This window comes from Hymenobacter aerilatus (assembly GCF_022921095.1).
GTDB classification, from domain to species: Bacteria; Bacteroidota; Bacteroidia; order Cytophagales; family Hymenobacteraceae; genus Hymenobacter; species Hymenobacter aerilatus.
Genome location: NZ_CP095053.1, coordinates 2,909,210 through 2,966,880 on the forward strand (window position 1 = coordinate 2,909,210; position 57,671 = coordinate 2,966,880).

A 57,671-nucleotide genomic window follows, 5' to 3' on the forward strand; every position below is an offset into this window, starting at 1 on the left:
GGTGGCGTGGCCCCAGTGCATGGGGCCCCAGGTCATGCCTTTGGGGTAGTGCTGGAAAAACAGGTGGTAGGTGCCTTGGTAATACACCATGCCGTTAGGGTCGTTCATCCAGTGCGCGGCGGGCGTGAAATGGTAGGCCGGGCGGTACTGCGGAGTAGCAGGCGGCACGGCGGCAGAGTCTGCCGGCGGCGTGGCCGAAGCGGTGTCGGCGTTGGTTGTGGTGTTGGCGTCGGAGCTGCACGCCGCCAGGCCAGCGAGAGCCAGCAGCAGAAAGAGCGAGTATTTCATAAGCAGGTAAGAAAAGTGGGTGGGAACAGAAAAACTACGCCGAGCGAGATTTCAGCAAAGCCTCTACATCGGCCGCCCCAATGGCGGGGGTAGCGCCCTGGTGGGTAGCCACCAGCGCCCCAGCGGCGCAGGCAAAGCGCAGCATAGCCGCTGGCTCGTCGCCAGCTAGCCAGCCTTTCAGCAGCGCGGCTAAGAAGGCGTCGCCGCTCCCAATGGTGTCACGCACCGTGATGGGTAGGCCGGGGGCCTGGTAGTGCTGGCCGCCGGTGTAAAGCAGGGCCCCTTCGGCGCCACAGGTCACGCACACGGCCTGCAATTGGTAGTGCATAGCTAGCCATTGCATGGCATCGGCGCGGTCTTGCCGGGCTTCCTGCCCTAGCCACTGCATCACTTCGACTAGTTCGTGGTGGTTCAGCTTCACTAGGTTGGCTTTGCTGAGCAGTTGCAGCGTGGTTTCTTTGGTGTAATGCGGGGGACGCAGATTAACGTCGAACACCCGGAAACGGGCCTTTTCGAGCAGGCGGTACAGCGTGTCGCGGCTACCCTCCTGGCGGGCGGCCAGGCTGCCGTAGACCAGCATATCGGCCCCGGCCACCAGGCTGGCCAGCTCCGGCTCGTACTGAATGTAGTCCCAGGCCACGGGCTGCACAATCTTGTAGACCACCTCGTGGGCGTCGTCTACGTTGGCTTTCACTACCCCCGTCAGGTGGGTATGGCCTTGCTGCACGTAGCTAGTGCTCAGGCCTTTCGACTCGATAAACGCCAGCAGCTCCCGGCCCAGCTCGTCGTCGCCGACGCGGCTGATGAGCTGCACGGGTTGTCCCAGCTGGTGCAGGTGCACCGCCACGTTGAAAGGTGCCCCACCCGGCTGCTGGCCGGTAGGCAAAATGTCCCAAAGTACTTCTCCGAAGCAAATAACAGAAGTAGGCAAAGTAGAAAGGTTTTGGTGATGGATACGAGTGTCCCGCTGGTCGCTTGGCACAGTAAGAAATGCCCGCCGGGCTGCTTAGTGCAATACCAGTATTTTATCGGCGTCCTCCAACGTTTTGCCCTTGGTTTCGGGCATTAATTTCCAAACGTACAGCAGTTGCAATACCATCATGACCCCGAAGAACGCGAAGGTGTTGCCGCCGCCCAGCTTATCGGCTAGGGCCGGAAAAATAAACGTGATGGCTGCTGCCAGCACCCAGTGCGTAGAGCTTCCCAGGGCTTGTCCCTTGGCCCGCACCGCCGAGGGGAAAATCTCGGAAATAAATACCCAGATGACGGCCCCCTGCGAGAAAGCAAAAAAGGCGATATAGGCGAATAGCAGCAGGGGCACGGCGCCAAACTCCTGGCTGTAGAAGGCCCGCGCCACCAGCCCCAGCGTGAGGATGAGCCCCAGCGAGCCAACTAGCATCAGCCGGCGCCGGCCAAACCGGTCGATGACGTTGACGGCCAACAGGGTGAAGCAGAAGTTGACCAACCCAACGCCCGCCGACGACAGCAGCGCCGCCGACTCGCCACGGCCCGTCATCTCGAATATGCGTGGGGCGTAGTAAATGATGGCATTGATACCCGACAGCTGGTTGAATGCCGCGAAGAGCATCGCCAAGATAACGGGCCGACGGTAGGGCCGTGCCCACAACGATTCATCAGAGCCTTGGTCGGTTGCGTTGGCTACCAGGATAGCCGATACGTTTTCCTCCGCGGTGGCCGGGTCGATGCGCTCAAATACAGCCCGCGCCTCATCGGGCCGGTCGTGGCGTATCAGCCAGCGGGGGCTTTCGGGAATGCGGAACAGCAGCAGGAAGAAGGCCAGTGCCGGCACGGCCTGTACCCCCAGCATCCAGCGCCAATCCTGCTCGCCGCCTACCCCCGCCAGCAGGTAGTTGGAGAGGAAGGCCAGCAGAATACCCAATACCACGTTGAATTGAAACATGCCCACCATGCGTCCCCGCGAAGCCGGTGGCGACACCTCTGAGATGTAGAGCGGCGCCGTTACCGACGAGGCCCCTACCCCCAGCCCGCCCAAAAAGCGGAAGACCATGAAGGGTACCCAGGCCGGCGACAACGCTGCGCCTACTGCCGATACCAGGTAGAGCACGGCAATCCAACTCAGCGTAGTGCGGCGCCCCAGTCGGTCGCTGGGCACGGATCCAAATATGGCGCCGATGACCGTGCCGATTAGGGCGATAGACATGGTGAGGCCGTGCTGGTATGCGCTTAGCTGCCACAACGCCTGCACCGATTTTTCGGCGCCAGAAATAACGGCCGTATCGAAGCCGAACAGCAGGCCGCCCAGCGCAACCACTACCGACCAGAAAAAAACGTTCTTTTTCATTCGTCAAGGAATGACGACCGGGCACGCCGCTCGCCTTTTACTAGTGTGTCTATTGATTTTCCTACGCTCGTGGAGCACACGGTTTACCACCCCGCGTTCTGCTTGTACAGCCCCTTGCTGTAGTTGATTTGATTCAGCGGAATCGGCATGTACTCGTCGCGGCCGGGCGTGAACCGGGCAGTAGACAGGTACTGGCGCAGATTCTTTTCCTTGGCGAAGTAGGTATTTAGCGTATTGGCCGCCACTCCCCAGCGCACCAGATCAAAAAACCGGAAACCCTCCATGGCAAACTCCAAGCGCCGCTCAAAACGCAGGGCTTCGCGGGCGTACGCCTGCGTGAAGCCAGCGGTAGGATACAGGGCTATTTTGTAGTTGGAGGTGGCAGCGCCGTTGGCCTGCTTCAGGCGACTAGTGCTATTCTGAGCCCGCTGCCGAATCTGATTGATGAGGGGTAGGGCGTCAGTCGGCCGGTTCAGCTCAATCAGCGCTTCGGCTTTCCACAGCAACACGTCGGCGTAGCGAATGATGGCCCAGTTCTTCGACGAATTCATGAACGGCGGCGTTTTCTGAAAGCTGGGGTCGGTGGGCAGCACACTTTCCTTCATCGAGAGGTTGTAGCCGTACACCTGCGGCACGCGCACCCACGACTGCTGAAAAACGAAGTTGGGGTCGTACTTGAACGGGTGCCCTACAATAGCCACCGTGTGGTCGAGGCGCGGGTCAACGGTGGTGCTCAGAAAATCGGCAGCCGTTACCAGGTCGCCCGACGTGTTGAAATCGGTGAAGCGCGGCAGGCCGTTGGCATCCGTCTTAAACGAGTTGATCAGGTTTTGGCTAGGGGAATGAAACGAGCAGCAGCCGTACTCCGGGTTCATGGGGTAGTTCAGCTCGTTGCCCCGCTGGGTGCGTCCTTTGGGCGTACCATCGTTGCGCGAAAACTGAATGGCAAATACTGATTCTACACCATTGTCCCCTACCGTCAGGAAGTTAGTGGCAAAATCGGGGTGCAGGGAGTACTTGCCGGAGCTGATGACGGCATCGCACAGCGAAACCACTTCCGTCAGCTTGGCCGCATCGATGCTCGTTACGGCATTGCTTTCATTTTGCGTGTAGGCCTGGTAGAGCAGCGTTTTGGCTAGATAGGCCTGCGCTGCCGGCTTGGTAGCCCGCCCAATTTCGGGCTGGGTGTCGGGTAGGTTGGCTGCCGCAAAGCGGAAATCCTCGGCAATCTTGCCCCACAGCGCATCATTGCTTAGGGCCACGTTCGACACCGTCGGGTACTGATCTACCGGTAGTTCCTCGTCGATGTAGGGCACGTACTTAAACATCTCCTTGAGCAGGAAGTAGAAGTGCCCGCGCAGGAAACGCATTTCACCCTGACGCACTGCCTTATTGGGCATAGCACTGACATCCAAGGTATTGAGGCGGCGCAGCGCGTCGTTACAGCGCGAAATACTCAGGTACATGCGGTACCAGAACTCGTCGGTATTGCTTAGATCAACGCGGTTGAAAGTGAAGGTTTCGTAGAAGTGAAACGCGTCTACGTCGGCTGTGCCCCCGCCGCCTTTGTAGGCGTCGCCGCCGCGCACGTTGCCGTAGGGCCACATGGAGGTGTAGGGCACATAGTAAATATCGTTGCCAAGCTGCGCGTAGGCGGCAATTACTTGTTTGTCAGCGTTTTCAACTGTATTCAATTGATTGTCGCTGAGTGCGCCGGTTGGGTCGACGTCGAGGAATTTTTTATCGTCGCAGCTCACCGCGCACGCCAGCAGCAAGCCGGCCAGCAGGCTGGTTTTGAGGAGTTTCATAAGAAAGGTTAGCTAGCGTAGCGGTTAGAAGGAAACGTTGAGGCCCGTGGTGAACACCCGCGGAATTGGGTACTGGTAGTTGGTCACTTCGGGGTCGGGCCCAGTGAATTGCTTGCTCTTGGCAATCAGGAAGTTTTGCCCCTGCACGTAGATGCGCACGTTCTGGAGGCGGAGCTTGCTAACCAGCTCCGTAGGCAAATTGTACCCTACCTGCACGTTGCGCAGCTTCAGGTAAGAGGCGTTTTCGACGAAGTAAGTGGAAGCCCGGCCCTCGTTGTTGGAGTTTACCAGGGTAGGTGCCGGGATAGAAGAGCCGGTATTGGTAGGCGACCACGCATCGAGCAGGCGTTGTCCCCAGTTTTCGCCGGACGCCAGCGACGAGAAATCGGTGCGGAACTTGGAGTTGTTGTAGGCATATAATCCTTGCACGCCCTGCAAGAACACTTGCACATCGAAGCCTTTCCAGGCAGCCCCCAGGTTCAGACCGTACGCAAAGTCCGGAATGGCCTCTGTAATCCAGGTCTGGTCGAAGTTGTCCACCTTGCCGTCCCCATTCAGGTCGCGGTAGCGGATACGGCCGGGCGCGGCCCCTACCTGGGTAGGGCCTTCGCCTACCTCTGCGGTATTTTGGTACAACCCATCGGCCACGTAGCCATACACCGCGTTGATAGAATGGCCCAAGCGCGTTACGTCCTGCCCGTTGCCGCCGTAGGCATTAATCACCTCGTCGGGGAGGTAGGTGAGCCGGTTGCGGTACGTCGACAGATTACCCGATATATTGAATGTCAACCCGTTGCTCAGTGCATTTTGGTAGGCCAGCAGAAACTCCCAGCCCGAGTTTTTAATAGATGCACCGTTCACGAACTTGTCGCCCCCCTCGCCTACTACCCCTAGGTAGGGCAAGTTCACCAGAATATCGGTGCTGTTCTTCACGAAGTAATCGGCAGAGCCTGTGAGCCTGTTTTGGAAGAAGCCCACGTCCAGCCCCACGTTGGTCTGCGTGGTGGTTTCCCATTTCAGGTTGGGGTTGGCCTGCTGCACGCGCCGGTAGCCCGAGGGCAGGTTGGTGTCGTTGCCGTAGATGTCGTAGGCCGTGCCAATATCATAGGCAAAGTTGGGGTCCAGCGTGCCCAGGCTCGACTGATAAACAGCGCGCGAAGCGAAGTTGGCAATTTCCTGATTGCCAGTCTGCCCCCAGCCGGCGCGCAGCTTCAGGTCCGACAGTACGTTCACGTTGTTTTTCACGAAGTTCTCCTCGCTCAGGCGCCACCCGCCCGATACGGCCGGAAACACCCCAAACTGGTTGTCGGCCCCGAAGCGGGAAGAACCGTCGCGGCGGATGGTACCCGAGAGCAGGTACCGGTCCATGAAGGAATAGTTGATTTTGGCAAAATACGAGGCCAGGCGATAGGCCGTAGCTGAGCCGCCGTTGTCCTTGTTGGCCGAGCCCGCGTCGAGCACAATGTAGTTGGGGTCTTCGCTGGCGAAGTTGGTGCGCGAGGCGTAAAAGCTCTCGTTGGTGTAGCTGATACGCTCGTTGCCTAGCAAGAAGCTTAGCGCATGCTTGTCGCCACCCAGTGCCAAGTCGTAGTTCAACGTGTTCTGCCACACCCAGTTACCATACGTACTTTCGTTGTTGGTTACGCGGTTGTTTTCGTTGGATAGGTAGCCGGCCCGGAAAGTTTTGTACAGCTCCTTGTACTTATACAGTGAGTAATCGATGCCGAAGCTGGTGCGCAGATGTAAGCCTTTGATGATTTCGGCATCGGCGAAGGCGTTGCCAAAAACGCGGTAGATGTTGGAGCGGTTCTGCCGGTTGTCGGTCAGCAGGCGCACGGGGTTGTCCCGGTCGCCGATGCCGTTGACGGGGCCGCCCCACCCTACCCCATCCACGGTGCGCACGGGCACTATGTTGAGTAGCTGGCTGCTCCGGTCACGCACCAGATTCAGATCAAATTGGGTTTCTTCCAACTTGCTCACAGTCAGATTTTCCCCGATTTTCAGGTGATTCCCCAGCAATGAATAGTCGGAGTTGAGGCGGGTGGTCCACCGGTCGGCGCCGGTGTATTTCAGCGTACCCGAGTTCTTGTAGTAGTTCAGCGACAACAGCATGCCGCCATGCTCGCCCCCATTGCTCACATTCACGTTGTACTGCTGCACCAGGGCCGTTTGCTGGGTTTCCTTGAACCAGTCGGTATCGGCGGTGCGCTGAGTGCGGTCGGCGTCCAGAAACTCCGGCACCGTTACATTGTCGAGCACCGGCCGGCCATCGGGCCCCAGGCGCGACTGGAAGCTGTAGAATGGAATGTTGGGTGTAGTGCCATCGTTGATGGCCGCTTGCCAGTAGATGCGACCGTAGTCTCGGGTATTCAGCATCTGAATGTGCGGCCCCGGCCGCTGCGCCGAAAAGAACGTGGAGAAATCTACCCGCGTAACGCCCTTTTTTGCCTTCTTGGTAGTGATGATAATCACCCCGTTGCCGGCGCGCGAGCCGTAGATACTGGCCGCCGACGCATCTTTCAGCACCTGAATCGACTCAATATCGTTTTGGTTAAGCTGGTTGATACCCTCCTTGGTTGGGATGCCGTCAATCACGTAGAGTGGGTCGTTGTTGCCCAGCGTGCCAAAGCCCCGGATGCGCACAGCCGTCCGGTTGCCGCTCGGCGAGCCATCGGCGGTGATTTGCACGCCCGGCACCCTACCCTGCAGGTTATTGACCACGTTGTTGGAGGTCATTTCCTTGATTTCCTCGGGCTTCACCACCGCCACGGCGCCCGTCAGGTCGGCCCGTTTTTGGGTTTGGTAGCCCGTCACCACCACCTCAGACAGGTTCTGGGTAGCTGGCACCAGCTGAATGGTGAGGCTGGTTTTGCCGGCCACTGCTACCTCCTGCGGCACATACCCCAGCGACGAAATCACGAGCGTGGCAGATGCAGGTACGGTTAGCGTAAAGCGGCCTTCACTGTCGGTGGAGGCGCCATTGGTGGTGCCCTTCACTACCACCGTCACGCCGGGTAGGCCCTCGCCCTTTTCGTCGTTTACCTGGCCTGTAATTTGAATGTCGGCCCGCACGCTGGCGGGGGCGGTAGGCAGGGCTGCTGCCGTCCTGCCCGGCACTGCCAAGAGAGGCGCTGCAGCCAGCAGCGTAAGCAGGCTCAGCCGCCGCGTTAGGAGTACGCTTTTGTACATAGTTACGAAAAGAAAGAGGTGAGAAAGCTGTGTACTGGAAGCTGCTACCTGTTTCCTGTCGTCTGGCTGACTTGCCAAGCTACCCCACGTGCAAACGTTTCAGTAGGCAGAGCGGTGCGCAAACAGATCCAACGGCTATAGCGGCTTCACGACCCAAAATTCCCGTATCCTCCCCTCGTCGTCTTACACGATTGATTCAAAAACATTCAAATCTGAATCAATCGTGTTTCAAAAATTACATTCCTATCTATCAGTACTTTACATTTAGAAATCGTTTGCAACACCAAGTACGACTTTCAATTTTTAGACCTGTCTTTCGTTTTTAGATCAGGTGCTGGGCGTGCTGTGCAAGGCCCGAAACTCGGAGGGCGACATTTGGTAGCGGCCCTTGAAGCTGGTAGAGAAATAGGCCGGCGAAGAAAAGCCGAGTTGATAGGCTACTTCCGCAATAGTGAGCCCTTCTTCTAGCAGCAGTTGCCGGCTTTTCGTCAGGCGCAGACTTTGGATAAAATCACTTACTCCCGTACCCAGTACAGCCTTCACTTTGCGGTAGAGCTGCACCCGCGAAAGCCCCAGACTCTGGGCCACATCGTCTACGCTCAACTCAGGGCGAGCCAGGTTGGCTTCCACAATGGCGGTGAGGTCGGCCAGGAACTTTTGGTCTACCCGCTGCTGAGGCGCTACGGTGGCCGTATTGGTGCTTAGCTCCCGTCGGAAATGCTCGCGCTGGCGCTGGCGGTTGGTGAGCAATGTGCGCAAGCTTTCCAGCAAGAAAGTAGGGTGAAAGGGCTTGGTCAGGTAGAGGTCGGCGCCGGCTTGCACCCCTTCCACCTGTTGCTCGGGCGCCGAGCGGGCTGTGAGCAGCACCACCGGAATGTGGGACGTGCGCCAGTCGCTTTTCAACTGCTGTACCACCTCCAGGCCACTCTGGTCGGGTAGCATCACGTCGCATACCACCACATCGGGAATGGTATCGGCCGCGATGCGCAGACCGCCAACGCCATCCAGCGCCGTTTGCACCTGAAAATGTGGCCGCAGCTTGCGAGCCAGAAACGCATTCACGTCGGGGTTGTCTTCTATCACCAGCACCAGCGCCGCACTGTTGTCGCCGGTGGCAAAGGCGGCATCCGGTAGTGTATCGGCCAGCTCCTCATCCAGCGTGAACGAAGCGGCCACGGGCATCGACACAGGTACCGCCGCACGCAGGCCCTCGGGTAGCGCAAGGGGTAGGGTGACAACGAACGTACTACCCTGCCCCGGCTGACTCCGAAACGTAAGCTCGCCTTGGTGCAGTCGCGTGAGGCCCAACGCCAGCGCCAACCCCATGCCCGAGCCTTTGCTGCCGGGCGCCTGCCCTTGGTAAAACCACTCAAAAATATGCGCCTGATCCTGTGCGCTAATGCCAGGCCCTGTGTCTTCTACGCTCACGCGCACCTGCCCGGTGGCCGGCACGGGTTCTATGCTCACCGTGACTTGCCCTTTCTCGGGGGTGAATTTCAGGGCGTTGGCCAGCAAATTGAAGAACACTTTGTCTAAAATATTCACGTCGAACCACAACCACACAGCGGGCTCGGCGGGCAAAAAGCGCAGGCTAATACCTCGCTGCCGGGCCGTTTTCTCAAACATATCCATGATTTCGCGCACAAACGCGACGAGGTTGCCCTCGGTGGCGCGCACGGGCATTTTGCCCACGTCAATCTTGCGGAAATCCATGAGCTGGTTCACCAATTGAAGCAACCGTTGGGCGTTGCGGCGCACCAGGCTCAATTCGTGCCGCTGCGTAGGAGCCAGAGGCGGCCCGTCCGTTAGTACCTCCTCCAGCGGACCCAACATCAGCGTGAGGGGTGTGCGCAGCTCGTGCGAGAAATTGGTGAAGAAGCGCAGTTTGGCTTCCGTTTCCACCCGCGCCTGTTCGGCCAGCTCTTGAATGCGGTTGCGCTGCGAGCGGATTTCCTCATTTTGCTGGGCCAGCACCCGCGTAATGCGCCGGTTGGCCCGCAGTGCGCGCCATACTAGTAGCCCCAACCCAGCTGCCCCCAACAAAGCCGCGCCCAGAATGTATAACCCGCGTTGCTGGGTGGTGTAAATGTGGCGCTGAGTTTCCAGCAACTCCTGCTGCCGCTGAATATCCCGCTGCTGACTGGCCAGCTTCTCCGTCTGCATCTTCATTGTGAGCACGTTGGTCGAGTCGATGACCATGGTGCTGAGCATGTTTTCTTTGTCGTACGGCTCGTTGCGCAGGATTTTCATCGCCGTCCGAATAGCTTCTTCGCCGCCCGGCGAATACAGGAGCGTAGCCGTTAGAATGCTGTCCTGCACCAGCTGCAGGCCACCCTGCGGGCCGCTCAGGCCATCTACGCCTATCACGTGCACTTTCTTGTCTATTCCGAGCTGCTTGCACACCTGGTACGCGCCGAGTGCCATGCGGTCGTTGTGGGCAAAGATGAGCTGCACCTCAGGATGCGCGCGTAGCGCAGCCGGCAGTGCCCGTAGTACCGATGGCCGCTTCCAGTCGCCTTGCACCTGCCCTACCACCCGCACTCCCGGGAAAGCAGTTAGGCCCTGTAGCAGCCCCTGGTGCCGGTCGTGGGCCGGCGAAGAGCCCTCTGCGCCTAGCACTTCCAGTACGCTACCCCGCCCGCGTAGTAGGCTGCCAATGTAGCGCCCGGCCGTTTGGCCTACCTCGTGGTTGTTGCCCCCCACATAGGCGGTATACAGCCGGGATGTGGTGCGCCGGTCCAGAATCACTACGGGTATACCGCGGTTGAATGCTTCTTCTACCAGCGGCGTAATGGGCTCCGCTTCGTTGGCCGATACAATCAGTAGATCTACCTTTTCTCGCAGAAAAGCCCGCAGCTGACGCTGTTGCAGCGCACTATTATCGTGGGCATCCTTAAGACGAAACTCCACATTGGGGTAGAACGCTAGTTCTTTGTACATGCCCGCCAGCATGGCCTGCCGCCACGCATCGTTCATGGTGCACTGGGAGAAACCGATGACGTAGTGCGGCGTCGGTGCGGCGTTGGTTATGGTCGCAAACAGGCAACTCAACCCAACTACGATGCAGTGCCACCATCTTCTCCTCAAGACCATTCGTTTCATGCCCTAAAATAGCAACCTTCCATCGATTCTACCGCGCATGGGTGTTCGGAGCCTAACCACTGACCAGTTTCCTCGCTGCCTTCAACTACAACATCTAACTCATTGCATATCTATAAGATATGCTTACCTAACTGCAAATAAAAACGCCTAGCCAACGTGGCCAGGCGTTTCTGTTTAGTGGCGTTCTTGTCTTTAGCCAGCAGTTGAAAGAACCAGGTTAGTGTAGTAATTTCTCAAGCAATCAGATGGTCCTTTTTCCTGGCCGCAGTTAGGGTAGACATAGTGCAGAATGCGTTGGTTACTTCTTTGCAATTCGATACAGCTTGGCGCCATGCCGCCGCACGTACGGCGCAAACTCGCCCGTCACCGGTGCCAGTTCCTGCCCCGACCACAAGTCACGCACGGTGCAAGTGCCCGTGAGGCCCAACTCGCGCAGCGACACCCGCACCTGCGCCGAGTCGGCGGGGGCGGGCTGGTAGGGACTTTGGGTAAACACCAGAAACTGCATGGTACCGCCCGTGTTCTGCACAGCGCCAGCTTGGTCGAGCCCCACGCTGCCCGTCAGGCGCGTCATGCCGGCCGGTACTTCGTATTCAATGATGGAATTAGCGTGCGTTCCGATGCCGTGCGCGTAGGTCTTGCCCCCTACCTTCAATTCCCCACCCGATACGCTCTTCCCAACGGTGGTTTTGCCCCACCCCGCCGAAGCTGCCTTCCACGGCACAGTAGTTAGGTCCACCGATTTGCCGTTGCCGGTAAGGATAGGCGCCAGCCAATTAGCGTGGTCCCAGGCGCTACCATCACCCCCATCGCGCACATTAAGGTAGAGGGTGCGGGCGCCTTTCAGATCTACGTCCAGCGCCTTGCTCTGGCCGGGCGTTTGGCGACTGATAGTCCCACTATTCCACGCGGCGGCGCTGGGCGGCAGTAGTTCCTGGTCCTGGGCGTTGAACACAGCCAAGTACTTCGCACCGGTTTTGGGGTCGTCGGCAGTCCAGGCTACCAGGTCGTTGCGACGGAACAGCTGACGGTTGTTGGTACTGGTGTTCAGCACGTTCAGCACTGCTTTGTTGGTCAGCAGCGACAGCGTGAAGGGGTCGTTGCTGGGCAGGTCGCCGCCAAACATCAGCGGGGAGCGGAAGATGCTCCACAGCGTCATCAGCGTGTACTGTTCGTCGCGGGTGAAACGCGTCATGCGGTCGTCGCCGCGCTCGGCCCGAATGCCCAGGCGGCCCATCGGTAGCATGTCAGCATCGGGCCAGGCGCCGGGCTGGCGGTAGGGATTCCAGCGGTTGCACACCTCAAAGTGCTCCTTCAGCTGCTCCCAGCTGTCCCAGAAGTCGCCCACGGTGCGCCACATGTTGGCGTGCTGCTGGGCGTGCTTGGCGTTGGCAAGGGGCGTTTCGCCCGGCGACATGCTCAGCACAATCTTCCTACCCGACTTGTCAATAGCCCGCCGAATCATCTCGATTTCCGGCGCGTGGTAGGGCTCCGACAGGTCATCTATCTTCACAAAATCCAGCCCCCAGCTAGCGTAGAGCTTAAACAGCGAGTCGTAGTACTCCTGCGCACCGGGCCGGCCGGCTACCACCGTGTACATATCATGCAACCACGCGGCTTGGCCCTCCTTGGAGTAGATGTCGGCAGCCGTAGCCTTACTACCCAGGATGGCGAGCTTACGTTGCACGGCCACCACCGGCACGCCCCGCATGATGTGAATTCCAAATTTCAGCCCCTTGGCATGCAGATAGTCGCCCAGCGGCTTGAAGCCCTTGCCACCCGCCGCCGACGGAAACCGGTTCACGGCCGGCACAAACCGCCCGTATTGGTCGATGTTGAAATCGGGGTCTTTCTCGTTATAGCCGTGCGCTTTATCGTTGCTCACATACCAGCGTATGTCTACCACCACGTACTCCCAGCCACTGCTTTTGAGGTGCTGGGCCATGTAATCGGCGTTGGCCTTCACCTCGGTTTCCGTCACGGTAGGGCCGTAACAGTCCCAGCTATTCCAGCCCATGGGCGGGGTAGGCGCCCACGCGTGAAAATCGGCAACAGGCGCTTTCTGGGCGAAAGCGGCGCTGCTGGTGAGCAGCAAAGCAGTTAGTAGTCGTTTGGTGGAATGTAGCATCAAGACGGGTACGGAGTAGAAAACAAAATCGGTAATGTAGCAGCAATAGGCAGAGCAAGCCAATAGGCGCGCGCCCTGCGCCTAAAAACAAAGAGGGCCAGTGCGTTACACTGGCCCTACCCTACTATTTTTTACCAGGAATGCGCAACACCGTGAAGGAATTGGGCGCCAGTGTGTAGCTCACTGCGCTACCCGATTTCACTTGGAAGGTCTCTTCCTTGGGTGCCAGCTTCGTGGGCTCATTCAGGCTATTTTGCGTTTGCAAATCGTTGGTGGCCATCACCATAGCCTTTCCCGTTTTGCCTACCTTCTTGGCACCGGCCAGGTTTAGGGTCACGGGGCGGGCCGAGGTGGAGTAGTTGATGAGCTTCACCACTACGTCGCCGGCGGGGTCGTCGGCTACGGCACTCACAAACAGATTGTTGGCGCCGTTCTTGGCGTTTCCGGGTAGCTGCACAGGCAGGATAGTTGTGCCTTTGTTGAGGCTAAACAGCTTTTGCACGTAGTAGCTAGGCGAGCCGTAGGCGTTCAGATTATCAAACCAAATCAGGTCGGGGCCCCACTGCCAGGCGTCTACGTTGGCGAATAGAGGTGCGTAAGAAGCCATTTTCACTACGTCGCCATTGCGCTCCAGCCCCGTCATAAAGGCCGCTTCCGAAATGGCTGCTTCCCAAGTGTTTTTGTCGCGCGGGCTAACCGGGGTGGCAGGATGCGCGGCATACTCGCCAGCAAAAATCTTGGGGCCGTTGCGGGGGTAGTCGTCGTAGCGGCCCACGTTTTCCCGGAACCACTCCGGCTTGGAGTAGTAGTGCTCGTCGATGAAATCGGCTTTCAGCTCCCGGAACTGTTCCGTGGCGTATTTAAACCGCTCATCCCCCGGATCGGGGCCAGAGCTGGCTATCAGCTCAATGTTGGGGTACTTTGCTTTCAGCGCCTTCGCAAAGGGCTTGTACCGCTCTATGTACTGGGGTCCCCATTGCTCGTTGCCGGCCCCAATCATCTTAAGATTGAAGGGCGCCGGGTGGCCCATCGCGGCGCGCTTGGCGCCCCAAGGGCTGGTTACGGGGCCATTGGCAAACTCCACCAGGTCCAGCGCGTCCTGGATAAACGTCTCCAGGCTGATGTCGTCGGCGTGGTTGTGGGCTTCGGCGCCAGTAGCCACGGCGCTGGGGCCGCCGGGGGTGGTAGCGCTTAGGGGCGCTTGCTCGGCCGAGTTGAACTGGCAGGCCATGCCAATGTTGAGGATGGGTAAGGGCTCGGCGCCCAGGTCTTCGGCCAGTTGGAAATACTCAAAGAAGCCCAGCCCAAACGACTGGTAATAGTCGGGCGTGTAGCGGTGGGCAAACTCGGTGTTCCAGCGGTTGATCAGCGAGGCGCGGGAGTTCAGGTCGCCAATGGTTTCCTTCCACTGGTAGCGCTGAGCCAGCGTACGGCCCTCCACAATGCAACCGCCGGGGAAGCGCAGGAAGCCAGGTTTCATGTCCTTCAGCAGCTGCACCAGATCGGTGCGCAGGCCGTTGGGGCGCTTCATCCAGGTGTCCTGCGGAAACAGCGACATCACGTCCAGGTCAACCGTGCCGGTGCCCTCTACCGTCATTTTCAGGTGTGCTTTGCCGCTGGTAGCGCTGGAACGCAGCACAGCGGTGTACTGCTTCCATTCGTTGGTGAGGCCGCCTACCTTGGTTTGGGCCAAGGTATTGCCCTTCTCGTCTTCCAGCGTCACGGTCAGGCCGCTGATGCTGCCGGGGCCGCGCCGGGCGTAGATCGAAAAGTTATAGTTTTCGCCCTGCTTCACCCCCATTCCCCGGAAGCCTTCGTTGGTCAGGCCAGCGTCGGGGCTGTTGGTGCGGGACGTCAGGCGCAGGTAGTGCGTGTTGGATTTGCTGATGGGCTGCTCGGAGAGTACAATGTATTCCGTGAGGGCCGAGCCGCCCTTGATGGCTCGCCAGCCAATCAGCCGGTCGTCCGTTTCAAAGGATTTATTTTTCACCAATTCCGGGTACAAACCGCCATCGGCCGCGAAGTTGATGTCTTCAAAAAACAGCCCGAACATATTCTTCGGGACTGGTGCAACAGATTTGTTTACCTGCACCGTAATTGCAGCCGGTGCTTGCGCAATCGATTGTGTGGTACTGGCTAAAAAAAGGCTGCCGAGGAGTGCAGCCCGCGTGAGCCGGGCAAGAGGGTAAGTGGGAATAGTTGTCATACGAACGAAAGGGTAAAATCAGAAACTTCGACTTCCTGCGGAGTAAGATAAGTAAAATTGTTCGTGGTCAGCCGGAGTTACTACCACTGGCTGACCACGAACGGTTTCTACTACTTACCAGAACTTGACGTATAGGGCTGTAATCATCAACAGGGTGATGACAATCAGTGTCATGATGCTGGGGCTAACCCGGAACAGGCTCCGGTCCAGGTGCAGGGCTTTGGGGTTGATGGCCGGTCCGAGCAGGCTCATACCAATCATCAGGGCAGCCGTGAAGGCGAAGGAAAGTCCCATGCAAATCAGGAAGGGAATCTCGTAGGCGCCTTGCCCGTTGGGGAAAGCAGAGTACAGAATGGTTTCGGGCCCAAATACGCTTACGGCGTAGTTGTTGAAGAATACCGAAAGAATGAAACCCGACAACATCCCGGCAATAGCAGCCTGGGCGGTAGTACGCTTCCAGAACATACCCAGCACAAACACCGCCACAATACCGGGCGAGATAAAGCCAGTATACTTCTGGATGTAGGTGAAGCCACCCTCACCGCCAATGCCCAGCAAGTCTTTCCAAGTGAGGGCAATGGCTAAAGCGGTAGCTGCCATCACCGTCAAACGGCCAATCCATACCAGTTGCTTTTCGTCGGCTTCGGGCTTGAGGTAGCGCTTGTAGATGTCGAGCGTAAAGATGGTGGAGATGGAGTTGGCCTTACCAGCCAGCGAGGCCACGATGGCTGCCGTCAGGGCGGCTAGCGACAGCCCTTTCAGGCCGTTGGGTAGGAAGGTGAGAATGGCTGAGTAGGCGTTGTCGGCGTTGAAGTTGCCACCGGGGGCCATTTCACCTTGTAGGCCACCATTTTTGTGCAGCACATAGGCGGCAATACCAGGCAGCATCACAATCACAGGCATCAGGAGCTTCAGCATACCGGCAAACAGGATACCGGTACGAGCCGTTTTTAGGTCGGCGCCTAGGGCGCGCTGGGTGATGTACTGGTTGCAACCCCAGTAGTTGAGGTTTACAATCCACTGGCCAGCCGCATACATGGCAATGCCCGGCAGCATCAGGTACTTGTTGATTTCCACCTGCGGCGTATCGGCCGTGGGCTTATCAAACATCATGTGGAAGTGGTCACCAGCATCGTTCATCATGGCGTTGAAACCGGCAATGGCGCTGCTGCCCAGACCAAACCGCTCGCTTACCAGCGTGAGAGCCAGGTACGTAGTAGCCAGACCACCGATGATGAGCACCCCTACCTGAATTACATCGGTGTAGCCTACCACCTTCATACCGCCCAGCGTGATGATTACCGCAAACACGGCCAGCGCTACCATAATCAGGTGGAAGCTTTCGCCACCGCCTACCAAGTTGCTGATGGCCAGCGCCCCGAGGTAGAGGATGGACGTGAGGTTCACCAGCACGTACAGAAACAGCCAGAAGATACTCATAATCAGACTCAGGGTAGCGTTGTAGCGCTGCTCCAGAAACTGCGGCATGGTATAAATCTTCTGCTTGAGGTAAATCGGCATGAAGAACACGGCCACGATAATCAGCGTAATGGCCGCCAACCATTCGTAGGCTGCCACGGCTACCCCTACCTGAAACCCGTTGCCCGACATGCCGATGAACTGCTCGGCCGAGATGTTGGAAGCAATCATGGACGCGCCAATAGCCCACCACGTGAGCGAACCTTCCGCCAGGAAGTAGTCCTGGGTGGTCATCTGGGCCTTCTGCTTGCTCTTGTAGACGTAGAAGCCGTAGGCCCCAATGCCCACGATGTAGAGCAGAAAGATGGATAAATCTAACGTGTTAAAGCTGTTCTGCATGCGGATGAAAAAACGGGGAGGAAACTAAAATGAAAGCCGGGGGGCCTAACGCCCCCCGAAAGCTACTTCATTATAGCGTAATTCATTCTTGAAATTGCGCAATTTTGTATCGGCATCGATTACGAGGAACTCGATACCGGCCATTTCGGCAAAGTCTTCTAGGTATTCCACCGTCAGGTTCTGGCTGAAACCGGTGTGGTGGGCGCCGCCGGCCAGAATCCAGGCAGCTACGCCAGTAGCCATATCGGGCTTCACTTTCCAGAGCACGCGGGCTACAGGCAGCTTAGGCAGCTCCTGCTCGGGCGCCACAGCTTCTACTTCGTTCACAATCATGCGGAAGCGGTTGCCCATGTCCACAATAGTCGCGTTCAGACCTTCGCCGGCGGGGCAGTTGAACACCAGGCGCACGGGGTCGGCTTTGCCGCCAATACCCAGCGGGTGAATCTCGGCGCGCACCTTGCCTTCGGCAATAGATGGGCAGATTTCGAGCATGTGCGAGCCCAGCACCTGGTTGTTGCCGGGCGCGAAGTGGTAGGTGTAATCCTCCATAAAGGAGTTACCACCGGGTAGGCCAGCGCCCATCACTTTCATGGCGCGCACCAGAGCCGAGGTCTTCCAGTCGCCCTCGCCGCCGAAGCCGTAGCCCTCGGCCATCAGGCGCTGGGTAGCAATGCCGGGCAGTTGAGCCATGCCGTGCAAATCCTCGAAAGTATCGGTGAAGCCTTTCGCCTTTTTGTCCTGTAAAAACTGGCGCATACCAGCCTCAATCTTGGCCGCTTCGCGCAGGCTCTCGCGCTGGCTGCCGCCTTCTTTCAGCGTATCAGCCAGCTCGTATTCGCGCTCATAGGTAGTCAGCAGCTCGTCAATTTGCGCGTCGGTTACGGCGTTTACCACCGCTACCAGGTCGCCGATGCCGTAGGTATTCACGGAATAGCCAAACTTGATTTCGGCCTCTACCTTGTCGCCTTCCGTCACGGCTACGTAGCGCATGTTGTCGCCGAAGCGCACGAAAGCAGCGCCCTGCCAGTCGGCCCAGGCACAGGCTACGCGGCTCCACACGCTCAGCTGGCGCTGCGTTTCCTCGGCTTCCCAGTGGCCCACAACTACTTTGCGCTTCACGCCCATGCGCGCCGTGATGAACCCAAACTCCCGGTCGCCGTGCGCCGACTGGTTGGTGTTCATAAAGTCCATGTCAATCTCACCCCATGGAATATCGCGGTTGAACTGCGTGTGCAGGTGGGCCAGCGGCTTTTTCAGAATTTTCAGGCCGTTGATCCACATTTTGGCCGGCGAGAACGTATGCATCCAGGCAATCAGGCCCACGCAGTTTTCGGCTACATTAGCCTCCTGCACCAACTGATAAATCTCCTCGGTAGACTTCAGGATGGGTTTGAAGACGATTTTGATGGGCAGCTTGGTATTCAGCTCGGCAGCAATCTGCTGCGAGTGGGCGGCTACTTCTTCCAGGGTTTCGGGACCGTAGAGGTGTTGCGTGCCCGTGATAAACCAGGCTTCGTACTGTTTGAGGTCAAGCATTGTAGTTAGCTGTTGGCTATCAGCGGTTAGCTGATAGCTTTTAAAGGTTGAAATCTGAAATTAGAGCTAGAGACTAGTCTAACTCCCCTTCTTTTTTAAGGAGGGGTGACCGAAGGCCGGGGTGGTAAAGTCGTTGAACGATGCTAGAGCTAGTTTTTAGTTTTTAGCTCCGTTCTAACAGTTTTACCCTCCCCTACCCCTTCTTAAAAAAGGAGGGGAGCTAGACTTAGCTTCTGATTTATTAGCTCTGGCCGTAGTAGGAATTTGCACCGTGCTTGCGCTCGTAGTGCTTCTTAATCAAGGAGTCTTTCAGGCGGGGTACGTCGGGGCGAAGGGTGCTGCTGAGGTAGGCCATGCGGGCCACCTCTTCCAGCACAGCGCTGTTGTACACAGCTTTTTCCACGGTTTTGCCCCACGTGAAGGGCGCGTGGTTGCTGAGCAGTACCATCTCTACCTCCGTGGGCGTGAGGCCGCGCCGCTGAAACTCATTGATGATCTGCCAGCCCGTCTGGTGCTCGTAGTCACCGGCAATCATGGTGTCGTCCATGGGCGGAGCGCAGGGCACGTCGGCAGTGAGGTGGTCGGCATGGGTGGTACCCAGCACCGGGATGTCCAGCTGCGCCTGCGCCCAGGCCGTGGCGTAGGTGGAGTGCGTGTGCACAATGCCGCCAATCTGCTCCCAGTGGCTATAGAGCACGGCGTGGGTTTTGGTGTCCGACGACGGCCGCTTCTCCCCTTCCACAATCTTGTTGGCGAAGTCGACAATCACAATATCCTCGGGCCGGAGCGTGTCGTAGGGTACACCGCTGGGCTTAATGGCAAACACCCGGTTTTCGCGGTCCACCACGCTGGCGTTGCCAAAGGTAAAGAGCACCAACCCCAGCTTTGGGAGCTGCATGTTGGCGTCGTAGCAGGTTTGCTTCAGGTCTTGGTACTGACTCATGCGGTAGCAACGGCCACTTCCGCAGCCTGTTTATCGCCCAGGGTAGCCGTTTCCACGAACTTTCCGAAGGCTTGGTATTTTTTGTAACGGGCAGCGTAATCGGCCACGCGGTCGGGCTGGGGCGTGTAGGTTTCGGCAAAGCCGCTACCCATAGCGCGCTGGGCCGTGAGTACATCGGAGTGAATACCGGCGGCTACGGCTGCGTACATGGCCGCACCCAAGGCCGGCGCCTGCTCAGAGGTAGCAATCTTGATGGGACGGTCGAGCACGTCAGCCAGCGTCTGCATGGCAAAGCGCGATTTTTTGGCTACGCCACCAATACCGATAACTTGCTTGATGGCAATGCCTTCGCTCTCGAAACGTTCCACAATCTGCTTGGAGCCATAGCAAATGGCTTCTACCAGTGCCCGGAATACCTGCGGTGCCCCCGAGCCCATGGTCAGGCCCATAATGGCACCTTTCAGGGCCTGGTTGGCGTCGGGCGTGCGGCGGCCGTTCACCCAGTCCAGCGCCAATACAGCCGACTCCTCGGGGTCGATTTTCTCGGCGGCGGCGGTCAACTCCACAATCAGGTTGCCGCGCAGCTCCTCGCGCAACGCCTGTAGCTGCTCCGGCGAAATCACCGTGGACTTGGGCAGCATAGTGCGTAGGGGCCAGTCGATAATCTGCGTGAACCACGCCAGCAGGTCACCAAACGCCGATTGGCCGGCTTCCAGACCCAGCATGCCGGGGATTACGGAACCATCTACCTGGCCACAAATGCCTTGTACTAGTTTGTCGCCTACCTCGGCAATGGGCGCCACCACTATATCGCAGGTGCTGGTGCCCATTACCTTCACCATAGAGTAGGCTTCAATCTCGCCGGCCACGGCGCCTGCGTGGGCATCGAACGAGCCCACGGCTACTACCGTGTCGGTGGTGAGGCCCAAACGCTCGGCCCACTCGGCGGAGAGCGTGCCGGCTACCTGATCGGCGGTGTAGGTTTCCTCAAACAATCGGTTGCGCAAACCAGCCAACTTAGGCTCCAGCAGTGTCAGAAACTCCTCGGAGGGTAGGCCGCCCCAGCTCTCGTGCCACATGGCCTTATGGCCGGCGGCGCAACGGCTGCGCTTGAACGTGGCCAGGTCTTGCCCAGTGAGCAGCAGCGTCATCCAGTCGCAATGCTCCATCCAGGAGTAAGCGGCCTGGGCCACGGCTTCGTCTTCGCGCACCACGTGGGCAATCTTGGCCCAAAACCACTCCGAGGAGTAGATGCCGCCTTCAAACTGCGTGTAGTCGGGGCCACCCCAGGTGCGGGCTTTGTCGTTGACTTCCGCGGCTTCGGCCAGCGCTGTGTGGTCTTTCCACAACACAAACATGGCATTGGGATTCTCCTCGAAGCCGGGTGTGAGGGCCAGGGCTACCCCCTGCTCATTCACGGCGCCGGGAGTAGAGCCGGTGGTATCAATGGCAATGCCCTTGATCTGCGCAGCCGGCACCTGCTGCGCCACTTGGCGCACGGTAGCCTCCAGCCCTTCGATATAATCGAGCGGGTGCTGACGAAACTGGTTTTTCTGGAGGTTGCAGTAGGCTCCCTGCTTCCAGCGAGGGTAGTAGTGCACGGCTTGGGCTACCTCGTCGCCGGTGTGGGCATTCACGAGGAGGGCGCGGACCGAGTCGGTGCCATAGTCAAGACCGATAACGTAGGCGTGATGGTCAGTCATATTGTTGATGAGTTGATATGCTGATGGGTTGATGGGCTGGTCGGCTAATGTGCTGATGTTTTGATTATTACTTGACAAAATCAATACATCAGCACATTAGCCGACCAGCCCATCAAAAAATCATTTCCGTACCCCAAACTTGAAGATGGTGGTAGACTGTAGCGTATCGCCGGGCTTCAGCGTGGTGCTGGGGAAATCCGCTTGGTTGGGCGAGTCGGGGAAATGCTGGGTTTCTAGGCAGAAACCGGCGTTTTTGCCATAAGTGACGTTGTTTTTGCCGGTGAGCGTGCCATCGAGGAAGTTGCCGGTGTAGAACTGTACACCCGGTTCAGTAGTAGTTACTTCCAAAGTACGGCCCGTAGTAGGCTCATAGACGGAAGCGGCCTGGTGCATGCCGCTGGGATTGTTCAGCGCCCAGTTATGGTCGTAGCCACCGGGTACCTGCGCAATCCGCTCCCCAATGGCGTGGGGGGTCTTAAAGTCGAAGGGCGTGCCCTTCACCGGGCGCAGCTCGCCAGTCGGAATCAGCTGGTCGTTCACTACGGTGTAGCGGTCGGCCGGAATCATCACCTGGTGGGCCAGCACGTCTTTGCTTTGGCCCAGGGCCAGGTTGAAGTAGCTATGGTTGGTGAGGTTAACGGGCGTAGCCTTGTCAGTGGTAGCCGAGTAGTCGATTTTCAGCTCGTCGTTGTCGGTGAGCGTATAGACCACCGTCACCTGCAAGTTGCCTGGGAAGCCTTCCTCACCGTCTTTGCTCAGGTAGGAGAGCGTGAGCGTCTGGCCATCGGCCGAGGAGCCGGGCTTGGCGTCCCATATCACCTTATCGAAGCCTTTCTTGCCGCCGTGCAGCGAGTTTTGGCCGTTGTTCTGGGCCAGTGTATATGTCTGACCATCCAGCGTAAACTTACCGCCTTTGATACGGTTGCCGTAGCGCCCAATCAGCGCCCCGAAGTACGGTCCCGACTTCAGAAACGCCGGACTCTGGTAGCCGCTCACGTTGTCAAAGCCCAATACAATATCCCCCATCTTGCCGTCTTTGTCGGGCACTATCAGGCTAGTGATGGTACCGCCGTAGTTGCTGATGTCCACCTTCAGACCGTGGGCGTTTGTGAGGGTGTAGAGTTGGGCTTCGGTACCCTCAGTGGTTTTACCGAAGGAGGTAGAGGCGGGCATAGCAGCAGATGTTTGGGTGGAGTCGGCAGCGGCGGGGGTGGTAGTGCCGGCTTCAGTGGAGGTAGGGCTTTGGTTGCAGGCGGCTAGTAGCAACGTTGCAAACAGGCCACTGGCAAGGTAGCCAGCGTAGCGAATGTGTGTCATCAACGGAAAAGAACAGGTGAAGGATAGGTGGCAAGTAATGAAAACGTATGCAGAAAAACGCAGCGATACAGATAAAAACGCCCAAGCTAATTTCCTTAAAATGCCCCCATGTGCTATCGTTTCAACAAGAGTATCCTAGCTCTTTATTGCGCTTTTAAGTGCCAAAAACCCGGATTGCGCACGCATTTCTGCATATGACATTGGTTTTCGCGGTGTAAAGTAAAGATTCTATTTTACGTACACAATCGTTTGTGTATTTAATCTTATTTGATGCTTTTCTGTATGGCACCACCTACCCGTTAATCAGCGAACTGTTATCTTCTGTACCAAGCGTTTATCTCCATATTGCACTTGCGCCATGTACATTCCACTGGCTAACCTCACTTTAACGGTCAATTGCGTTTGCTGTGGCCCAAAATCCTGGTGGTATACCTCCCTACCCTGCCAGTCGAAGATTAGCACGGTAGCTACGCCTACTGATTTCTGCTCGCCTAAATCAACAGTGAAGTTACCTTGCTCGGCTGGAATTGGGTAGATGCTGACACCAGTTAGTAACTGGCTAGGTAGGGTAGCGGTGGTTACACCTACCGGACTTAGCGTCCAGCGCTGGCAAGGGCAACCATTGTAGTCCCACAGCCCTAGTTGCTGCCCAGCCACAGTGGAGGCGTTAGGAACCTCTATCACACGGTTGCCATTTGCGGATGCAAACACGAGCGTACCATCGTTGGCGCGGTCGATAGAAAACCGTTGGCAAGCCAACCCATTGTAAGCAAAAAGTTGCAGCTTAGCCCCCGCATCAGCCGAGCAGCCCGTTACATCCATGGCCAGCCCGCCCAATGCATTCGTGATTTTATACTCCCCATTGCCTACAGCCGTGAAGTCCCATTGCTGGCAAGTGAGGCCGCTGGACGTACCCTGCGCCACCATTTGTCCCGAGGCTCCTGTGCAGCCCCAAGCGTCCCACACTAAACCACTCAACTGATTCTTGACTTGGTAGCGGCCGGCGGCTACCCACTCGCGGCTGATAACAGGCCAGCCCGCACCATCCCAGGTCAGGCGGGCCAGCCCTAGCTTGGGCGCCCCGTTGTCATAGCCATCGTAGTAGTGGTGCGAAAAGTAGCTCACGCCATTTTCAGTGAAAATGCCCGCGTGGCCTGGCCCAATATAGCGCCCAACCGAGCTAAGCACAGTAGTACCGCCCAAGCTATTCAGATCTTTGCCATCTTTATCCAAGAAAGGTCCCGCTGGCGTAGTTGCGCGCCCTACCTGAATGTAGTAGGTACTATTAATGCCTTGGCAGCAACTGCCGCGGTTGATGAACAGGTAGTAAAAATTATCGTGCTGTACCAAGTCGGGAGCCTCTACCCCACCGTTGGCCAGCGTATAGCCCGCGCTGCTCAAGGGCTTGCCGGTGGTAGCGTTTAGCTGAGTGGTGCGAATACCACCGAAGAACGAACCATACGTGAGCCATACGTTGCCGCTGGCGTCGCGCAGCACGGCGGGGTCAATGGCATTGGGGCCGCTGCCAGCTACGGAAGAAACCACTTCGCCCTGATCTTCCCATTTGTAATTGGCATTGGCAGGATCCAGTGTCACGTTAGTAGCAAGGCCAATGGCCGACACCTGCGAGCCGAACGTGGAGCAGGAATAATAGAGGTAGTATTTACCATTCATATAAATACACTCAGGCGCCCAGAAAGTACCCGCGAAGCCTGGCACCTTGGTGTTGATCCAGCTAGGGTAGGCATTGTTGACAAATACCGCCCGCGGCGAGGGTGTCCAGGTTATTAGGTCCGTGGAATACATATTATAAATGCCCTGCCCGGTAGTGAATATCCAGTACTTGTTACCTTCCTTCACGATGGTGGAAGGATCGTGAGAACCGTAAAACCCTTGCAGCGCATAGGTGCGAAGGTTACTAATGCTAACTAGCAGCAGCAGCAGCAACAAGCGCTGGATGACGCCAGATAGATGGGCACGAAACGGAATGAGTAGTAGTGTAGGCATAGCGGTGGGGTTTGAGAAAGCATGAGAGCAGGGAGTTCTTACTCGCCGCTGGGTTTTGTAATAGGCGTGTTGATGGCTACGGGCGTCCCGAAGTTGGGAGTGCCATCGGGGTTCCAAGTGAAGGACTGCATGCGCGGGTTGCGCGTGTCGTAGCAGCCCTGACTAGCACTGGAATTGGCGTGATAAATCAGCCAATCCTGCGTACCATCTTTGGATTTAAAAAAACCATTATGCCCGGTAGCATAGGCACGGTTAAGAGGACTCTGAGAGAAAACCGGTTTGGTCGATTTCGTCCAGGACGCTGGTAGCATCGGATCGGCGGTGGCATCGGCCGTCAGCATCCCTAGGGAATAATAGTCGGTACCACAGAAGCTAGCGGAGTACACCAGAAACGTTTTGCCCTCATGTTGCAGAATTTCCGGTCCTTCGTTGACGTAGGGCGGCCCCACCGTTTCCCAGCTATACTCGGGATGCGACAGCTCCACGCGCGGCCCCGTCAGCGTCCAGGGGTTGCTCATCAGAGAAATGTATAGCCGTTGCACAGCGTCTATCCCATTGTGTCCCGACCAAATGAAATAACGCTTACTATTTTGCTCCAGCACGGTTCCATCGATGGCCCAGAAATCGGCAGAAGCACAGAAGATGCGACCTTTATCGGTCCAGGTGCCGGTAGTGGGATCTGCGGCGCTGTTTTCCAGTACCCAGGTTCGTTGCTGCCCCAAATCGGTGCCAGCCGGTCCGGCAGAGTAGTAGAGGTACCACTTATTGTCGAAGCGATATAGCTCGGGTGCCCACAGGTTGCCGGAGGCTGGTCCACTTGCAGGCGGAGCCCAGGCCAGCGTACTCGACACTGTGCCCAAGTCCGACATCTTGCTGGTTTTCCAGATGCGTAGATTAGTGTAAGTAGTGTTCAGGTAGTAGTACGTGTTTCCTTGCTGATACACCCATGGGTCGGCGCCGGAGGGTAACAGCGGGTTGGTGAACGTGGTACCAGCAACCGGAGCAGGAGTTGGCACCGGAGTAGACGATACTGGCGAGTTGTCGCCTGCGTCGCCGCAGCTCGATAGCAATATCAGAGCTAGTAGCTGCTTTCCCTTTCGACTCAATAACCCCATGTAGAATGTTATCATAAAGCACTTTATACCAAGCTATTTAAGGCTATAGAAAGTAAAACAGCCGTTTCAAGCTACTGCCCGAAACGGCTGTTTTGTTACCGCTATACCATTAGCGTATTAGTAGCCAGGATTCTGCTTCACATTGGGGTCAATATCGATATCCCGTTGTGGAATGGGTAGCAGCTTAGAAACGCCTAGACGGAAGTTGGTGAAGTCCGAATCGCGACTAGTCAGTTCTGTGATACCAGCTTGGTTATCCATTAAGCCATAGCGCAGAATGTCAAACCAACGTGTGCCTTCCCCGGCCAGCTCCTTAGCGCGCTCAGTACGGATGAGCTGGCGCATAGCTTCCTGCGAATAGCTGCCTGTGAGTGAGGCCAGCCCTACTCGGTTCCGCACGCGGTTTACCAACGGTAGTGCGTCGCTTACTCGGTTTAGCTCAGTCAGCGCTTCGGCCTGCATCAGCAGTACGTCGGCGTAGCGGATCACGCGGAAGTTGATGCCCGAAGTGAAATCCTCAGGAGTTGTGCGAGTGCGGTCGTTCAGGTACTTGCGCCAGTACTGCTGGTTGGGGTTGTAGTTGCGTTCTACAATCAATTCAGCGAAAGTTTTGCCGTAGAAACGGTCGGGGTTACGAGCACTGATGATGGACACGTCCCGGCGTGGATCAATCATGTGCCGGGTAGTGCTGCCTGGTGCAAACGCAGTTGTAGAATCGGTATAGGCGTTTAGCAGCCACAGACGGGGCTGCACGTCGGCGAAAGTATAATAGGGAGGGCCAAAGAAATTGGGCCGGTCATATGCTTCTGATGCAGACGCATTATCTTGTCCCTGCCCTACTTCCAATGGCGAGTTCACGAATTGAATCTCGAACACCGACTCTCGGTTATTTTCGTTGGTCGAGGTGAAATTGTCAAGATAATTAGCCACCAGATCGTACTGGCCCGAGCCGATAATCTGCGTGAATAGTGCCGATGCTTCGATGTACTTACGCTGCATCATATACGTTTTGGCCAGCAGTGCCTGAGCAGCCCCTTTCGTTACGCGGCCCTTCTCGGAGTCACCGTACGATAGCGGCAGATTTGGAATGGCTGCCGTGAGGTCGGCAATGATTTGCTCTTCTATCTGTGCCGTAGTAGCTTGTGGAGCGCGGGTAGTCACCACCGGCTCTACCAGAATCAGGGGCACGTTGCCGAAGAAGTAAGCCAGATCGAAGTACGAAAGCGCCCGCACGAACTGCGCCTCGCCCAACAGACGGTTTTTCAGCGTCGCGTCCATGTCGATGTCCGGCACGTGGGTCAACACCTGGTTGGTGCGGAAGATAGTGCGGTAATAGTCGTTCCAGGCGAATGACGAGATAAAGAAGTTGTTATCAGGCGTGATGAAACGCGTGAAGTTAGCCAGCTCCACGAAGGGGCTTTGGCTGTACGACTCGTCGGAACGGGCGGCCATAAACTGCCATGAGTGACCGTAGCAGGCATATTGCTGCAAGCCCGAGTAGCAGGCGTATACGCCCTTAACGGCATCATCCTGAGTTTTCCAGAATTGTGAGGTATCTGGAGCATTGGGGTTGCTCTGATCCAGTAGATCCTTCTCGCAGCTCGTAGTCAGCAGCAAGCCGCTGGAGAGCAGAAAAAGAGCAGCTATTTTATGTATTTTCATCGGTTTAGTACAGATTGGATGGGTAGGCCTGCCCACATAGAATGGCAGGCCCACCACAGTTATTAGAAGTTCACTTGCAAGCCGCCAATGAAGCTGCGCACGTTGGGGTAGGAGCTGTTGTCTACACCGCGGCTGTAGAAGCCTGTGCCAGTTGTCTCCGGGTCGAAGCCCGAATATTTGGTGAAGGTCAGAATGTTGCGCCCCGTCACGTATACCCGTACGCTGCCCAAGCTGGGCACTTTGCTGGTTACGCTCGTAGGTAGGGTATAGCCCAGCTGCACGTTTTTCAGGCGCACATAATTGCCGTTTTCCAACCAGCGTGTGCTGTTGAATAGAGCGTTAGAAGCTGCCGCTTGCCCTAGGTTGCCTAAGCCACCACCCTGCAACAGACGCGGTGTAGTGCTCGAAGGATTGTCAACCGACCACGGAGTCACATCGGCGTCGTAGTTATTGGGGCCGTTATAGCTTTCCAAAGCCAGTTTGGCTTGGTTGTAAACCTTGTTGCCACTGGAAGATTGCAGGAATACCGACAGGTCGAAACCTTTATAGGCGGCATTCAAGTTCAGGCCCATCACTAGGTTTGGGATGGATTTGCCTGCGAATACGCGGTCGGCATTATCAATCTTGCCGTCGTCGTTTACGTCTCTATAGCGTACGTCACCAGCCGAGGCATAGGGTTGAATGATGGTACCATTAGAGCTTTTGTAATTCGCTACTTCATCGTTCGATTGGAAAATACCATCGAACGGAATCAGGTAGAACTCGCCCAGCGACGTACCTAATTGCGAGCGGGTTACGCCTTCGCCACCACCAAACGTCTGTCCTACGGTCGGGACGGCCGTAATTTCGTTTTTGAGGGTTGTCAGGTTGAAATCAGCACCGTAGGTGAAGTCACCTTTTGTCTCGTGATAACCCAGGCCTAATTCAAAGCCCCGGTTTTCGATAGTGCCCGCGTTCTGGTAGATATCGTTGCCGAAGTGGCCGAGGTAGGTGAGCACCTGCACTGGCGCCAGTGCGTTGCGGGTTTCAGAAATATAGTAGTCAGCTGACAAGCTCAAGCGACTGTCAAGCACGCTCAAATCCAGACCAATGTTGCGAGTGCGGCGGTCTTCCCACCGAATATCGGGGCTAGCCAGTGCCAACTGCGAAGAGCCGTTTACAATTGTCTGGCCGGTGCCGATAACGTAATTCACGTTTTGCCCAATGATGGGGTAGGGCAAGTAGCTGCCTCCGTAAGGACCATTCAGTGCATCGTTGCCATTGGTGCCGTAGCTGGCTCGCAGCTTCAGGTTGTTGATAGCCGGTACAGCATCCTTAAAAAAATCCTCCTCCGAGATGCGCCAGCCCAGCGACGCTGCCCAGAAATTACCCCACCGGTTCTCAGGGGTGAAGCGCGATGAACCGTCGCGGCGGGCGCTAAGCGAAGCCAAGTAGCGGTTCTTGTAGTCGTAGGTAGCCTGCCCGAAGAAGGAGCGCTTGGTGTACTCAAACGAGGACCCTTGCACTACCCCTACCCGAGGGCCGGCGCTCAACTCGAAGTAATACTGTGGCGAGCTAGTAAAGCCTTGCGCGCCTGCCTGCACGTTGTGCTGGCGGTAGCTTTGCTCCGAGTAGCCCAACAACGCATTCACGCCGTGGTCACCAAGACGCTTGTTGAAATTCAGCGTATTCTCAGCCAGCAGGAATAGGTCGTAGCCCAAAAACTCGTTCAGCGACGACGTATTGATGGCTGTGTTCTGGCGTATGATACCCAGTTTCTGCGCATCGGCATTGCTGTAGGTATGGCCATCCATGGCCACATTTAGCCGATAGGTCAGGAAATCAAAGAAAGAGTACTCGGCACTAACGTTGCCTGCCAACCGGTTGTCTGCCTGCGTGCGGCGTAGCAGCGACTGTGCTCCAATGGGGTTGGTAGCGAACGAGTTCAGCACCGATGAGCCTGTACCGAAGCCTCCCAGATTTGCCGGGTCGTATACCGGAATACTAGGAATAATTGTAAGCACATCAATAAACGGTGCTCCGTTCAGCAGTGTCGTGTTGATATGCGTGAGCTGGGCGTTTTCCTGCAAGCGGAAACGACCTTTCGTGAGACCTGAGTTTAAACGCAAGCTGTATCGTTTAAAATCAGGACCTTTCACAATGCCTTCTTGATGAAAATATTCACCCGAAATCAGGTAATTGGAGTTGTACTTTTCTCCCGAAGAACCTCCCGAAAAGGAGAGGTTATAATCTTCCAGCGTACCGGTCTGGAAAAATTCCTTTTGCCAATCGGTATCTACATTAGGGTTGAAGGCTCCGCCAGGACCTTTAACAGCCCCAGCCAAACTGTTCTGACCGTTGTTGAGCGGGTCTAGGCCAGCATTGCGATACGCGATAACAGCACGATCAGCCCACTCACTGGCGTTGGTTAGGTTGTAGGTTTTATACACATTATCGACGCCCCGGTAGCTATTGAAGCTAATGGATGGCGCCCCGGCCTTGCCTTTTTTAGTAGTGATCTGTACTACCCCGTTAGCTCCCCTCGAACCATACACGGCCGTAGAAGAAGCATCTTTCAGAATGTTTAGCGTCTCAATATCATTGGGGTTCAGGTCGCGGATATTATCCGTCCATAAACCATCGATGATGTACAATGGGCCACTGCTGGCATTACCCAATGTGCCAATACCGCGGATATTGATAATAGGTGTGGCGCCGGGACCACCCGAGCCTGTTACTTGTACGCCTGCTACCCGCCCTTGCAATGCCTGCGTCACAGTAGGTACCGGAGTCTTATTTGCTTCCTTTACATCCAGTGGCGCCACGGCGCTGGTCACGTTCTGCCGGTTCTCAGTCAGGTACCCCACCACTACTACATCGCCCAAGGCCCGTGAATCTGGCGCTAGAGCCAGATTGATAGTGCTACGGCCGCCTACAGACACCTCTTGCGCGGTATATCCGACAAAGGAGAATACTAGGGTAGCACCATCGGGTACAGTCAGGGTATAGCGGCCGTCAGCATCGGTTTGGGTGCCGTTGTTGGTGCCTTTCACTACCACATTTACACCGGGTAGGGCGGCCCCTTTTTCATCCACCACACGCCCTGCAACGGGCGCATCGGCGACAGGCAGTAGGGTACCTGATAAGAAATCGGTTGCTGGAGTAGCTGCCTGCACTGCTACGGGCAATAGGGGTAAACCGCAGAGCAGTGCTGGCACAGCTAGCCAACGCAATTTGGGTACTGTCTTTCTCATAAAAAGGAGGAGTGGGAATTGGAAAACACATACTCACAATCGATTGTGTAAAAACTATTCGCAATCGATTGTGTAAGGGCATCAAAAGAAAGCCTACGGCTTGTCTGAAATACTATTGAATAGAGTATTCAAGGGTCTCAACAAGGCACTGGGCAACAGGTGCTGTGAGAGTTGAATTGAACCGAAATATAGGAATGTTACGGCAACTTTATCGTTTGTGTAAGCGAATATTTTTTCGCTTACCGATCTGTATACTCTACATGGAAAGCGCGTGTTCCATTTCAATTGCGCTATCGAAAAGCCCGGTATCAATCCATTACAACCTAAAGCAGTATTATTAGCAGCTGGATGACAGATTGCCTTCTCACAGATAAGCGCGTCATCTGCTGTAGCCGTGCGCCTGCTATAACTAAATTTGTTGCCCGTGGCTGCTGATTTCCTGCTGTTTGTTGATACGGAAACCACCGGCCTACCCACCCGCTGGGACCGACCCTATGCCGAAGAAGGCCACTGGCCGCACGTGGCGCAACTGGCCTGGCAGGTGTACACGGCCGCTGGGGAGCTGGTATGTTCCGATGCGGGCTACCTGCGCGTGCCAGCTGGCACCATGCCGGCCGAGGCCGTTGCCGTGCATGGTCTCACCGAAGACTTTTTGCACGCCCACGGCGGCGCCCCCCGCCCCGTGCTGGAGCGCCTGCACCACGATTTACTGCACTACCGCCCACAGGTAATCGGTCATTTTCTCCAACTCGATTTTCACGTGCTGGGCGCGGCGTTTCAGCGGGTAGGCCTGTCGAATCCGTTGCCGGCCTTGCCGCAGTTTTGCACTATGTTCAGCAGCAGGCCCCTGAGCTTGCGCGGGCACTACCTGAAGCTGGCCGACCTGCACGAGTATCTCTTTCAGGAACCGCTGCCCCGCCTGCACGATGCCGAGAGCGATGCTGCCGCCACGGCCCGCTGCTTTTTCGAAATGCGCCGCCGGGGGCTGTTTGCCACCACGGCCCCTACCCTACCCCGGCTGGTGCCCCCAGCGCCCCGCTCCTTTTGGGCGCAACACCAACTTCCCATCACCGTAGGTGCAGCGCTGTTCTTTCTCCTTCTCTATTGGTTGATCTATGGATAACGTTCTGGCTTTTTTGCGCACTGTGGAACCCTTCCAGCTCCTCCCCGACGACGTACTGGCGGGGGTAGCCGAGTTGGTGGAGGAGGTCTACCACTCTCGCGAAACCCTTCTCTACCAGCAAGGAACCAGCAAGTTGCGGGCACTGGATATTATTGTAGAGGGCGCCTACGACACGTTCTTTTATGATAGTGAGCAGCGCAAGCGCCTACCCCTCACCTACCCGGCCGGCACGTGCTACGGGGGCATTTCTATTTTGCTGCACAAAAAACGCTCTATCCGGACGGTGGTGGTGCGCGCCCGCACGCGGGTGCTCACCCTACCCCGCCGCGACTTTCGGGCCCTATGCGTGTCTTACCCCGAGTTCTTTCACTTTTTCACGGCGCGCTACGGCGAGCAGATGCTCAACGAGGAGTTTGCCCATTTTGTGAAACCCCGCGACACACCCGAGCAGAACTTTCTGGTAGCCGACCAGCTGTTTTCACGCCGCGTGGAGACGTTGGAGATGCGTCCCATCACAGCCTGCACGCTCGATACGCCCATCTACGAGGCCGCGCAGCGCATGGCGGCGGCCAAGGTGAGCTGCCTGTTTGTGGCCGACACTCAGGGCACGATTGTGGGCTACTGCACCGACATCACGCTGCGCGACTCCGTGATTGCCCAACGCCTCGATGCCAACCGCCCCGTGGCCGACGTGCTGGCTACGCCGCTGGTCACGGTGAGCAGCAATGTGTATGTGTATGAGGCTATTCTGAAAATGTTTCAGACCAAGACGCGCTACCTGCTGGTAGAGCGCGAGGGCGAGTTTCTGGGCTTTTTGAGCCGCAACAAGCTCCTGAGCGATTTGGCGCAGTCGCCGTTTATGTTCATTCAGGCCGTGAAGCTGGCCCAGAGCACCCACGAGTTGAAGCGCCGCTGGGACCAGGTACCCGAGATTGTGCAACAGCTACTAGGTAGGGGCGTGAAGTCGGAAATCGTGAACCAGGTGATTACCGCTGTAGCCGATGCCATTGCCCTCAAGGTGATTGACAACGTGCTAGCCGAGCACGGCCCTGCGCCCGCTCGCTTCGTGTTTATGGTGTTGGGCAGCGAGGGTAGGCAGGAGCAAACCCTGGTGACGGACCAGGACAACGCCATTATCTATGAAGACAAAGCCAATGAGCAGCGCGAACTGGTGCGCGCCTACTTCCTGCGCTTCGCCGAGGCCGTGTCCGATCAGCTCAATCACATTGGGCTGCACTACTGCACGGGCGGCTTTATGGCTAAAAACCACAAATGGACGCACTCGCTCTCGCACTGGAAACGCAACTACCAGGAATGGCTGCGCGAGTCGAACCCCGAAAACGTGATGCGCTTCGCTACCTTTTTCGACTGCCGCTACCTCTACGGCGACGAGTCTATCATGGACGAGCTGCAAGCATTTCTGCACCAGGAACTGCAAAAGCCTTCCGAGCGCTTTTTCCGGTTTATGGCCCAAAATGCCCTGCAATACGAGCCACCACTTACCTTTCTGCGCAATATTCGCACGTTTGTACAGGGAACCCAAAAGGTGTTCGACCTCAAGCGCACCATGACGCCCATTGTGGACCTGGTGCGGGTGTACGCGCTGCAACATCAGATTTTCCGGACGAATACTGGCGAGCGGCTGGCTCTGCTGCGCGAGCGGGGCGTATTCCGCGAGAAAGAATATCAGGAGCTATTGCAGGCCTACTACTACCTGATGGGCATGCGCCTGAACAAGCAAGCCAACCAGCTGCTGCAAGACCGCACCGCCCCCACCAACTACGTCGACCCGACCACCCTCACGCAGGTGGAGCAGGTCACGCTGAAAGAGATTTTCAAGGTGATCCAGGACTTCCAGCTGAAAATCAAAGTGGGCTTCACGAAGTCGTTTTAGCCCTACCCCTGTTCCATCGACGGAATGGCATCGGCATACACTCCGCGTCAGGCACCACTATAGCGGCTTGCTGATTACCTATACCCGTATTGCAGCGGCACAGGTAGGCGTGCCGACCCGGAGGGAGATGCTAGCAGGTAAATTGTTTAGAAAAACCGTAGGCGGATAAATAAAAAACGGCTTCCACATTACGTAGAAGCCGTTTCGGTGGGCCCACTTGGAATCGAACGGTTCAAATCTCACTTTACCTATACTGCCTTTAAAACCCTTCTGACAGCATTTCAGGCCACTTTTGAGTTCAGGTAGAAACACCTATAACCGGGTATAATTAAAAGTTTTGTCCCGTGAGTTGTCCCGTGAAAACAGATAGCGTACCTTAGGGTATTCACTTTTCCGGGCTAGGAAATGCTACGTATCAAATACTATCTGACCGACGGCAACGCCGACGGCGAAACGGCTATTTATGCCGCCTGTTACCTGGAAGGGAAACGGAAAAAGATTTACCTCCCCCTCGCGGTACCGCCGGATCAGTGGGACGCGAAGAATCAGAAGTACCGCCGCAACTTCCCTAACTTCTCGGATGCAAACCTGCTGCTCAAACGACTAACGGAGCAGCTAGAGGCCGCTGCGCTGGCCCTCGCCGTTAAGGGCAAGCTACCCACGGTAGAAGATTTGCGCGAAGTAGTAGCCAAGACAGTAGGCGGCGCACAACCCAACGCCCCCGCCGGGCTGCTAGAGCTGCTGGAGCAGTGGATAGAATCCAGCCGCCGCGACAAAACCGAAAGCACGGTAAAGAGCTACAAGACGCTGCTCAAACACTTAACCGCCTACGCCAAGCTCCGCCGCCTCCGGCTGGAGTTTAGCAACGTAGATTTTGCTTTCTGTGAGGGTTTCAAAAGCTATCTGCTCCGTACGGCCGGCATTGCTAATACCTCTGTTAACAACAACGTAAAGTACCTCAAAGCCTTTCTAAACGCCACCTTTGAGCAGGGCCTACATGAGTTTGCCCACTTCAAACGGTTCCGCAAGCTGGAGGACTTGCAGCCGGAGGTAGTCTACCTCACGCGGGCGGAGAAAGAGGCCGTAGCTACGCTAAATCTGGACTATATGCCCCGCCTGGAGCAGACGCGGGACGTATTCCTATTTGAGTGCGAAACCGGCCTACGGTTCTCCGACGTGCAAGCCCTCCGACCGGAGCAGATACAGGATGGGTACGTGCTGGTTACGACCCTGAAAACCTCTGACCTACTGAAAATACCTCTTTCGCCGTTGGCGCTGGCTATCCTACGCAAGTACGCCGGCCGCTCCGAAAGCTGGGCCCTACCCGTAAAGAGCAACCAAAAGAGCAACGCCGATTTAAAGCAGATTGCCCGGCTGGCCCGCCTCACCTCCCCTACCACTACTACCCAACTTCGCGGCAAAGAGCGCAAAGCCACTACCCGGCCTAAGTACGAGTTGATTTCTACTCACACCGCCCGCCGCACTTTTGTAACGCTGGCACTGGAGGGAGGAATGCGGCCGGAAACAGTGATGCGAATTACCGGCCACAAAGATTACAAGACGCTACACCGTTACCTCAAAATAACGGATGCAGTAGTGCAGGATGAATTTAAAGAATATGTTGAACGGCAGGCCGCACCATTGATGCGGGTTGGATAATAAACGAATTTATGTATTTCAACAATCCACACTTATATAAGCTAATACAGAAAATACATCAAAGCCATTCATTCGATATAAATGATCTTGATGATGCAGTTGTTTTTCATAATAAACTAGAAAAATATAGAATGAAATATGAACACAATATGTATCGTGACATGTTGCTATTATCCCCTGATCAGCAGGTTATATTATTAGAGCATTGCTTAGATCAATTTGTAAAGCACAGACTTCTATACATATTACCAAAAAGACCTTATGAAGGCAAGCCCAGCTACGAACAAGAAGAATTATGGAGAAGCAGACACGACCCCGAGATTATCAACTTTAATTTTGAATTAAAGGAACTTAGCGATGAGGAGAAACTAAGATATGATATACTAAATATGCGTATGACAATAGATGAAAATACAGCATCATCTATGGAGTATGGATTATATGATGATTATGAATATCTAGACTGGCTTATTTCTGAAAGAATTGAAGTAGGACCAAATGAATTAGTATCAGACCTAACCGACACGCAAAAAAAAAGAATCAGAGAGAAAATAATAAGCAATACTTATGAAAAAGCTCACGAATCCACTCTAAATCAATACCAAAAAATCACAGACAAAGAACTTAGAGGCCTTTGGATATTAGATTATAATAAATGGAGATATAAAAAGCAAGAAGATGAGGAAAAGAATGAGTTTTCAATTATGTGTAGAGATGCTATTAGAAATTTAAATTTCTTTAAAGGAAACAATAAAAATAATATAAAAGAAGAAATTTCCCTTAACTCAGAATCATCTAGTATAAAAGGGCCATTATTAAAATGGCAATTTGAAAGAGGAGGCGTTGCTGATATGGCAGAACTACTATATCGATTAGAAAAGGGTGGATTTATAAATTTAAAAGAGTTTATGAATGATGGTAATGTTTCTGAATTATGCAGAAGAATATGCTACATATTCAATTTCAGTGGTAAAGACCCTATCAGTAACTTAAAGGCATACCTCAGCGACCTTAAGGTTAAAGACAGCCTAGGCGAAGGTCCGGTTAAGCTAGAAGATCTAAAACCTATTGGCCGCAGCCGTGGCGGGAAGATGGATAGTGTCTTACCAGCTCAAGATTAATACTTGACTGTCATAACCTTATCTTCTACTTCCTACAGAATGGTATCGTAGGAAGAAAAGGAAGAAAATTTCTTTCCTACCCCTACCTACCCGGCTAGGTTTGCAGCATCACTAATCGATTGTTGCAATGCAAAACCTACTTATCCTAGCTGACAGCCCGGAGGCATTCCGGGAACTGCTCCGCAACTCCCTCGCAGAGTTGCTACCCACCACGCCGGCGGCTACCGCCCCCGATACATTGTTGACTATTCCGGAAGTCTGCAAGGAGTTCGGCGTGTCTAAAACCACCTTGACAGAGTGGACTAAGAACGGCATTGTACCTTTCGTGCGCCTAGGGCGGCGTATGTATTTTGAAAGGTCACAAGTATTGGAAGCTGGCCGGACGCATAAGAAGTACCAACACCGCAAGGGCTAGGAGTGATGAGTGCTACCCACCACTTCCGCCCCCGCCGGTTGGCCGAACAGTTAGAGCAAGGTCCTACCCAACGCCCGCCCCAACCGCCAAGCCCGCCGCGCCGCCGCAACCCCTTTCCGGCACCTGTACCAGACCGGCCGTTTCGGGCGGCGCTGCTCTACCGGCTGGAAACCCTCCCCTACCTTGCCAACCTAGGCGGCCCCGATAAGGAGTACCGCCTAGTGGCTGAATGCCTACCCACCGCCGAGGGTACCGCCGTGCATGATGTGCTGTTTCTGTGCCCACCGCAACCGCGCTACGCCGGACAGTGCGACGCTATCCTACAAACTAGGTGCATAGAACGCCAGAAAGACCTACATTCTGGCCTCCGCACGGTTGAGAAAATGCCGGCGCGGCTCTCTCCGTGGGTAGAATGCCTGTTTGTAGGGGACTACAAAGCCGACTACCGGGAGAAAGTGCTAGGGCCGGCGGCCGTCGTGCTAATGCGACGCGCCACGGCCACCGAGCCGGCCTACCTGCTGCTGCTGGTCACGGAAAAAGCCTATATACCTAAGAGCCGCCCAACTAACGCACAAACCGCACGGAATACCCTGCAAACCGTGCTGCCACAGCTACCAGAGTGGCTCAAGCTACTCCCCTCCGAATTGGAGTAACGCAACGGCGTTTGCCTGTATTTATCAGGCATTACAGGGAGGCAATACGAACTGCTAGACGGTTCCCCTAGGCACAGATGCCTACCCCGCCTCTCTCGCAATTACCACACACAAACAGACTGGAAACAGCCTGCCACCGCACCGAAAGCAGTGGCCTTGGTTGCTGCTGCTTTTAACGAACGAGCGCCTACCCTCTTAGTAAGGGTAGGCGCTCTGGAGCAGGCTGTTTCGGGCTAGGAATTAGCTGGTGCTACCACTGGCAAAGATAGGCGTTTCGGGCTACCGTGTACGACAATTTGCACCTACATTTTACGCTACCCAACCCCGGCCCAACGGCGGAGCAGGCACTAGCCCAGGCTCCGGCGTTTGCCGGGGCCACGGGCGAACCTGACGCACGGGGCCGCATCCGGCATACGTACCGGGGCTTGCGCCTGGAGTACCGGCCGGGACAATACAAAGGCCGGGTACGCGGTTCGCTGCACACCTTCGCACAAGGCAACAACCTAGGCACCTTCGCGGCTGCCGACGCGGCCCGCGCCGTGGCTGAACTGGCAGAGGCGTTGGCCCTCCCCCCGGAGGCGTTGCTAGTGAAGTGGCTGGAGGTTGGCGTGAACCTGACAGTGCCCACCGCGCCGCGCCCGTTTCTGGAGCAGCTACACCACCACCGACAAAGCCCGTTCTACCCGCTGGCTCCGCCCCCCGGTGTTGCCCGCCCGCTGGAATACGTGGCCTACCACGCGGCCTACCGGCTCAAGTATTACGACAAAGGAGCCTATGCCGCCTTACAAGGGTTTATAGTGCCTCCGGGGCACCATTCGCTACGATTTGAGATAGTGTATACCCGTGCCCGCAATCTGTGTGCGCTCACAGGTTTGCCGATTCTCACGCTGGCCGACCTGATAAAACCCGACATTTTACGCGTGTTAGGCGGCGAATTGCTCAAACACTGGCACCTCACTACCCACCGCCGCCCGCTGGACTACACCACGCTCAAATTTTCCGATGCGACGCTGTTACTAGCTGGTGCCTCGCTGGAGTTTTGGGCCGCTACCCGTGCGGCTACTCCGCCCGCTACTTACCACCGTAACCGGGCCCGCTACAACCGCCTCCAGCGTGACGCCGCGCACCGCACCGGCCCACACCCCTACGATGCCTTACTACCTGCTACACTAGATCAAATGCTGACAAATGTTGACAAATGCTAACATTCTCAAAAGTGATAGGCTTTGCCACACTTGTAATCAGTTGGTTTAACACTACTTTCCCTTATTCTCTCGCTACACTGAAAACAAACAGATTTCAACAATGGAACAGCAGAATTTCAACATCACACAAACAGCTCTACTATCCCTGCATTTCACTGAGATGGGTGTTTCTGCTGATGGTGCGTTTGTATTCCTTGCTAACACTAGAAACTCTGATGCGGGGTTTTATGGCTACAAAAGGATTGCCGCCCTCGATGTACTCAACGGCAATTACGTGCGGCTATATGGCAAGCCGGAGGGAGAGCAGGCACCGGAGCATCCTTTATGGGAGGGTGAAGTAGATTCCATACAGGAGTTGAAGGATACTATTTCTACGATAGAGAGCCAACAATAACGCCCTGTTATAGCACTACACAAAACCACACATTTCACTCCGTAATCTGAGTTTAAACCACCTGTTCCCTAAGGATTTCGGTTTCCTCGCGCGCGTGCGCGTATTGGTCCCGAAATGCTGATCTGAACCGGCTAATTACCAAAGCTGAACCCTACTGCCTATCTTACTCCCTTTGTAGCCACTCACCCGGCTACTGCTATTCTATTTTTATCCTGTTTCCTCTGTGACCTACCCCGAATTTGAAGCCCGCTGGAAAAACTCCGGCGGCGCGGAGCGGGCCAACTACGGCCTGTTCCTGCAAGACCTCTGCGACCTGCTAGGAGTACCCCGACCCGACGCTACCACCGACAACCCCGCCCAGGATGCCTACGTGCTGGAGCGGGCCGTAACGTTTGACGACGGCGCCGGTAAGAAAAGCACCGGCCGGATTGACCTCTACAAACGCGGCTGTTTCGTGCTGGAAACCAAACAAGGCACCGACACACCCGACGTACTAGCCCAGGCCGAACGCGCCCAGCTAGGATTGCCCCCCGAACGCCGCCGTAAGGGCCACGCCGTACGCAATACCGGCAAGTGGCGGCAAATGATGGAAGCCGCCCGCCAGCAGGCCCTAGGCTACGTGCGGGCCCTACCTACCACCGAACCGCGCCCGCTGTTTGTGATAGTGGCTGATGTGGGCTATGCCCTCGACCTATACAGCAACTTCGCCGGGGTTGGGGATTCCTTTGTGCCGTTCCCGGATTCGCAACGGTTCCGGCTGCCGTTGGCCTCGCTGGCAAATGAGGAAACCCGCGCTATGCTCCGGCTGCTCTTTACCGACCCACGGGAGCTAGACCCTAGCCGCCGCGCTGCTCAGGTAACGCGGAAACTAGCCGCCCAGCTTGCCGCCCTGTCGGCCCAACTGGAACAGGCCGACCACGCCTCCGACGTGGTAGCGCAATTCCTGATGCGGTGCCTGTTTACCATGTTTGCAGAGGATACCGGCCTGATACCAAAGCAGTCCTTTACGGGCCTGCTGGAGCAGTACGATACCGACGAACGCCGGCAATACTTGCCAGATGTGTTGACAAGTTTGTGGACAACAATGGATGCCGGCGGCTTTTCCCCCTCGCTGGTGGCGCGTATTCCCAGGTTCAACGGACAACTATTCCACAACGCCGCGGCCCTACCCCTATCAGTTGCCCAAGTTACACTGCTCCGCCAAGCCGCCGCCGCCGATTGGACTACCGTAGAACCGGCCATTTTCGGAACGCTGCTGGAGCGGGCCCTAGACCCCAAAGAACGCCACCGACTAGGTGCCCACTATACCCCGCGCCGTTACGTAGAGCGGCTGGTGTTGCCCACCGTGATAGAGCCCCTACGCCGGGAGTGGGCCGCCGCTCAGGCTGCCAGCGCCCGCCGGCAAGATGAGGGCAACCTAAACGCCGCCCGGAATGAGTTAGTAAAGTTTCAGCGCCGCCTAACCACCGTGAAGGTGCTAGACCCGGCTTGTGGTACGGGCAATTTCCTGTACGTGACGCTGGAACACCTCAAACGCCTGGAGGGTGAAGTGCTAGACGCTATCAATGGTTTCGGGCAAACCGGCCTGCTGGATTTGGCCGGCGGCACCACCGTTGGCCCGCGCCAACTATTAGGGCTGGAGCTGAACCCCCGCGCCGCTGCCATTGCCGACGTGGTGCTACGTATCGGGTATTTGCAGTGGCATATCCGTACGCACGGCCTTACCCAAATGCCGGAGCCGTTACTAACGGATGATCATAACATTCAACAGCAGGACGCCGCCCTACAACACGGCCCGCCTACCCCGCGCCTCGATGCCCAAGGCAACCCCGTAACCCGTTGGGACGGCACCACCCGCCCGCATCCCGTTACCGGCCTGGCCGTGCCCGATGAAACCGCCCGCGCTGTGGTGCTGGAATACCCCAACCCCCGCCCCGCCGAATGGCCTACTGCTGATTTTATTATAGGTAACCCGCCATTCATTGGCCCAGCTCGAATGCGCGAAGCATTAGGCGACGGCTACACAGAAGCACTACGATTTGCATATCGCAATCAAGTACCAGATTCGGCGGATTTTGTGATGTACTGGTGGCACCATGCTGCTCAAACTGTGCAAGCTGGCACCGCTGCACGTTTTGGATTCATTACTACCAATAGCATTAAACAGACCTTCAACCGGCGGGTGATGCAGCCCTTTTTGGAAGGAGACAAACCACCCTTATCTCTCACATTTGCTATCGCTGACCACCCATGGGTAGATAGCACTGATGGAGCGGCTGTACGAATTGCTATAACTGTAGCCGAAACTAATCCGAATGTAGTAGGCCTTGGTCAACTGCTGACGTTAAAAACTGAAACAGCAGCGGAAGATGATGATGCATCTGATGTGACATTCACAGAGCAGCAAGGACAGATTCTATCCGATTTGACTATAGGTGTTAATTTAGATTCTACTAAGCCATTAAAAGCCAATGAAGGTTTAAGTAATAGAGGGGTAATGCCTTTTGGTTTAGGATTCACTATTAGCCAAAATTTGGCTTTATCTCTAGGACTAGGCGAAACTGATACATTACAAGAATATATCAAACCTTACCGTAATGGTAAAGATTTGACAGCAACAACTAGAGGGGTTTATATTATTGATTTCTTCGGTTTGAGTGCTGATGAAGTATTAATTAAATTCCCTAAAGTCTATCAATACTTATTAGAACACGTTAAACCAGAACGGGATGCAAACCGAGACAAAGCCATACGTGAAAACTGGTGGCTGCATGGAAGGACGCGCTCTAGCTTTCGGCCAGCGTTATCGGGTTTGTCAAGATATATAGTCTCACCTAGGGTAGCAAAACATAGGTTTTTCTTGTTTCTTGAGAAGAACATTGTACCAGACGATAAGCTTAACGTTTTTGCTTTTGATGATGCTTATCAATTAGGAGTGCTTTCGAGTAAGATTCATGTAACGTGGGCTTTAGCCACAGGCGGTAGATTAGGTGTAGGCAATGATCCTGTATACGATGGCTCTCGGTGTTTTCAACCATTCCCTTTCCCAGATGCTACGTCAGCCCAACAGGCCCGTATTCGAGAGCTAGCCGAAACATTAGATGCGCACCGCAAACGCCAGCAGGCCGCACACCCTACCCTCACGCTCACCAACCTCTACAACGTGGTAGAGAAGCTCCGCGCCGGCCAACCCCTGAACGCCAAAGAGCAAACCACCAATCAGCAGGGCTTAGCCTCCGTGCTACTCTCCCTACACAACGACCTAGACGCCGCCGTGGCCGATGCCTACGGCTGGCCCGTTGACTTGCCGGAGGCGGAGCTACTCGCCCGGCTGGTGCAACTCAACCACGCCCGCGCCGCCGAGGAAGCCGCTGGCACCGTGCGCTACCTCCGCCCCGCCTATCAGGCCCCCGGCCAACAACAGAGCGCCCTCACCCTAGGCACTACGGCCACCGCCGCCACGGCCGTAGCAGAAACCGCCCCGCAACCGTGGCCCACCGAACTGGCCCAACAGATGCAAGCCGTTCGGGCCGTGGTAACGCAAGCCGGCGTACCACTCACCCCCAAACAGGTAGCAGCCCGGTTCAAGAAAGCCAAGCCCGCCCAGGTACAACCCATGCTGGCAACGCTCACGGCTCTTTCATTACTCCGGCACCTAGAGCCGGAAGATGCCTACGCCGCCTAGCTAACACCGCGCCCCGGTTGTCAAAGTAGACAGCCGGGGCGCGGTTGTTTTAGGCTTGTATTCCTACCGTAAACACCGTATTTTACGGTATAACAGCATAGGGCAAATGTTGAGGAATGTTGAAGTGTAGCGCCTGGAAAACTACGTTTTACCGCCAGTTCCTTAAAGATTTCGGTTTCCTATGCCTGCTATTGTCCTGTAACAACCTAACCGTAGGCCCGCGTGCGTACGGAATGATAACAAAGCATAACAGTATGCCCCGTACCCCAACCTTTCCCGATACCGCTGACGAGATAAAACGGCTTGAGCTATCCGACCTCCGGCAACGGGGGCTGCTCCGACCGGGCTACCATTCTACTACGCTACGCTGGAGCCGCAACGGCCACCCCTCCGGCTCAGTTGGGTTAGATGTGGTATTACTGGATGATCAGTCATACCTACGCCTACACTACACCCTCAACGATACAACGCGCTACGATTACCGGATAGAGTTGGAAGCCGTACCGACTAACCTAGGCAACGGCTTTCGCTACTACATGATCTGTCCGGTATCCGGCCGGCGGGCAACTGTGTTGTATCTACGTGACGGAACAGGCAAGTTTGCCCACCGTTTAGCCTATGGCCCAACGCGGCTGTTTTATGGTTCGCAGTTAGAATCTAAAACGTTCCGGGGGTTGAGCAGCTACTTTGCCGTTGATAGAGAGTGGGAGAAACACTACAAGAAAGGGCGTAAAACTCACTACCAAGGCAAGCCTACTAAATGGTACGCCCGGTTGCTAAAGCTAGGGGAGAAAGCCGACGCCTTAGCACCAGCAATGGATAAGCTACTAAATGGATACCGCTAAATAGGGCATTGATTCTTTTTTGTCCCGTAAAACGTCCCAAACAAAAACAAGAAAGCCTGTATAATGCTGACAATCAACACTATACAGGCTTTACCTGTGGGCCCACTTGGAATCGAACCAAGGACCTACTGATTATGAGTCAGTTGCTCTAACCGATTGAGCTATAGGCCCGATGCGTACTAATCTGCTGAAGCAGGTTGGTTTCGCTGCTGCAAACTTCGAAGTTTGCGGGCGAATTTCCAATTTTAATCCGCGTTGGAGTGAACCCGAGCGGATGAAACATACCTTCGGGCAGCTGCAAGCCGCCCCTACCCTTCTGCACATGACTAAAAAACCTAATCTGCTGTTCGACTTCGGCGGCGTTATTATCAACATCGACTACCAGCGTACGCTAGATGAGATGCGCCGCTTTAGCCCGGCCGGTAGCACCATTGCGTTCAACCAACAGGCCCAGGCCGAGCTGTTTGACCAGCTGGAAACCGGCCGCCTCACCAGCGAGGCCTTTCGGGAAGGGCTGCGCACGGGCTACCAGCTTACGGCCACCGACGACGAGCTGGACGCCGCCTGGAACGCCATGCTGCTGGATGTGCCCGCCGAGCGCCTGGCTCTCATTGCCGAGCTGCGCGAGCAGGGCCACGAAACGGCGCTGCTCAGCAATACCAACCACATGCACATCGGCGTTATCAACCAGCAATTAAAAGAGCAATACGGCTTTGCGCACGGCATTGCCGACGCCCTGGACCGCGTGTTTTATTCCCAGGAGGTAGGCCTGCGCAAGCCCGGCGAAGAGATTTTTCGGCACGTGCTGCGCGAAATGAACTGGAAAGCCGAGGAAACTCTTTTTATTGAAGACAGTATCCAACACATTGAAACAGCCCGCCGCCTGGGAATACAAACCCTGTTCTTGGCGCCGCCGCTGACGCTCACCGACGCTTTGCCCGACGCCATTCGTGCCTTCTCCCCTACCTCTGCCTGACGCCGAAGCCCCCACGGCCGCCGACGATTTTTCTGCGCCTACCCCACCTTACACGCTGGCCGATGCCAACGCGGCCTTTGTGCGCTACGAGCAGCCTGAGCCGCCGCGCTGGCGCGTGTACGGCCTGCACTTGCTGCTGTTCCTGGTTACGCTAGTAACCACCACGCTGGCGGGCATCATGCTCACGCGCGGCGGGCTGGATTTCCTACCCCTCGACGTATTCGGGCTGCGGGGCGAGGCGTTGCGCATGGAGTTGAGCCGGGGACTGTGGTTTTCGGTGCCGTTTCTGGGCGTGCTCACGGTGCACGAGTTTGGGCACTACTTCACGGCGCGCTACAATCGGGTGCGCACCACCCTACCCTACTACATTCCGTTTGTGCTGGGCATCGGCACATTTGGGGCGGTTATTCGCATCAAGGACCGGATTTTCTCACGCCGCGAATACTTTGATATTGGCCTGGCAGGGCCGCTGGCGGGCTTCTTGGTAGCGGTGCCACTGCTGATGTATGGCTTCACACATCTGCCGCCGCTGGCCGATTATCTATTCCAGATTCATCCGGAGTACCAGCGGTTTGGGGCTGATTATGCGCGGCACGTGTATCCCCCCGGCGCGCAGGGCATCACCTTTGGCAAGCCACTGATTTACCAGTGGCTGGAAAGCTGGCTGGCCGATCCGGCGCGGTTGCCGCACCCCTACGAGCTATTGCACTACCCGGTATTGCTGGCGGGGGTATTGTCGCTGTTCTTCACGGCACTCAATCTCCTACCCATTGGGCAGCTGGACGGGGGGCACATCCTGTATGGCTTGCTGGGCTACCGGCGCTTCAACCGCCTTTCTACGGTACTGTTCATTGGCTTCATTTTTTATGCTGGGCTGGGGCTGTTTTCCCTCCACTCCGACCGCGACATGTGGCTGTATGGGGGCGCCCCATACGCCCTGTACTTGTTTGTAGTGTTTCGGAAGTTGCTACCTACTCCCGGCCGCACGGTGTTGCTGGCAGCTGCCGTGTGGTTTGGGCAGTTGGCGCTTACGGTGGCCCTACCCGGCGTACTGGGCAACCCCGGCTGGCTGGTGTTTGGGCTGCTGCTGGGTAGATTGACCGGCGTGCACCACCCACCCGCCCCCGACGAAACTCCGCTCTCCCCGGGCCGCAAGGTGCTGGGCTGGCTGATGCTCGCGATATTTGTGCTGTGCTTCACCCCGGCACCTTTTCATTAAATGGTGAGGTTGTGAAATAGTGAGTAAAAAACACGTGTGTCATTCTGAGCTTGCGAAGGACCTTCTCACACGAGAACGAGTCGTTGGTATGTCAATCGTTCTGCCTTGAGAAGGTCCTTCGCAAGCTCAGAATGACACACGTGTTTTTTACTCACTACCTGTAACTCACAACTCGCAATTGGTTATTGATTAATGATTTTAGAACAACGTTCTTTTTTCTCTACCACCCAACTTGCGTTGCGTCCCCACGGCGTGCACGTCAGCAAGCGCTCGGCCACTGGCGACGTGTTGCTGGAATTTGAAATGCCGTATGAGGAGGTACTGCCTGTGCGCGTGGAGCGGCGGCGCCCTACCCTGCCACACCGTTGGCGCACGTGGCTGTTTGTGCTGGGCTGGCTGGTGGTGAATGCCCTGGGCAGCTCCTATGTGCGCGACCGGCTTAGCCACACTGTGTGGCTGGCTGCTACTGGCGGCGTGCTGTTATTGGGCTTGCTGCTATACGGCTGGAGTGCTTGGCGGCGCTACTTTGTGCTCGTTACGGCCCGCGCCCACGTGGTGCTGTCCGATAGGTGGCGGCAGCGCCGGGAGCTGCACCGCTTTGCCAACAAACTAGAGCAGACCACCAAAGACTATCTGCGCTACCATTATGCCGATGTGAACCCGCTGGGCCTGATTGAGCCGCAACTGCGCCGCCTGCGCTGGCTTCGCGAGCTAGGTGTCATCACCGAAGCTGAAGCCCGCATCGGCACCGTGCGCCTTACTGGCCGCCATACCGACACGCTGCAAGGCATGGGCCACGAGTTGGAAGCGCCCTATGTGAATTAGAAGTGAGGTTGTGAAGCTGTAAAAGTTGAGAAATAAAAAAGCGTCTGTCATCCTGAGCTTGCGAAGGATCTTCTCACGTTAGCACGATGCTCGTAACAACGACTCGTTCAGGCGTAATAAGGTCCTTCGCTGCGCTCAGGATGACAGACGCTTTTTTACTTCACAAACTCACCACCTACCCCAGCGCGGCTACGCCGGGCAGCTCTTTGCCTTCCATATACTCCAGCAAGGCGCCGCCGCCGGTGCTGATGTAGGAAACCCGGTCAGCAAAGCCGAGCTGGTTGACGGCCGCGGCCGAGTCGCCACCCCCGATGAGGGAATAGGCGCCGTTTTCAGTGGCTTCGGCTACGGCACGAGCTACGTACTCGGTGCCCAACGAGAAGTTCGACATTTCGAATACGCCCATGGGGCCATTCCAGAGGATCGTCTTGGAGTTGCGAATGATGTCGGCAAAGATTTCGCGCGACTCGGGGCCGATGTCGAGGCCCATCCAGGTGGCGGGAATGGTATGGTTGCCGGCCACGTCGATGTCGGCGTCGTTGGCGAATCGGGTGGCGATGATGCTGTCGCCGGGCAGCACCAGGTTTACACCTTTGTCTTTGGCTTTCTGAATGAGGCTGGCAGCCAAATCTACCTTATCCGCTTCGAGCAGCGAGTTGCCAATGCTGCCGCCTTCGGCCACGGCAAACGTATAGGCCATAGCCCCGCCAATCAGCAGGTTGTCTACCTTATCTAGCAGACGCTCAATGATTTCGATTTTATCCGAAATTTTGGCGCCACCCATGATAGCGGTGAACGGATGATCGGGGTGCTCCAATACTTTCTTAGCGTTGTCTAGCTCGCTTTGCAGCAGGTAGCCGCCTACCCGGTCTTCGGGGGCAAAATACTGCGCCATTACGGCCGTGGAGGCATGGCGGCGGTGGGCCGCGCCGAAGGCATCGTTCACGTACACGTCGCCGAGGCGGGCGAGTTGCTGAGCAAACGCAGCGTCGCCTTTTTCCTCTTCGGCGTAAAAGCGCACGTTGTCGAGCAGCAGGATTTCGCCGGGTTGCAGGTTATTGGCCATATCGGTGGCTTCCTGGCCGAGCACGTCGCCACCGAATTTCACCTCCTGGCCATACTCCTGTTGCAGGCGCAGCACAAGGTTACGAAGCGAGTTTTTCTTGTCGGGGCCACCTTTGGGCCGGCCCATGTGCGAGAGCAGCACCACGGAGCCGCCATCGGCCAGGATCTTCTTGATACTCGGCGTGGCGGCCCGGATGCGGGTGTCGTCGGTGATGCGCAGCTCGTCGTCGAGGGGCACGTTGAAATCGACGCGCACCACCGCACGGCGGCCGGCAAAGTTGTATTGATCGAGCGTTTTCATGGGTGAAACGGTTGGGTTAGGTACCGTCTTATACGCGACGGCGCTGCGTAGTTCGGGAGAATTTTGGAAATGTTGGGTGTTGACCTGTCTCAATCCACCTGTCATCCTGAGCAGCGCGAAGGACCTTCTCACGGTAGAACAACGTCGTATAAACGACTCGTGCACGCGTGAGAAGATCCTTCGCTGCGCTTAGGACGACAAATGGTATTACCTCACAGCACTCAACACTTCTAAACTCCTCCTACCTTTGCAGTACGTATGAAAATAGGCATCTTCTTCGGCGGCACTTCGCGCGAGCGGGAAATTTCGTTTGCGGGCGGCCGCACGGTATATGATAATCTGGACAAGGCCTTGTTTGAGGCCGTACCCATCTTCGTAGACAGCCGCGGCAACTTCGTGTTGCTGGACTGGCAGTACATCTACAAAGGCACGATTCGGGACTTCTATCCGCCCGTATCGGCCCTACCCGCCTCGGAACACAAGATGCAGGTTTACCTCGAAAGTCTCGGCGACTTGACTCAGCAGGAGCAAGACCAGCTTATTAGTGAGGTAGGCCGCCGTGTAGCCCCGCATGAGTTGCGTGAGCTACTGGATTTTGCTTTCCTGGCCCTGCACGGCCCCAGCGGAGAAGACGGCGCCATTCAGGGGTTGCTGGAGTGGTACGGCATTCCGTATTCCGGCTCGGGCATTCTCCCTTCGGCCTTTGGGATTGATAAGATTGCGCAGAAAAAATTGTTGAAAGCGCTGGGCCGCCCTACCCCGGAATTTCGAGTGATAACGCAGGAAGAATGGGATGTAGCCGATCCAGAGGCCACCCTCGCTTACCTCACCCGGGAGCTAGGCCTACCCCTCGTGTTCAAAGCACCGCGCCAGGGTAGCAGCATTGGCGTGAGCATCCTGCGCGACAACGACGTGGCCAAGTTCCGCGCCGCCGTGGAGCGCAGCTTGTTTCGCAAAACCGTGTACCGCTCGGAGTGGGCTCAGTTCACGGAGCGCGACAAGCTCGCGTGGGTGCAGCAGCTCACTGATATCCGCGAAGGAATTGGCCTACCCGTAGTGCTTGATGCTGTTAGTCCTGAGCAGAACGCCAGCAGCCAACTGCCTACCGCTGATAACGCTGTTCTCTACCACCCCGAAGCGCTGTTACGCGCCCTCAACGAAGCCTTTTTAACGGCAGAGGAAGTGCGCCTGACTAACACCGACGGCGAAACGCAGGTGCTGGTGGAAAGCTTCGTACACGGGCGCGAGTTTTCGTGCATTGTGGTAGAGGACCCCAATGGTCAGCCGCTGGCCCTACCCCCCACCGAGATTGTGAAGGGCGAGGAGATGTTCGATTACCGCTCGAAATACCTGCCCGGCCTCTCGCGCAAAATAACACCCATCGATCTGCCGGAAGCGGATATTCAGCGCATTCGTGAGCAGTGCGAGGAGATGTTCCGCACGTTTGGCTTCCAGGTATATGCGCGCTTAGACGGCTTTATGACGGCCGACGGTCAGCTGTTTTTGAATGACCCCAACACCACGTCGGGTATGTTGCCGGCGTCATTCTTCTTCCACCAAGCCGCAGAAATTGGGTTGAATCCCAGCCAGTTTTTGACTTATCTCGTGCGGACCTCTTTGGCCGCACGGCGGCGGGCAGGCATGAAGCCGCTGCAACTGGCTAATCTACTGTCAAAGTTAGATGAAGCCGTGGCTCAGCGTCAGCAGGAAGATCGTCCGCGCACGAAAGTAGCCGTGATAATGGGCGGCTACTCATCGGAGCGGCATATTTCGGTGGAGAGTGGCCGCAACATCTACGAGAAGCTCAGCTCCTCGGCTAAGTACCAGCCAGTACCGGTGTTTCTGACGGGTAGCAGCCAGGATTTCCGTCTGTACGTGCTGCCCATCAACGTAATGCTGAAGGATAACGCCGACGACATTCGGGAGAAGATTGAGCAGCATGAGGCCGGCCACGACCTGCACCCCATTTTGCAGCGCATTCGCCGCGAAGCTGAGGGCATCACCAGCACTTATGCTGGGCAGCCTACGGCTCAGCCCCGCCGCATCTCTTTCGAGGAGTTGGCCCAGGAAGTAGACGAGGTGTTTATTGCCTTGCACGGCCGCCCCGGCGAAGACGGCGCTCTGCAAACCGAGCTGGAAAAGTACGGCCTACCCTACAACGGCTCGGGCACGGCTAGCAGCAGCATCACCATCAACAAGTTCGAAACCAACAAGCGCCTGCGCGAAGCCGGTCTGCGTGTGGCCGAGCACCGCATGGCTACGCGCTTGCAATGGGAGGCTGACCCCGAAGGTTTCTACCACGAGCTGGAAACTGCGTTTCCCTACCCCTTCATCGCCAAACCCGCCGACGACGGCTGCTCCTCGGCAGTGAAGAAAATCAAGACGCGGGGAGAACTGTTGGCGTTCTGCCGCCTCATCTTCCGCCATCAGGAAGATCTGTTGCCCGATGCGGCTACTACCTTGCACCTAGGCTTCAAAGAGGAATTTCCGCAGAAGGATGCCTTCCTGGTGGAAACGCTAATTGACCGCGACGGCGCGGCCCATTTCCTGGAAGTAACTGGCGGTCTACTCACGCACTGGAGCGAAAATGGCGAGCTGGAAATAGAAGTGTTTGAAGCGTCGGAGGCTCTGGCCACAGGTGAGGTGCTGAGCCTAGAGGAGAAATTCCTAGCCGGCGAAGGCCAGAATATCACCCCCGCCCGCTACGCCCCCGACCCCACCGAGCGCCAGCGTATTTCCGAGGAGGTGAAACAGGAGCTGCGCCGCGTGGCGCAAATTCTGGATATCCAGGGCTACGCCCGCATCGACGCGTTTGTGCGCGTGCGCCAGACCGGCGCCGTGGAGGTCATCATCATCGAGGTAAACTCCCTGCCCGGCATGACGCCCGCTACCTGCATCTTCCACCAAACGGCCCTCAACGGCTACACGCCCTACCAGTTCATCGACCAGATTCTGGAGTTCGGCAAAGCCCGCCAGGAGAAGGCAGCGTTAGAGGCAGGAGAATAAAAACCACCTGTCATCCTGAGCATGTGGCGCATCAAGCCAGTGTCGAAGGACCTTATCCCGTGAGAACAAGTCATTGTTGAGATAGTCGTTCAACTGGCATAAGGTCCTTCGACACTGGCTTGATGCGCCACATGCTCAGGATGACAAGTAGCTTTGTTCCCGCCAATTCTTAATTTCTACTTATTAATTCTTAATTACCCGAATGGCTTTCCTCAAATCCGATACGCCTTTTGACGTGGTGAAGCACCTAGTGGTGATTGGCGCGCTGGGTGCGGCGCTGCTGTTTGCCTTCTTCTTCGTGTACCTACCGATTTCGACCAATCACGGCGAAACCATTATGGTACCCAAGGTAACAGGGATGCAGATGGCCGACCTGGAGGACTACCTCGATGAGCGCAACCTACGCTACTTCGTGGACGACAGCACCTACGAGCCGGGCGTACGCCCTGGCACAGTGCTGATGCAGGACCCCGCGCCCGGCGAGTTTGTGAAGGAAGACCGCAAGATTTATGTGTCGGTGGTGAGCAAGAACCCGCCACAGATCAAAATGCCCAAGCTCACCGACGGCTCGGTGAAAAACGCGCAGATGATCCTGAAAAGCTACGGCCTATCCGTGGGCAAGATTACGCTGGTACCCGATCTGCGGCAGAATGAGGTGCTGAAGCAGATGATGGACGGCAAGGAGTTGGCGCCCGGCGCGGCCGTTACCAAGGGCACGCAAATTGATCTGGAGGTAGGCGACGGCCTGGGTAACCAGGAATTCCCGGTACCCAACGTAGTAGGTATGCCCGCCGACGAGGCCCTGACGCTGCTGGCCGGCCAGGGCTTGCAGCCCGGCGAGAAGTTCTATCAGCCTGCCACCACCGACCAGCCCGCGGGCACGGTGGTGAAGCAGCGCCCGGCTGCTACCGGCAATGCCACCATCCGCATGGGGCAGTTGGTCGATCTGTGGATTGCGGGCAGCGAGCCTACGTCGCTCACGCCGGTAAACTAAAGCAGCTCAAATTAGTATTCTAATAAGGTAGCGCGGGGCTAACTGGCTCCGCGCTACTGCGTTTGTACCAAACTGCTGCCCGTACCGTTTAGCGTCCGTAACTTGCCCGCCAATGAACCATTCGCTACGCGTCTTTTGCTTTCTGCTGTTTCTGACAACTTTGGTGGCACCCGGCCGTGCCCAAACGGTGCGCCCCTTAGAGGCCGACCCGACGCGGGCTACCCATGCCCGGCACCGCGTGGCGCTACGCCCTACCCTGCTTTCTTTACCATTTTTCGATGATTTTACGCTGCCCGTAGAAGGCGCGCCTAGCCCCACGCGGTGGGTAGCAGCGGGCGGAGCGTTGGTTAACAACCGCTTTCCGGTGGCGCCGCCCAGCCGGGGCGTAGCTACCCTCGACGGCCTACGCGCCAACGGGCAGCCCTATGGCCCTTCCACAGCGTATAGCGATACGGATACGCTTACCTCTCAGCCTATTAACCTGAGCGGCCTGACGACGGCCGACAACGTGTACCTGAGTTTTTACTGGCAGGCCGGCAGCGTGGTGGGTGCTCCGCAGGCCAACAGCAGTGCACGCCCCGTGTACTTGCAACTGGAGTTTCTGGACCGCAACCAAGTATGGCAAGTGGTGTGGCAGCAGCTCAGCACGGGCGTACGCACCGCGTTTCAGGAGCAGTTTTTTGCCATCAATACGGCGGCCTACCTGCACAGCGGCTTTCAGTTTCGCTTTCGGGTGGTGGGCAACCTGGCTACTACGCGCGATGCCTGGAGCATCGATTACGTACGGCTCGACCGCAACCGCTCTGCCACTGACAACTCCACGCAGGATATTGCCACCAGCAGTCCACTCAACAGCCTGCTGAAGCGCTACGGCGCTATGCCGGTGTGGCAATACAACGCAGCCGCCAACCCGACGGATGAGCTAAACGACCAGGTTACAACTACCGTCAACAACTTCGATGCCATTGTGCCCACGCCTGTGCCCTATGCGGGCACTGTGCAGGTGCTACCCACTGGTACCCCTGCTACCTTTCTCACCGGGACCCGCTCCCTCGACCCCAGTGCCCGGCAGGTAGCCATTACGGGTAGCCTGCGCACCACACCTCTCCCCCTCACGGCAGAGGCCAAACGCGTGCGGCACCAAGTGGTATTGCGCACCAGCGAAATTACCCCACGCACCCTACCCAACGATACGATTTACCGGGTAACGGAGCTGAACAATTACTACGCCTATGATGATGGCTCGGCAGAGGCAACCTTCAACGTACCCCGTGGCAGCACCGGCCCGGCCAATTATTTTGTGTATCGCATCGAACTGAACAAGCCTGACCACGTGCAGGGTCTACGTCTATACCCGCTGCCTTCGCCAACTGCTAATAGCCAGGGCCTTGTGGTAGCCGTGTGGAATGATAACCAAGGTAGCCCCGACCGGGAAGCACTAGCTACACGTGCGTATGCCGTGCCTGCTACCCTCCCGGCCGGTCAGCCGTACGTAGATGTCAATTTTGCTGCCCCAGTGCCCGTCAATGGCACTTTTTATATAGGTTTTGCGCCTACCAGCGACTTCCTGAATTTTGGGGCTGATCTGAACAGCACCGTGCCTCAGGGCTATTTGCTCTCGGGTTTTAATGGCACCAGCACCAGCCAAGGCACCTGGACTGTGACAACGGCTATACCCGCCTACGCCCCCATGATGCGGCCACTGATGACCAACGGCGTGGCCACCTCTACCATCCCGGCCGGGGCCGCGGCAGCCCTCGCCCTATACCCCAACCCCAGCGCTGGCCTAGTGCGGGTAGAGGGGCGCTACCGGTCGGCTACAGTGCTGGATGCGCTAGGCCGGGTGATCTGGCAGCAGCCAACGGCCCAGGCCGGCCAGGCCGTGCTGGACTTACAGGCTCTACCAGCGGGCCTCTACCTCGTGCGCTTCACCCTTCCCGACGGCAGCACCGTCGTTACCAAGCGCTTGGTTATCACCAAATCGTAACTTTTCACCCCCTCCTTTTTCATCTATGGCCGATATTACCGCCCCCGAACTCAAGCAACGCCTGCAAGCCGGCGAAACGCCCACGATTATTGACGTGCGCGAAACCTGGGAAAACGAAGAATCTCGCATTGATGGCAGCCAGAATATTCCGCTCGGCTCGCTGCCCGACAAGCTGGATGAATTGGAAGAGCTGAAAGACCAGGAAATTATTGTGCATTGCAAAAGTGGTGGGCGCTCTGCGTCGGCTAAAGCCTTTCTGACCCAGCAGGGCTTCACCAACGTGCGCAATCTGCTGGGTGGCATGCAGGGCTACCAGCAGAGCTGATTGGCTGTCTCTCAGTAGCATGTACGACAACCGCCTACCCTCGCTGGTCTGTAGCTGGCTGGGGTAGGCGGCGTGGCGTACCCTTGTTTATCGACAATAGGTAAATTTAATTTTACACAATTAAACATTACCCCCCGCATACCAGTTACTATTGCACTTTCTTATGGCACACGCTCCCGAAACTACCACGTCTGAAGAAGATTTCTCGCTGCTGAAGCTGGAAAATCAACTGTGTTTTCCACTCTACGCAGCGTCCCGGCAACTCACCAAGGCCTACCAGCCCTACCTGCGCGAGTTGGACTCCGACCTGACGTACCCGCAGTATCTGGTACTACTGCTGCTGTGGGAACACCAAGAGATGACGGTGAAGGAGCTGGGCGAAAACCTGCTGCTGGACTCGGGCACGCTTACGCCCTTGCTGAAGCGCATGGAGCAAAAGCAGTGGGTGAGCCGACGCCGCGACCCGCGCGACGAGCGGTCTGTAATTATTGGGCTGCTGCCGGCGGGCGAGGTACTGCAGAAACCCGCCTGCTCTATTCCGAAAGGCTTGCTGGACCGTCTTGCCATTTCAACCAAAGAGCTGGCCACGCTACGTCGCCTGCTCAATCATGTGATTAAAAAGCTTACCTGACGCCGTAGCGCGTCGCTCTTTTATTTTTCCCATTTCCCTCCCCACTTATATGAGCATTCAACGCTTGTACACGGCGAAAGCCAAAGCTACTGGTGGCCGCGACGGCCGCGCCATCTCCAGCGACAATATAATTGACCTACCCCTCAGCACACCCAAAGAAATGGGCGGCCCAGGTAAAGAAGGTGCTACTAACCCCGAACAGCTGTTTGCTGCTGGCTATGCCGCCTGCTTCGACGGTGCCCTGAACCTGGTAGCCCGCCTGGAAAAAACGCCCATTTCGGGTAGCACCGTAGAAGCCAGCGTGAGCTTCGGCAAAGACGGCGACAACTACGGTCTGGCCGTGGATCTGCACGTAAACATTCCTGGCCTGGAGCAGGAGCAAGCCGAAGCGCTGGTGGCCAAAGCGCACCAGGTATGCCCCTACTCGCGTGCCACCCGTAACAACATCGAAGTCAACCTGTCGACTTCCACCAACGCCTAACGGCCCTACCGTTGCGCAACGCGTTGCTTTCCCGCTTCGTTGGGAAAGCAACGCGTTTTTATTTTCCACCCTTTTTATACTACACCATGAGCAACCGCACCATTTTGCTGGCCAGCCGCCCCCAAGGCAAGCCTACCCCGGATACCTTCCGTTTCGAAGACCGTGAGCGGCCTACCCCCTCCAAGGGGCAGGTGCTGCTAAAAACCCTGTATGTTTCCGTTGACCCCTACATGCGCGGCCGCATGAGCGACGCCAAATCCTACGTGCCGCCTTTCGAGGTAGGTCAGCCAATCAGCGGCGGCGTGGTGGCCGAGGTAGTGGAAAGCCAGCACCCTGAGCTGGCGGTAGGCACCGTGGTAACCGGCAACCTACCCTGGCAGGAGTATAGCCTGTCGGATGGCAAGGGCCTGACACCAGTGCCTACCGATGGGCCGCCCATCAGCTACTACCTGGGCGTGCTGGGCATGCCGGGCCTCACGGCTTATTTCGGGCTGCTTGATATCTGCCGACCCAAGGAAGGTGAAACCGTGGTAGTATCTGGTGCAGCTGGCGCCGTGGGTTCGGTGGTGGGCCAGCTAGCCAAGATCAAAGGTGCCCGCGTGGTAGGCACCGCTGGCTCCGACGAGAAAGTGGCCTACCTCAAAGAGCTAGGCTTTGATGAAGCCATCAACTACAAAACTACCCCCAACATCGCCAAGGCCCTGGCCGACGCCTGCCCCAACGGGGTAGATTGCTATTTCGACAACGTAGGCGGTGACATCACGGATGCTGTGTACGATTTGCTGAACACCCACGCCCGTATTGCGCTCTGCGGCCAGATATCCACCTACAATGCTGAGAAAACGCCCGTGGGCCCGCGCCCCGAAGGCAAGCTACTCAAAACTAGCTCGATGCTTCAGGGCTTCATTGTAAGCAACTACGCCAAGCGCTTCCCCGAAGGCGTGCGCGAGCTGACGCAGTGGGTAGAGCAAGGCAAACTCACCTTCGAGGAAACCTTTACAGAGGGCTTCGACCAGATTCCGGCAGCTTTTCTGGGCCTGTTTGCGGGCGAAAACACCGGCAAAGCCCTTGTGAAAGTAGCCGAGCCTAACGCAGCCTAGCTAAGGGTACTACCCTACCCCGGAAAGCTGTACAGCTGCGATAAGGCTGGCGAGGAAATTGCAGTACCTCGCCTGAGTACCTTTTAGCAGAATTAGCCCTTTTGCTGAATGGATGAGCACAGCCCCGGCGCCTCTACGGTAGCCGGGGCTGTTTGCGTACAAGGCTATTTAGCAGCGCTTTGCCCTACCAACCGGCCATCAGAGGTGTAACGCAGTTGCCCTAACTCTACTAGCTCCCGCAGCAAGGCAGTTACTTCGGCGGCTTCGCCGGGTGCAAACTGCGCTACCAGTTCGCGAGGGGTTTGGGGGGCAGCAGACAGCCGGCTCAGCACTTGCTCGCGTAGGGCGGGTGTGGGCGCCGGGGCCTGGGCTTTTTTCTTTTGGGCCAGGCAATAGTCGCACACGCGGCAGGGCAGGGCATCCAGCTCGCCAAAGTATTCCAGCAGCAATTGCTGGCGGCAACGGCCACCGTCGGCGTAGCGCAGTACGGCCTCGGTTTTTTCCTGGGCCAGCGCGCGGGCCTGGTTCAGGTACTTCTGATTCAGAGGCAGCTTGTCGGCATCGTGGCGAGGGGTAGTAAACAGGGCCTGGGGCGCGTCGTGGCGCGGCTGGTAGTGGATAATGTTGGCGCGATGCAGGTAGAGCAGCATTTTGCGCACCTCTACCACACTGCGGCGCAGGTGCTGGGCCAGACTATTCTCCGAAATCCGCTGAAAGCCAGTGAACAGCTCCCCGCCGTTGAAGCGTAGCAGGGCCTTAATCAGCGCATCGTGCTGGGCGTTGGCTACCTGAAAGCGGTAGAGGTCGGAGTGGTCGATGGGGATGTGCACGCGGGCGGGGTTGTGCACGGCCTCGTTCAGCTGCACAAACCCCTCGCGCCCCAGCGTGCGCAGGGCGTTGTGCGCGTCCAGCGCCTTTATGCGGTACGTTTCGGCAAACTGTTGCACATCAAAGTCAAAGGCCACTAGTTCGCCCCCGCCCACTGCCGTGCGCGAGAAGTTGGCTAGTGCCTGGTACACACGCCGCACCGTATCCAGCGGCGGGTGCGCCTGCTGGGTACGGCGTCGCAGTTCGTCGGCATCGTTGGGGCCTTGCAGCAGCACGGCAAAGGCATATTTCTCGTCGCGACCGGCGCGGCCCGCTTCCTGGTAGTAGGCCTCCAGGTTGTCGGGCGCATCGAGGTGCACTACCAGGCGCACATCGGGCTTGTCGATTCCCATGCCGAAGGCGTTGGTGGCTACTATCACGCGGGTGCGGTCCTGCATCCAGTCCAGCTGAGTGCGGTGGCGCAACTCGGCGCCCAGGCCGGCGTGGTAGGGTGCAGCCTTCACTTGGTGGTGCTGAAGGTAAGCGGCGGCATCCTCGGTCTGGCGGCGCGTGCGGGCGTAT

The 57,671-nt window shown here is 56.6% G+C and carries 39 protein-coding genes and 1 tRNA gene (2 of these 40 running past the window's edge); 20 read left to right on the forward strand and 20 right to left on the reverse strand.

The annotated features are described in order from the left end of the window. The 17 genes from MUN82_RS12170 to MUN82_RS12250 form a co-directional block, all read right to left on the reverse strand. Positions 1-288, reverse strand: the start of a protein-coding gene (locus MUN82_RS12170) for a glycoside hydrolase family 32 protein (protein ID WP_245090703.1). It extends 1,302 nt beyond the left edge of the window; only the first 288 of its 1,590 coding nucleotides appear in the window; its start codon is at positions 286-288; its stop codon lies beyond the left edge, outside the window. A gap of 34 nt (positions 289-322) precedes the next feature. Then, positions 323-1,219 (reverse strand): carbohydrate kinase family protein, encoded by an 897-nt coding sequence (locus MUN82_RS12175; protein ID WP_245090706.1) that lies wholly within the window; start codon positions 1,217-1,219, stop codon positions 323-325. A 75-nt stretch (positions 1,220-1,294) separates the two neighbouring features. After that, complete coding sequence (locus tag MUN82_RS12180) at positions 1,295-2,611, reverse strand: sugar porter family MFS transporter (protein ID WP_245090708.1); 1,317 nt, start codon at positions 2,609-2,611, stop codon at positions 1,295-1,297. Between the two features lie 83 nt (positions 2,612-2,694). After that, a complete protein-coding gene (locus MUN82_RS12185; protein WP_245090710.1) occupies positions 2,695-4,419 on the reverse strand; it encodes a RagB/SusD family nutrient uptake outer membrane protein in 1,725 nt (574 codons plus the stop codon). 24 nt (positions 4,420-4,443) lie between these two features. Further along, entirely contained in the window at positions 4,444-7,608 is a 3,165-nt protein-coding gene (locus MUN82_RS12190) for a SusC/RagA family TonB-linked outer membrane protein (protein ID WP_245090713.1), read from the reverse strand. A gap of 327 nt (positions 7,609-7,935) precedes the next feature. Beyond that, complete coding sequence (locus MUN82_RS12195; protein WP_245090715.1) at positions 7,936-10,710, reverse strand: hybrid sensor histidine kinase/response regulator transcription factor; 2,775 nt, start codon at positions 10,708-10,710, stop codon at positions 7,936-7,938. 298 nt (positions 10,711-11,008) lie between these two features. Next, the gene (locus MUN82_RS12200; RefSeq protein WP_245090717.1) at positions 11,009-12,838 is read right to left on the reverse strand and encodes a beta-L-arabinopyranosidase; all 1,830 of its coding nucleotides are present in this window, start codon (positions 12,836-12,838) and stop codon (positions 11,009-11,011) included. 124 nt (positions 12,839-12,962) lie between these two features. Further along, complete coding sequence (locus tag MUN82_RS12205; RefSeq protein ID WP_245090719.1) at positions 12,963-15,044, reverse strand: alpha-L-arabinofuranosidase family protein; 2,082 nt, start codon at positions 15,042-15,044, stop codon at positions 12,963-12,965. 114 nt (positions 15,045-15,158) lie between these two features. After that, positions 15,159-16,862 (reverse strand): sodium:solute symporter family transporter, encoded by a 1,704-nt coding sequence (locus MUN82_RS12210; RefSeq protein ID WP_245090721.1) that lies wholly within the window; start codon positions 16,860-16,862, stop codon positions 15,159-15,161. A gap of 45 nt (positions 16,863-16,907) precedes the next feature. Then, complete coding sequence (gene araA / locus MUN82_RS12215) at positions 16,908-18,398, reverse strand: L-arabinose isomerase (RefSeq protein ID WP_245090723.1); 1,491 nt, start codon at positions 18,396-18,398, stop codon at positions 16,908-16,910. A gap of 241 nt (positions 18,399-18,639) precedes the next feature. Further along, entirely contained in the window at positions 18,640-19,341 is a 702-nt protein-coding gene (locus MUN82_RS12220; RefSeq protein WP_245090727.1) for an L-ribulose-5-phosphate 4-epimerase, read from the reverse strand. Next, positions 19,338-21,044: a ribulokinase gene (locus MUN82_RS12225; RefSeq protein ID WP_245097564.1), complete on the reverse strand. Its 1,707-nt coding sequence runs from the start codon at positions 21,042-21,044 to the stop codon at positions 19,338-19,340. Before MUN82_RS12225 ends, MUN82_RS12220 begins: the two co-directional genes overlap by 4 nt. Before the next feature lie 120 nt (positions 21,045-21,164). Next, positions 21,165-22,361 carry an aldose epimerase family protein gene (locus tag MUN82_RS12230; RefSeq protein ID WP_245090729.1) on the reverse strand — a complete coding sequence of 399 codons (1,197 nt, stop codon included), beginning with the start codon at positions 22,359-22,361 and terminating at the stop codon, positions 21,165-21,167. 303 nt (positions 22,362-22,664) lie between these two features. After that, a complete protein-coding gene (locus tag MUN82_RS12235; RefSeq protein WP_245090732.1) occupies positions 22,665-24,368 on the reverse strand; it encodes a family 43 glycosylhydrolase in 1,704 nt (567 codons plus the stop codon). Between the two features lie 38 nt (positions 24,369-24,406). After that, positions 24,407-25,498 carry a glycoside hydrolase family 43 protein gene (locus MUN82_RS12240; protein ID WP_245090735.1) on the reverse strand — a complete coding sequence of 364 codons (1,092 nt, stop codon included), beginning with the start codon at positions 25,496-25,498 and terminating at the stop codon, positions 24,407-24,409. A 102-nt stretch (positions 25,499-25,600) separates the two neighbouring features. Then, positions 25,601-27,145 carry a RagB/SusD family nutrient uptake outer membrane protein gene (locus MUN82_RS12245; protein ID WP_245090738.1) on the reverse strand — a complete coding sequence of 515 codons (1,545 nt, stop codon included), beginning with the start codon at positions 27,143-27,145 and terminating at the stop codon, positions 25,601-25,603. Positions 27,146-27,207: 62 nt separating this feature from the next. Further along, positions 27,208-30,378: a SusC/RagA family TonB-linked outer membrane protein gene (locus MUN82_RS12250; protein ID WP_245090741.1), complete on the reverse strand. Its 3,171-nt coding sequence runs from the start codon at positions 30,376-30,378 to the stop codon at positions 27,208-27,210. A gap of 424 nt (positions 30,379-30,802) precedes the next feature. Between MUN82_RS12250 and MUN82_RS12255 the strand changes: the two genes are divergently transcribed. The 10 genes from MUN82_RS12255 to MUN82_RS12300 all read left to right on the forward strand — a co-directional run bounded on the left by MUN82_RS12255 (position 30,803) and on the right by MUN82_RS12300 (position 43,372). Next, positions 30,803-31,501 carry a 3'-5' exonuclease gene (locus MUN82_RS12255; protein WP_245090744.1) on the forward strand — a complete coding sequence of 233 codons (699 nt, stop codon included), beginning with the start codon at positions 30,803-30,805 and terminating at the stop codon, positions 31,499-31,501. Continuing rightward, positions 31,494-33,395: a DUF294 nucleotidyltransferase-like domain-containing protein gene (locus MUN82_RS12260; RefSeq protein ID WP_245090747.1), complete on the forward strand. Its 1,902-nt coding sequence runs from the start codon at positions 31,494-31,496 to the stop codon at positions 33,393-33,395. Before MUN82_RS12255 ends, MUN82_RS12260 begins: the two co-directional genes overlap by 8 nt. A 405-nt stretch (positions 33,396-33,800) precedes the next feature. After that, positions 33,801-35,054 carry a site-specific integrase gene (locus MUN82_RS12265; protein ID WP_245090758.1) on the forward strand — a complete coding sequence of 418 codons (1,254 nt, stop codon included), beginning with the start codon at positions 33,801-33,803 and terminating at the stop codon, positions 35,052-35,054. Positions 35,055-35,065: 11 nt separating this feature from the next. Continuing rightward, positions 35,066-36,175 carry a hypothetical protein gene (locus MUN82_RS12270; RefSeq protein ID WP_245090761.1) on the forward strand — a complete coding sequence of 370 codons (1,110 nt, stop codon included), beginning with the start codon at positions 35,066-35,068 and terminating at the stop codon, positions 36,173-36,175. Positions 36,176-36,302: 127 nt separating this feature from the next. Then, a complete protein-coding gene (locus MUN82_RS12275; protein ID WP_245090764.1) occupies positions 36,303-36,590 on the forward strand; it encodes a helix-turn-helix domain-containing protein in 288 nt (95 codons plus the stop codon). Positions 36,591-36,595: 5 nt separating this feature from the next. Further along, a complete protein-coding gene (locus MUN82_RS12280) occupies positions 36,596-37,243 on the forward strand; it encodes a hypothetical protein (RefSeq protein ID WP_245090767.1) in 648 nt (215 codons plus the stop codon). Between the two features lie 296 nt (positions 37,244-37,539). Continuing rightward, positions 37,540-38,448 (forward strand): hypothetical protein, encoded by a 909-nt coding sequence (locus tag MUN82_RS12285; protein ID WP_245090770.1) that lies wholly within the window; start codon positions 37,540-37,542, stop codon positions 38,446-38,448. 100 nt (positions 38,449-38,548) lie between these two features. After that, positions 38,549-38,842 (forward strand): hypothetical protein, encoded by a 294-nt coding sequence (locus tag MUN82_RS12290; RefSeq protein ID WP_245090773.1) that lies wholly within the window; start codon positions 38,549-38,551, stop codon positions 38,840-38,842. Positions 38,843-39,065: 223 nt separating this feature from the next. After that, positions 39,066-42,527, forward strand: a complete 3,462-nt coding sequence (locus MUN82_RS12295) for a class I SAM-dependent DNA methyltransferase (RefSeq protein ID WP_245090775.1) — start codon at positions 39,066-39,068, stop codon at positions 42,525-42,527. A 254-nt stretch (positions 42,528-42,781) separates the two neighbouring features. Next, positions 42,782-43,372, forward strand: coding sequence for a hypothetical protein (locus MUN82_RS12300; protein WP_245090778.1), 591 nt, complete (start codon positions 42,782-42,784; stop codon positions 43,370-43,372). A gap of 97 nt (positions 43,373-43,469) precedes the next feature. Here the strand turns inward: MUN82_RS12300 and MUN82_RS12305 are convergent. Beyond that, positions 43,470-43,543: transfer RNA gene (locus tag MUN82_RS12305), tRNA-Ile, on the reverse strand. 103 nt (positions 43,544-43,646) lie between these two features. Between MUN82_RS12305 and MUN82_RS12310 the strand changes: the two genes are divergently transcribed. The 3 genes from MUN82_RS12310 (at position 43,647) to MUN82_RS12320 (ending at position 46,392) form a co-directional block, all read left to right on the forward strand. After that, positions 43,647-44,348, forward strand: a complete 702-nt coding sequence (locus MUN82_RS12310) for an HAD family hydrolase (RefSeq protein WP_245090781.1) — start codon at positions 43,647-43,649, stop codon at positions 44,346-44,348. Continuing rightward, positions 44,323-45,567: a site-2 protease family protein gene (locus tag MUN82_RS12315; protein ID WP_245090784.1), complete on the forward strand. Its 1,245-nt coding sequence runs from the start codon at positions 44,323-44,325 to the stop codon at positions 45,565-45,567. Before MUN82_RS12310 ends, MUN82_RS12315 begins: the two co-directional genes overlap by 26 nt. A 192-nt stretch (positions 45,568-45,759) precedes the next feature. Continuing rightward, positions 45,760-46,392 (forward strand): hypothetical protein, encoded by a 633-nt coding sequence (locus MUN82_RS12320; protein ID WP_245090787.1) that lies wholly within the window; start codon positions 45,760-45,762, stop codon positions 46,390-46,392. A 175-nt stretch (positions 46,393-46,567) separates the two neighbouring features. Here the strand turns inward: MUN82_RS12320 and MUN82_RS12325 are convergent, their stop codons facing one another. Beyond that, a complete protein-coding gene (locus tag MUN82_RS12325) occupies positions 46,568-47,758 on the reverse strand; it encodes a phosphoglycerate kinase (RefSeq protein WP_245090789.1) in 1,191 nt (396 codons plus the stop codon). A gap of 258 nt (positions 47,759-48,016) precedes the next feature. On the opposite strand from MUN82_RS12325, the gene MUN82_RS12330 reads away from it, so the two are divergent. From MUN82_RS12330 to MUN82_RS12360, 7 genes are all read left to right on the forward strand, one after another. After that, positions 48,017-50,764: a D-alanine--D-alanine ligase family protein gene (locus MUN82_RS12330; RefSeq protein ID WP_245090792.1), complete on the forward strand. Its 2,748-nt coding sequence runs from the start codon at positions 48,017-48,019 to the stop codon at positions 50,762-50,764. Positions 50,765-50,966: 202 nt separating this feature from the next. Next, the gene (locus MUN82_RS12335; protein ID WP_245090794.1) at positions 50,967-51,758 is read left to right on the forward strand and encodes a PASTA domain-containing protein; all 792 of its coding nucleotides are present in this window, start codon (positions 50,967-50,969) and stop codon (positions 51,756-51,758) included. Positions 51,759-51,870: 112 nt separating this feature from the next. After that, positions 51,871-53,745 (forward strand): T9SS type A sorting domain-containing protein, encoded by a 1,875-nt coding sequence (locus MUN82_RS12340; protein WP_245090796.1) that lies wholly within the window; start codon positions 51,871-51,873, stop codon positions 53,743-53,745. 25 nt (positions 53,746-53,770) lie between these two features. Beyond that, positions 53,771-54,070: a rhodanese-like domain-containing protein gene (locus tag MUN82_RS12345; RefSeq protein ID WP_245090798.1), complete on the forward strand. Its 300-nt coding sequence runs from the start codon at positions 53,771-53,773 to the stop codon at positions 54,068-54,070. Between the two features lie 163 nt (positions 54,071-54,233). Then, the gene (locus MUN82_RS12350) at positions 54,234-54,701 is read left to right on the forward strand and encodes a MarR family winged helix-turn-helix transcriptional regulator (RefSeq protein ID WP_245090799.1); all 468 of its coding nucleotides are present in this window, start codon (positions 54,234-54,236) and stop codon (positions 54,699-54,701) included. A 49-nt stretch (positions 54,702-54,750) separates the two neighbouring features. Then, complete coding sequence (locus tag MUN82_RS12355) at positions 54,751-55,182, forward strand: organic hydroperoxide resistance protein (RefSeq protein WP_245090801.1); 432 nt, start codon at positions 54,751-54,753, stop codon at positions 55,180-55,182. Positions 55,183-55,268: 86 nt separating this feature from the next. Further along, positions 55,269-56,282 (forward strand): NADP-dependent oxidoreductase, encoded by a 1,014-nt coding sequence (locus MUN82_RS12360; protein WP_245090803.1) that lies wholly within the window; start codon positions 55,269-55,271, stop codon positions 56,280-56,282. Positions 56,283-56,446: 164 nt separating this feature from the next. Here MUN82_RS12360 and MUN82_RS12365 read toward each other — a convergent pair whose 3' ends face one another. Next, a protein-coding gene (locus MUN82_RS12365; protein ID WP_245090805.1) for a RecQ family ATP-dependent DNA helicase crosses the window boundary here: on the reverse strand, positions 56,447-57,671 show its 3' portion. It continues 713 nt past the right edge of the window; 1,225 of the gene's 1,938 nt are visible here — the last part of the coding sequence; its start codon lies beyond the right edge, outside the window; the stop codon is at positions 56,447-56,449.

Excerpts from the sequence above, each read along its gene's own strand:
- MUN82_RS12180 (WP_245090708.1), bottom strand. The coding sequence starts at position 2,611 with ATGAAAAAGAACGTTTTTTTCTGGTCGGTAGTGGTTGCGCTGGGCGGC.
- MUN82_RS12320 (WP_245090787.1), top strand. The coding sequence starts at position 45,760 with ATGATTTTAGAACAACGTTCTTTTTTCTCTACCACCCAACTTGCGTTG.
- MUN82_RS12265 (WP_245090758.1), top strand. The coding sequence starts at position 33,801 with ATGCTACGTATCAAATACTATCTGACCGACGGCAACGCCGACGGCGAA.
- MUN82_RS12250 (WP_245090741.1), bottom strand. The coding sequence starts at position 30,378 with ATGAGAAAGACAGTACCCAAATTGCGTTGGCTAGCTGTGCCAGCACTG.
- MUN82_RS12360 (WP_245090803.1), top strand. The coding sequence starts at position 55,269 with ATGAGCAACCGCACCATTTTGCTGGCCAGCCGCCCCCAAGGCAAGCCT.
- MUN82_RS12270 (WP_245090761.1), top strand. The coding sequence starts at position 35,066 with ATGTATTTCAACAATCCACACTTATATAAGCTAATACAGAAAATACAT.
- MUN82_RS12230 (WP_245090729.1), bottom strand. The coding sequence starts at position 22,361 with ATGACACACATTCGCTACGCTGGCTACCTTGCCAGTGGCCTGTTTGCA.
- MUN82_RS12300 (WP_245090778.1), top strand. The coding sequence starts at position 42,782 with ATGCCCCGTACCCCAACCTTTCCCGATACCGCTGACGAGATAAAACGG.
- MUN82_RS12310 (WP_245090781.1), top strand. The coding sequence starts at position 43,647 with ATGAAACATACCTTCGGGCAGCTGCAAGCCGCCCCTACCCTTCTGCAC.
- araA (WP_245090723.1), bottom strand. The coding sequence starts at position 18,398 with ATGCTTGACCTCAAACAGTACGAAGCCTGGTTTATCACGGGCACGCAA.
- MUN82_RS12350 (WP_245090799.1), top strand. The coding sequence starts at position 54,234 with ATGGCACACGCTCCCGAAACTACCACGTCTGAAGAAGATTTCTCGCTG.
- MUN82_RS12345 (WP_245090798.1), top strand. The coding sequence starts at position 53,771 with ATGGCCGATATTACCGCCCCCGAACTCAAGCAACGCCTGCAAGCCGGC.
- MUN82_RS12275 (WP_245090764.1), top strand. The coding sequence starts at position 36,303 with ATGCAAAACCTACTTATCCTAGCTGACAGCCCGGAGGCATTCCGGGAA.
- MUN82_RS12260 (WP_245090747.1), top strand. The coding sequence starts at position 31,494 with ATGGATAACGTTCTGGCTTTTTTGCGCACTGTGGAACCCTTCCAGCTC.
- MUN82_RS12220 (WP_245090727.1), bottom strand. The coding sequence starts at position 19,341 with ATGAGTCAGTACCAAGACCTGAAGCAAACCTGCTACGACGCCAACATG.
- MUN82_RS12355 (WP_245090801.1), top strand. The coding sequence starts at position 54,751 with ATGAGCATTCAACGCTTGTACACGGCGAAAGCCAAAGCTACTGGTGGC.
- MUN82_RS12290 (WP_245090773.1), top strand. The coding sequence starts at position 38,549 with ATGGAACAGCAGAATTTCAACATCACACAAACAGCTCTACTATCCCTG.
- MUN82_RS12185 (WP_245090710.1), bottom strand. The coding sequence starts at position 4,419 with ATGAAACTCCTCAAAACCAGCCTGCTGGCCGGCTTGCTGCTGGCGTGC.
- MUN82_RS12235 (WP_245090732.1), bottom strand. The coding sequence starts at position 24,368 with ATGCCTACACTACTACTCATTCCGTTTCGTGCCCATCTATCTGGCGTC.
- MUN82_RS12245 (WP_245090738.1), bottom strand. The coding sequence starts at position 27,145 with ATGAAAATACATAAAATAGCTGCTCTTTTTCTGCTCTCCAGCGGCTTG.
- MUN82_RS12325 (WP_245090789.1), bottom strand. The coding sequence starts at position 47,758 with ATGAAAACGCTCGATCAATACAACTTTGCCGGCCGCCGTGCGGTGGTG.
- MUN82_RS12210 (WP_245090721.1), bottom strand. The coding sequence starts at position 16,862 with ATGCAGAACAGCTTTAACACGTTAGATTTATCCATCTTTCTGCTCTAC.
- MUN82_RS12340 (WP_245090796.1), top strand. The coding sequence starts at position 51,871 with ATGAACCATTCGCTACGCGTCTTTTGCTTTCTGCTGTTTCTGACAACT.
- MUN82_RS12195 (WP_245090715.1), bottom strand. The coding sequence starts at position 10,710 with ATGAAACGAATGGTCTTGAGGAGAAGATGGTGGCACTGCATCGTAGTT.
- MUN82_RS12240 (WP_245090735.1), bottom strand. The coding sequence starts at position 25,498 with ATGATAACATTCTACATGGGGTTATTGAGTCGAAAGGGAAAGCAGCTA.
- MUN82_RS12330 (WP_245090792.1), top strand. The coding sequence starts at position 48,017 with ATGAAAATAGGCATCTTCTTCGGCGGCACTTCGCGCGAGCGGGAAATT.
- MUN82_RS12205 (WP_245090719.1), bottom strand. The coding sequence starts at position 15,044 with ATGACAACTATTCCCACTTACCCTCTTGCCCGGCTCACGCGGGCTGCA.
- MUN82_RS12190 (WP_245090713.1), bottom strand. The coding sequence starts at position 7,608 with ATGTACAAAAGCGTACTCCTAACGCGGCGGCTGAGCCTGCTTACGCTG.
- MUN82_RS12280 (WP_245090767.1), top strand. The coding sequence starts at position 36,596 with ATGAGTGCTACCCACCACTTCCGCCCCCGCCGGTTGGCCGAACAGTTA.
- MUN82_RS12225 (WP_245097564.1), bottom strand. The coding sequence starts at position 21,044 with ATGACTGACCATCACGCCTACGTTATCGGTCTTGACTATGGCACCGAC.
- MUN82_RS12200 (WP_245090717.1), bottom strand. The coding sequence starts at position 12,838 with ATGCTACATTCCACCAAACGACTACTAACTGCTTTGCTGCTCACCAGC.
- MUN82_RS12335 (WP_245090794.1), top strand. The coding sequence starts at position 50,967 with ATGGCTTTCCTCAAATCCGATACGCCTTTTGACGTGGTGAAGCACCTA.